Source organism: Gluconobacter wancherniae NBRC 103581 (assembly GCF_007988885.1).
Taxonomy (GTDB): domain Bacteria; phylum Pseudomonadota; class Alphaproteobacteria; order Acetobacterales; family Acetobacteraceae; genus Gluconobacter; species Gluconobacter wancherniae.
The window spans coordinates 1,326,446-1,384,116 of the sequence record NZ_BJUZ01000001.1 but is presented as its reverse complement, the minus strand read 5'-3'; the positions used below and the strand labels follow the sequence as shown (position 1 = coordinate 1,384,116).

Genomic DNA, 57,671 nt, shown 5'->3' with positions numbered 1-57,671 from the left:
CCCTCGCTTCTGAGACGCTTATTTCCCTGCCGGCGGAATTGAGTATCGTCGTCCCATGCTACAATGAGGCACTTAACGTTGTTCCTCTGGTTCATGCGCTTGATGGGGCGTTGAGTGGATTGTGTCGGTGGGAAGCCATCTTTGTTGATGACAATTCACCCGATGGCACCGCCGACCAGGCCCGGGAGATTGCGCGGCAGGATCCAAGGGTTCGTGTCATACGCAGGGTCGGGCGCAGAGGCCTCTCCTCTGCGGTAATAGAGGGGTTTCTTTCGTCCAGCGCGCCTTTCGTGGCCGTTATGGATGGAGATCTCCAGCATGACGAAGCAGCATTGGGGCCGATGCTCGACTTTCTGAGGTCGGGTGGTGATATGGCAGTCGCAAGTCGACACGTTGAGGGCGGCGATAGCTCCGGGCTGGCAGGGAAGTGGCGGCACTTTTTGTCAGAGACCGGTATCCGTGCCTCGCAGTTTGTCATGCATCACAAACTTGCCGATCCGATGAGCGGCTTTTTCGCAATCCGGCGCCCGCTTTTTGAACAGATTCTTCCTCGGCTATCAGGAACAGGCTTCAAGATTCTTTTGGATTTGGTGATGTCTGCTCCCAGGGAACTGAAAATTATTGAGGTTCCGGCGGTCTTTCGTTCCCGCGTCGCTGGCGAGAGCAAGCTCGATGCGATCGTGTTGATCCAGTTTGCGACAATGGTGCTCGACAAGCTGACCAAAGGTTATCTGCCAACCCGGTTCATGGCTTTTGCAATCGTTGGCCTTATTGGTGTTTTTGTAAACGTTGCGGCCATGAATGTTGCTCACTGGCTTGGCATGCGCTTTTCATTGGCGCAGCTATTTGGGACCATGGTTGCTATTTTGGTCAATTTTTGGCTCAACAACCGCTTCACATATTATGATCGACGCCTCAAGGGGGCGCGCCTGTACGGTGGTCTCTGCATTTTTGTAATCGCCTGTTCCATTGGTGCATTTGCAAATATCGGCGTTGCGCACATGATTTTTGCGGGTAACAGTCCAGCTCATGGACATTGGGACCGCTCTTCTGCCGCTGGCGCGGTAATTGGTGTGGTCTGGAATTACGCGATTGCATCCACACTGGTCTGGAGATGAGCAGGGATCAGGGTGGGTTGGGGTGCAGGCTCTGGCTTTTACTTTTTGTGGTTACGGCCGTAAGGCTCGTGCTTGCGGCCTGTATGCCCCTGACGCCCGACGAAGCATATTATTGGGTGTGGTCCCGTCATATTGAGGGTGGGTATCTCGATCACCCGTTCATGGTCGCGCTTTGGATACGTGTTGGGACTTTCATTGCGGGTGAAAATCCCTTCGGTGTAAGGCTACTAGGGCCTATTTCAGCTTTTTTGGGATCCTGCATTCTCTACAAAGCGGCGACCAACCTCATAACCCCTGGACGCTATATATTGGTGGGGGAGAGGGCAGTTCTCCTTCTGAATGCCACTTTGATGCTCGGGCTCGGCGCTGCCACCATGACGCCAGACACGCCCCTATTATTTTTCATAAGCTTGACCCTCTACGCCCTGAGCCGTGCATTGACCGCGTCCGAAGTGGGATTGTCTCGGGTATGGTGGGCGATTACCGGGGCAATGCTCGGGCTGGCATTTGATGCGAAATATACGGCTGCACTGATTGGGATTGGTATCGGCGGCTTTGTTCTTACGGACCGCCGTAGACTGTGGCGTCAGTTAGGGCCATGGGGGGCTATCCCCGTGCTTATGATGGTTATGTCTCCGGTAATTTACTGGAACGCTACTCATCACTGGGCAAGCTTTATAAAACAGGGAGAACGTAACGGGGACTGGCACCCTGCAAGGGCGCTCCAGTTTTTGGGTGAGCTATTGGGTGGGCAGGTTGGCTTGGCTACGCCCATAATTTTCGTGATATTTGTATACGGTGCGTATCGCACTTTACGCCGGGAAAACTTGTTGGCATGGCTCATTTTTCTCCCGGCGTGCGTCTTTTTCATTCATGCGCTCGGTGATCGGGTTCAGGCAAACTGGCCAGCTGTGATCTATCCTGTTCTTGCTCTTGCCGCAGCTGGAACGAACTGGCGCATTCGTACTGCAGTTGTCAGTGGATTTGCGCTTACGCTGGGCGTGACGGTGCAGGCAGCTTTTTCTCCTGTGCCCCTAACGGCGCATCAGGACCCAATTCTACGGCAGACTGCGGGATGGCAGGAGTTCGCTCATTCCCTCGCCGTGCGGGCTACCGAGCAGGGGGCGAGCGCTCTTGTGGTGCGGGACTATGCATTAGCATCCGAACTCGCCTTTTCGCAAAATGTGCTGCCTGTTGTCGGCGATGATCCAAGGTGGCAGCTATTTTCGCTTCCAGCCCACAATGTTGCCATTGGCTTGCGTGTGGAAGAGGAGCGCAGAGACAAAAATAGTTCCGATTTATGCCGCCTCTCCAAGGGACATATAGTCAGATGTTACGCATCAGCGCTTGTCAGTAGTGTGCAAGGCGCCCAACTGCCCAAACGTTTTTAAACCTCCTCTTAATCTTTAGCTGCGAGAGTGCCGCGTATCCTTTCGGGAGGTGGCATGAGCAAGAAAAACGGCAAAGAAGCACGCAAAATCGTCATAAAACGATTTGAGGTGGTCGAGGGCGGTCACCATGGCGGCAGCTGGAAAATTGCCTATGCCGACTTTGTAACAGCCATGATGGCGTTTTTTCTCGTGATGTGGCTCATCAACGCCACGACCGAGGAACAGCGCAAAGGCATCGCGAATTTTTTCAATCCCATGGCGATGCAAAAAGATACCCCACCACCTCTCGGGAGTGTCTTGCCGCCTGACCCTGCGCCTCTTGCCACTTCTCCTCCGCCATCAATCATAGCGACCCGAGACAAGAGTGGCGGAGATCCGCGCTACGACGATATTGGTCCGCGCAAACGCTCAGGACAGGACCCTGAACGGAGTGCTCAGGTTGTGGTTTTGCATGACAACCAGCTTCGGCCGGGAGAAATTCCTCGTAGCGGGCCTGAATCAGCTCAACAAGCAGGATTTCGCACCGGGAGCGGAATGTATCAGGACGGCGTAGTACGCCAGATTCGATCTGCGATTACGGACGACAAGGGTCTGTCAGCCGTCAAGTCACAGGTGGCCGTGACCAGCGGTGATGACGGAATTCATATTCAGATAGCGGATTCCGAGCACGAGCCCATGTTCCATCTCGGAAGCGCGCTCCCTAATCCATATGCAATCAAGCTCCTCCAGAAAATTGTCCCATATCTGGACAAGATTCCGGGTCAGCTTTCTATCGCAGGCTATACTGATGCTGCGCCCTACCGCCCCGGCTTGCCTGGAAACTGGGCCCTTTCGACGGAACGTGCCGTCTCTGCACGAGATATTCTCGTTCAGGCAGGCTTTCCAGACTGGCGCCTAAAATCAGTCAGTGGGCACGCTGATCGTGAGCTTTTTGATGCAGCGAAGCCGCTAAGCCCTAAAAATAGAAGAATTATCCTGATTCTTTCTCCAGAAATTCAGAAATAATATCTAATCCACCAGGATAAAATTCATGTTCATTTTCATTGGGCTAGGAGTTGTTCTTGCCTGTGTCTTCGGATCATTCGTTGCATCTGGAGGCGCGATCGGTCCACTTCTGGCGTCCATGCCATTCGAGCTCCTGACAATTCTGGGAGCGGCAGTTGGTACCTTTCTGATGGCTAATTCCATCGCTGCGCTGAAGCATGTTCCTGGAGGCCTAAAGAAAGCGATGAAGGGGTCGCGTTATAGTCGCACCGATTACCTTCAACTCCTGAGCCTGATGTTTCATTTCACGAAGCTAGCTGCAAGCAAAGGAGTTATGGCGCTGGAACCGCATATCGAAGACCCAGAAAGCAGTACGATCTTCGGGCAGTTTCCACAGATACGCGACAATAAGCGTGTATCCTCATTTATCTGTGACTATTTGCGGATGGTGGGAATGAACGCCACGGACCCTTATCAGATCGATGACGTGATGGGGGCTGAGCTTAAAAAGAATCTTCGCGAGGAAATGCATCTTCCTCATGCATTCCAGTCTTTATCTGATGCTTTGCCTGCTTTGGGAATTGTTGCTGCCGTTCTGGGTGTCATCAAGACAATGGCGTCAATCAGCAAGCCTCCTATTGTTTTGGGTGAAATGATTGCGGGCGCACTTGTCGGGACATTTCTAGGCATTCTGCTCGCTTATGGCATCATGGCGCCTATCGCGGGTCGTCTGGGAGGTGTCGTAGAGGAGGAGGCAGCGTATCTGGAGTTGGTGCGTGCCGTCATCGTAGCGCATCTGCAGGGTAATGCGCCGCAGGTTAGTGTTGAGATTGGTAGGAAGACTATTCCTACGGATTTTATGCCTACGTTTCAGGAAGTTGAGGAAGCAGTCAGCGAAGCTCCGGCAGGCTAAGCCCGGGAGCCTCAGAGCCATCAAGGTTCTGGGTTTCGAGGCTCCGTCAGAAGGCGCCTATATATAGGGTTTTCAAGCCGTGTGATTTGATGGCGTTTTTAAAGGGATACAAACAAAAAAAGCCGCCCAGAGGGGCGGCTTTTTCATGTTCGAGAACGGAGGATTAGAATCCTTCACGCTCCAGACGCTTGCGCTCCATCTTGCGGGCACGGCGAACAGCTTCAGCTGCTTCGCGCGCGCGGCGCTCGGAGGGCTTCTCAAAGTGGCGACGCAGCTTCATTTCACGAAACACACCTTCGCGCTGCATCTTCTTTTTGAGCGCCTTTAGCGCCTGATCAACATTGTTGTCACGAACGAGAACCTGCACGGTGCCGTCAACTCCTTTAGGGCTCGCACTCTGGCGTCGCCCGTGTAATGGCAATCCAATAAGGATGGTGCGCTTAACACAGTCTGATCAGCTTGTGCAAATCCATATGGTCTATTTGATGGTTTTTTATATCTGTCCGTCTCATCTGCCTGTCGGAAGCAGGCATCATTCTGGAGGTTCCCGATGACTTTACTCAAGATTGCCAGGATGGGGCATCCGGTTCTTCATCGGGTTGCAGAGCCGGTTTCTGACGTAAACACCCCGCAAATCCAGAAACTTATCGCTGACATGCTGGAAACGATGGCAGATGCACGGGGGGCGGGATTAGCTGCCCCTCAGGTGCATGAGGGGCTTCGCCTGATTGTTTATCACGTTCCGGTCAGCCGGGTGGAGAATCCTGAGGAAGCTCTTCCGCCGCAGGTTTTGATCAACCCGGTTCTGACTGCGGTCGGAAGGGAGACGATGATGTGCGTTGAGGGATGTCTCTCGATTCCGGGGCTTCGAGGAGAAGTTTCCAGGCATGCCCGCGTTCATTATGCAGGTCTGGATGCATCCGGAAACTTGGTTGAGGGAGAGGCATCGGGCTTTCACGCCAATGTACTCCAGCACGAATGCGACCATCTTGATGGCATTCTCTATCCACAGCGCATTACGGATTACAGCCGCTTCGGCTTTGTGGAAGAACTTTCGCGATGAGTTCGCGCATGCCGGACGGAAGTGCTTCTGCTGCTGCACATCTCTATCTGCGGGAAGAGCAGATGCGGCAGGCCTATGAGGCCCTGCTGCTCGCCTGGCGAAGCCTGAATGCCGAATGTGATACTATTTTGCGTGAGAACGGCCTTGGGTCCGCCCATCACAGGATACTGTTTCTGGTGTCATCTCATGAAAACATCACACCCAGCGTTCTTCTGGAGCGATTGGGAATTACCAAGCAGTCTCTCGGGCGTGCGCTCAACGACCTCAAAGAGCGCCAGATGATTGAGCAGGGATATGATGCCAATGACAGGCGTTTGCGTCCGCTCAGACTTACGGAAAAGGGGTTGCAGATCGAACAGCGTCTTTTTCGCCTGATTCGCGGGGTCATGACGAACGCCTACCGTGAGGCGGGCGTCTCAGCAGTAGAAGGTTTTCGTAGGGTGCTCGCGCCATTACAGGAAAATTCGGAAGGTAAGATAGGATGAGCGACGAGCATATTATCGTTGTCGATGACGATCCGCGCCTGCTGAGGCTCCTCCAGCGATACCTTTCAGAGCACGGATATCGCGTGACAACGGCAGCAAGTGCCATGGATGCCCGTAAGGTTCTGGAAATCATGCAGCCAGATGCTCTGGTATTGGATGTCACCATGCCAGGAGAGGATGGACTGTCTCTCACACGTTCACTGAGGGAAGCAGGGGTTTTCTTCCCCATACTGCTTCTGACTGCTCGGGGAGAGCCTGCCGACCGGATTGATGGGCTGGAAGCGGGCGCTGATGATTATCTTGGAAAACCATTCGAGCCTCGCGAATTGCTCCTGCGTCTGCGTGCACATCTGAGGCGCATACCGACGGTCGTTAACGCGAATGCAGGGACGCCCCCCATATTGAGGCTGGGGCGGCTCGAATTCGATCTGGCTCGCGGTCTGCTGACAGGTGATGATGGTCCTGTGCATCTTACAGGAGGGGAAGCGGCGTTGCTGGGGGTTCTGACCCGTCGACCCGGAGAGGTGATGTCGCGAGAAGAAATTTCACAGGCGCTGGACATGGATGAAATCGGAGAGCGGGCCGTGGACGTTCAGGTGACCCGTCTTAGGCGTCGCATTGAGGTGGACCCTCGGGAGCCCCGCTTCCTTCATACTGTGCGGGGGAAGGGATACGTCCTGAAGCCTGGCCTATGAGCGGTAGTGCCCTGAGTGATCGCTGGGGGCGCTTGGAGCGTGTTCTCAGGCGCATGCTCCCACGCTCGCTGCTGGGGCGGTCCATGCTTATTGTCCTGCTTCCCCTGCTTGTGACGCAGGGCATCGCGCTGGGTCTTTTTTACGGCACATACCTCAATGTCGTCTCCCGCCGTCTTGCTGATGGTGTGGCGGGCGAAGTGTCGATGGTTGTGACGATGATTGAGCACGAAAAAGGGCGCTTGGCTCAAATTCTCCAACAAGCCGAAAGGCAGACGCAGTTACAGTTCACATTTCGCCCAGGCGCACATATCGGCAGGCAGGGATCAAGCCACGTCCTGGGTCCGATGGATGAAGATTTTGAAAGCGCGCTCCGGCAATTCCTAGACTACCCGTTTTACGTTGACTGGCTGGATCAGGAAACGACGGTACGTACGACTGTGCAATTGCCGGAGGGAGTTCTCGAAGTTCTCACGCCTCGCAAGCGCCTGAACATTGAGCCGATCTGGTTCTTTGTCGCCTGGGCCGTGAGCAGCTCCGTACTCCTTTTCCTGATCGCCGGATTGTTCATGCGCAATCAGGTCCGCGCCATTCGTAGGCTGGCACGTGCGGCAGAGATGTTTGGGCTGGGGCGGGAGCAGGGGCCAATCCGCCCTCAGGGTGCTAGAGAGGTCAGGCAGGCGGCACTTGCGTTCAATCGGATGCAGGAGCGCGTTAATCGCTTTGTGGCTCAGAGGACGGCGGTTCTGGCTGGCGTGTCTCATGACCTCAGAACGCCACTGACGCGCCTGAGGCTCACGGTGGCGATGCTACCCTCGGAAGGGCGTGTTGATGCTGCCACTCTTCAGCCAGACGTCGCTGATATGGTGACGGATATCGGAGACATGGAACGCCTGATCGGCAGTTACCTGTCTTTCGCCAGAGGTGAGGGGGCTGAACTTCCTGTACCAACAGATATTCGTGCGCTGCTGGAGGATGTCGTCGCGGCAACACGACGTGCCGGAGGGCGTGTTCTGGGACTTGTGGCAGATGGTCCCGTGGAGGCGGTTGTACGTCCCGATGCCCTGCGGCGCGCACTCACGAATCTTGCTGATAATGCGCGACGGCACGGCGGGGCCATGCGATTCTCGCTACGGGAGAGTGAGCGTCGGGTGGAAATTATTGTGGAGGACAATGGACCTGGTGTGCCGCCCGAGCGTCGGGATCAGGTTTTTCAGGCCTTTGACGCAGGAGGTCCGGGACGGGGGACGGGGTTGGGCCTCACCATCGTGCGCGACATTGTTCACGCGCACGGAGGGTCTATCAGACTGCTAGACAGTCCTCTTGGAGGGCTGGGCGTGCTCTTGAGCTTACCCAGATAACTCCCCCGTTACGAGATCAGGGGAGTGTGTTGCCCGCACCACCCTGGCCTGTGCCCTGATTGCTCATAGGTCCGGTGCCACCACCAAAGGTACTGCCCATGCCGCTCATCGGGTTGTACTTGCCAACGTTGCCCAGCAGTTCCTGAATGACAGACGTCTTTGTTCCTGGCGCTGGCGTCGTCTCGCCAACCATGCCCACCCGGATTGCATCCTTGCGGTTCAGGGTATCGAGCTTGCGGAGAACGCCTGCGTTATCAAAGTTCAGAACCACGACCTGCTGTTTGTCGATGGACGGAAAGCCCAGCGGCGTGGGAGACGTGATCATTGAAATATAGATCCACATGTTGTCATTGAAGGTGGCGTGGGACGTCGGTGATCCCAGTAGGTCCAGTACGTCGGAGCGCGTGCTGGTTCCCGGTTTTAACTGGGCGTAATCCGTCTTTTCGATCAATGATCCGCGTGGCTCCGGGATCGGAGCAAATACGGCACATCCCCCCAGAAGAAGCGGAACACAGGCGAGGCCGGTCAGCCCAAGGCTGCGGATGCGGCGTGTTCCGCTTTGGGTGGTGGAGGAAGATGCGCTATTCATGGAGTTGCAAGATGTCCTGTGCGAGAGATCAGCCATCTGATCGCGTGCCCGAACACTGCTTCTATGTCAACGATTTCCCCTTATATTGGGTGGAAATCAATTCACTATTTCGTCTGCTCAGGAGCCGCCCTTGTCCCATAATCCAGAATTCTCACGCCGGGTCATGATGAACCGAATTGGGGGCGGTATTGAAGAAACGGTGGAGGCCAACGAAACCGAACGCAAAGCCTTAGCCGCCCGGTTTGGTATTCCATCCGTAGACAAGCTCGTCTGTCGTTTTCGCCTGACGCCCGTCACCAGCAAAATTATTCTGGCAGAAGGCTGGATCGCTGCGTCTGTGCATCAGTCCTGCGTCATTACGGATGAGATTTTTGCCGATGCGCTGGCAGAAGCGTTCAGTGTTCGCTTCATTCCGTTGGAAGATATGCCAGAGGACGAATTTGATATCGATTCTATTGATCTTGATGCGATAGACGAAGTCCCTCATGATGGGCGGGCAATTGATCTGGGTGAAGCGGCTTCCGAGCAGCTTGCTCTGATGCTTGATCCGTATCCGCGTAAGCCCGGTGCCGGTCTTGAGAATGCTGTGGATGTTGCGCCCAGAGAGGGCGATGACGACGCAGATGGTCTGCTGCCGGAAGACGCAAAGGCTGCAAAGCCTAACCCGTTCGCCGCCCTTGCCGCTTTGAAAAGCGGTAAAAAAGGGGAATAAAATCGAGCTTTGGCTTGCGAGTTCGCGTGAGCTCTGCTAGAGCCGCCCGCCTGAACTCGGCGTAATTACGAGACGACGAACAACAGGGCACCTGATGCTGCGACACGCGGAGCCGGGGTGCCGATACAGAACCAGAAAGAGGCATAACCGCCATGGCCGTCCCCAAGAGAAAGACCACGCCGTCCCGTCGTGGCATGCGTCGCAGCCATCATGCGCTTCAGGTCGAAGCTCATGCAGAGTGCTCCAACTGCGGCGAGCTGAAGCGTCCGCACCACGTCTGCAGCCATTGCGGACATTATGATGGTCGTGAAGTCGCTTCCGCAGGAAACTCGGGCCGTGCTCTCAAGGGCGTCATTCGCGCCTGATCACTCTGCGGGCAGAATATTCTGCCCGCATCTGCGATTTTGCGATGATATCCGGGGACCGCGTTCATGACTAAAGCTCCCGTCACGACAGACAGTGACGCAGCGGGCTCCAAGCCCTATACCCTTGCAATAGATGCAATGGGGGGGGATCGCGCTCCCGATATCGTACTTGAAGGTCTCGATCTTGCAGCAGACCGGCATCCAGGTGCCAGAATTCTGCTCATTGGTGACGAGGCCCTTCTTGTTCCGGCTCTGGCCCGACATCCGCAAGCTGCTCGGATCTGCACCGTTCGGCATGCTCCCGCCAGTATTTCCATGGAAATGAAGCCAACGGTAGCGTTGCGCGTGCGTGGTTCGTCCTTGCGCGTTGCTATGGAATCTGTTGCCTCTGGTGAAGCGTTGGGCGTTGTTTCCGCTGGAAATAGCGGTGCCATGCTGGCTTTGGCCAAGATTATCGTCAAGGCGCTGCCGGGTATATCACGCCCTGCTATGGTTGCGGTTCAGCCGTCAGCCAAGGGCGATGTTGTGATGCTGGACCTTGGTGCCAATATAGCCTGTGACGCGCGCAATCTTGTTGAATTTGCTGTCATGGGTGAGGCTTTTGCCAAGGCTGCGTTGGGGCTTGAGCAGCCGACGATCGGTTTGCTGAATGTCGGCTCTGAAGAGCTCAAAGGTGATGATCGCCTGCGGCAGGCTGCTGATACATTGCGTGCAGGCGTTCTGGCGAGCCAGTTTCATGGTTTCGTTGAGGGGCATGATATTACAGCTGGAACCACGGACGTCGTGGTGACGGATGGATTTACCGGCAATGTTGCCTTAAAGACAGGTGAAGGTGCGCTGAAGCTTGCGTTTGGGCTGCTACGGCGCGTTTTTGAAACCAATCTTTTGACACGCATTGGCTATCTTCTCGTCAAGCCGGGTCTCGAGCGTATGCGCGAGTGGATTGATCCGCGGCGTTACAATGGTGCGGTTTTTGTCGGGCTGAATGGTATTGTCGTGAAATCGCATGGCGGTGCCGACGGTGAGGGGTTTGCTGCGGCGGTTGATGTCGCGATGGATGCCGTTTCTCATCGCCTCAATGAAAAGATCCGAGCTCGCCTGGAGCAGATCGAGATGCTGTCTGAAGATAATTCTCAGGCTGCAGACAAGGTTGCGGGTTGAAGGTTATGCAGAAAATGAAGCGTGCCCGGATTACTGGTGTTGGTGGCTGCCTGCCCGTTCAGGTCGTTACGAACGACGAACTCGCTGTTCGTGTAGATACGTCTGACGAGTGGATCCGTGCGCGAACCGGTATTCTCCAGCGGCACATTGTCTCCGGTGACGAAAATGCCGTGAGCATGGCCACCGATGCAGCCAGAAAAGCTCTCGACCATGCTGGGGTCTCGCCTGCAAATGTCGATGCAGTGGTTGTTGCTACGTCAACTCCCGATCAGGTTTTCCCATCCGTGGGGGCTCGTGTTCAGGCGGGTCTGGGAATGACTTCTGGCTTCGGTTTTGACGTAAGTGCAGCCTGCTCAGGCTTTATCTATGCTCTTTCAACGGCCAATGCGCTTATCTGCGCTGGGCAGGCAAGACGTGTTCTGGTCATTGGCGTCGAGGTGTTCTCGCGACTGATGGACTGGAATGATCGTACGACCTGCGTGCTCTTTGGCGACGGAGCGGGTGCGGTTTTGCTGGAAGAGGGAGGCTCCGATGGGGAAGGGGTTCTTTCCACCCATCTTCATTCCGATGGGCGTCTCGGTGATCTGCTCTATGTTGATGGTGCGGCCGGGTGTGCGGGGACGACCCAACACCTGAAAATGCAGGGTCGCGAGATCTTCCGTCATGCCGTGGCGAAACTCTCTGCTGCTGTTGACGAAGCCCTGAGTGTGAACGGCCTGACGGCTGAAGATGTTCAGTGGCTTGTGCCTCATCAGGCCAATATTCGCATTATTGATGGCATGGCTAAAAAGTTGGCCCTTTCATCTGAGCGGGTCGTCGTGACGGTCGATCGCCATGCCAATACTTCGGCTGCCTCGATTCCGTTGGCTCTGAACGAAGCGGTTCACGATGGACGTATCCAGAAGGGCGATCTGGTTCTGATGGAAGCTCTTGGTGGCGGACTTACCTGGGGTTCTGCTCTGGTCCGGATGTAAAAATCTGTCGAGATCAGACTAAATCAGGCCTTAAACACTGATTCGTTTGACTGTTCTTACGGACATGATACGCATGTGTCATGAGCACAGTCACACGAGCAAATCTTGCTGAGCACATCTACAGCCAGATAGGGCTGTCCAGAAACGATTCTGCGATTTTGCTGGAAAGTGTATTGGAAACCATATCCAGTACACTTGCTCGCGGCGAGACCGTGAAATTGAGCGGTTTCGGAACTTTCGCGGTTCGCCAGAAAGGCCGTCGTGTCGGTCGTAATCCCAAAACGGGCATAGAAGTGCCTATTCTCCCTCGTGCCGTGCTGGTATTCCGTCCGTCACAGATTCTCAGAGCCCGCATGAACGGCGATGAGCTGGCGAATGAGGCAGAGACCCTGGCGGCGGAAGCAAATGACTAACAGTTCTCCCGATCAGCAACAGGTAGTAATTCTGGGGAGAGACGCTTCTGAGCGACTGAAGAAAGCCCCTAACGCTTATCGGACGATTAGCGAGGTTGCCGAAGAATTACATATTCCCCAGCACAGACTTCGCTCTTGGGAGACGATGTATCCGGTTATAAAGCCGTTTCGGGGAGAAAGTGGGCGTCGTTATTATAGCCCGCAGGATATCGAGATCATTCGTCAAATTTCGGATATTCTCTATGTTCAGGGTTACAAAGGGCACAGTGTCATGCGTGTTCTTCGCGAGACGCGCGCAGCGACAAAAAATAAAGCCCCCTTCACTGAAGTGGCTGCTGATATTTTATCTGAACAAGACGAAGCGGTCCAAGCTGCAGAAAAAAAACCAGACTCATCTACACTATCTGATGAAATTCTGATTGCAGAGGAATATACTGGCTCGGATTATTTTCCAGAAGCAGAAGCAGAAGCAGAAGCAGAAGCAGAAGCAGAAGCAGAAGCAGAAGCAGAAGCAGAAGCAGAAGCAGAAGCAGAAGCAGAAGCAGAAGCAGAAGCAGAAGCAGAAGCAGAAGCAGAAGCAGAAGCAGAGTTTACGGGCTCGGCTATTATCGTCATTGAAGAGGCGACCATTGATCTGGAGCCTGCATCGGAGGCTTTGGAACCCATGGAAACTCACCAGATGATTTCTGATGAGGCATCAAGCGCCGTTCAAGACGTGGAATCTCTCAGAAACGAGAATGCATATCTTCGCTCCGAGCTTCTGGAAATTCTGGAAGAGTTACAGCTTATGAGAAATCTTCTTCCAAATTGATACGAGCCCCATTGCGGTAACCGGCTTACGCTGCTACACCACCGCCACCGCAGGACGGACGGGCAGTAGCGCAGCCTGGTAGCGCACCAGTCTGGGGGACTGGGGGTCGTGGGTTCGAATCCCGCCTGCCCGACCAGTCCTGCGGTAATACCCCTTAAAATTCTCCCTCTGACTGAGCCTCTTCCGGGGTTTCGGCTGTCCAGAGTGTCCACAGTAGGTGGAGTGCCGCCATAATGGCTGGCCCAAGAAACAGGCCAAGCAGGCCCCATGTTTCTGCCCCGCCAAGAATTCCGAGTAAGACCCACAGAAATGGCATTTTCGTGCTACCGCCAATCAGGGCAGGACGGATGAAATGATCTGCCACGAAAATCACCACTGATCCGAGCGCCATAACGATAATCGCGCCGATCATGCTGCCCTTCGCCAAAAGCAGCAGACTGATGAATGCGATCGTAGGCCAGGCGAGAAAAGGAATCATCGCAGCTACGGCTGTTAGCATTCCGAAAAGAAGAGGCTGTGGCGCGCCAGTAGAAATGTATGCGGCGGCCATGATAGCGCCCTCACCAAGTCCCACCAGGACCAGTCCTGCCAAGGTTCCATGGACCGAAGAGACCATCTGCTTGGCCACATTTTCTCCCTGCTCTCCGAAAAGGCGATGGGAGCCGACGAGGCATTTGTGAATGACGTATTCACCGTCCTTGAGGAGGAAGAACAACGTCAGCAGCGAAAAGGCGAATAAAGTTCCGCGACGTGCAACTTGAGAGCCAAGCTGCTTCGTCATCTGCATGCTATGAGCGATGTCAACGGAATGTAGCAGGTGTGATAGCCGCTGTGGGCTGGTCAGGTTGTTCTGCCACCAGTTGGTGACCTGTGTGGACGCTACGGGCAGGTGATGCACCCACTCCGGCATTGCAATGCCATTGTTGCGGACATCGTCGATCCAGCGCAGGACACTCTGTGTTTCGTCAGCAATCTTGACGCCTACCAGAGACAGCGGGATCAGAAAAATCAGCGTGACGGCAAGTGTAAAGGCTACGGGAAGCCACTCGCTGCGGCCAAAGCGCTGTTCTGTGTAGCGGTACAGGGGCCAAAGAGAGATTGCAAAGACGCAGCCCCATAGAAGCGCTGGCAGGAATGTCTTGAGTGTGAAGAGGCCGATTGCCACGAAAAACAGTGCCAGAAAGCCACGTGCACGCCTCTGGATCGTACCTGGAGCCGCAGAGGCCTCTACAGGGATCACGTCAGGGGGTGAAGGTGGAGCGAGTTCGGTCATGGGGATCCTTGGCCACGTGGGTGACTGAATGTCTGGAACACCGTATCAGACATCAAATGAATTGCGTATTGTCAGCTGTTATGAACGGATTTGCCTATCAGAAAGATGCACATCCGTTTTGTATGGTCAGGCCAACAGCCTGCTGATCGAAGCGGGTTTTGTAGGCGTCGCGGATAGCATTCAGGTCATGCTGAAGGTTGCGTCTGTCTGGGGTGGAAATCCAGACGATCCGCGAGGGCTCTCTGGTGACAGTATGGCGGACGGTGTCGAGCCATTGGCCGTTGCTGTCGAGAACGGTAAATCCGGCCGGGAAACGTGGTGTTATTTCCTTCGCTACGAAATCGTTCCAGTCTGACGCGGCTATCAGGTTGCCACCGTGGAAACTGGTTCCGAACATTAAATGCACCTGAAGCATGTCTGTGGCTTGCATGGCTCTGCAAAGGTTCGGAGTTACGCTGACGGGCACTACGCAGCCGCCCAGCAGGAAGAAGGGTACGACCATGGCGGTGCGGTGTAGGATATTCATGAACGGTGGCCTCGTAGCGCCTTCGCAAGAATGATGGAATCCGTAACTGAGAAGAAATTCTGACGGATGAAGAGGTCAATCAGGACCAGATTGACGTTGAACTTGAAGTCGTTGGTGTCACGCACGCGGCAGAAGATGTCGCTCAGGCTTTCCAGATGAAAACTCTCGACTTCACCATCCTCCGCAACGGGCACGAAATTATTCGGCAGATAAAGATCGAAGCAATGCAGAATGTCGCGCCTCAAGCCCTCGGCACGTTCCAGAGCATACTGGATGCGGGCTACGGGCACGGCCTTCTGTGCGATTGCTTCAGGAATGCCTGCTTCTTCGTGTGCTTCTTTAATGAGCGTTTCTGTGGCGGTGAGGCCTGCGCTCATTCCTCCGGCGACAATATGGTCCAGTTTGCATGGGTCCAGACGTTTTGATGCACTGCGGCGTGCTATCCAGATTTTGAGGCCATCTGGCGTATTGACCAGCCCATTCAGGTGAATGCCCTCTGCTGGTAGACCAAAGAGGGGAATGGCTCCTCTATCGATCTGTCCAATGACGTTGTCTTCGTCGTCACGGACATCAAAGAGTTCATTGTGGGATGTGTATAGCCCCGACAACGCAAGTTCGTGCCCCAGAGATTCGAGGATGCTGGCATCCTGAAGGATGAATGAAGTGCCGGTGCGGAGGCCTTTTAACGTTAGGGCAGGGGCAATTTCTGGGGCAATCCAGCCAATCTGTCGGCCCTGATAAAAAAGGGGTGTGCGCTCACCAGGAAGGCGAGCCTGATTGCAGCGCTCTATGTGGCGCAGGAACGGAAGGGCTTGTGGGGAAAGGATATTGTCAGACACAGACGAAACTCTGACATGTGGTCTCATGATTGCAAAGTGTGCTTTCGGCTCTCCATAGTCCGGGAATGCTGAAAACTTCCGATTCGTCGTCTCCGGTCCGGATTTCGCTTCTGGACCTCTGGCGGCAAATTCGACCGCCCCAGATTACCCCTCTGGCCTTGCGCATCGTCGTGACACTGGTTCTTCTTCTGCTTGAAAGCGGGGCCACTGTTGCCACGCCGTGGCTCTTCAGCCGGATGGTCGGTGTGCTCTCTGAAAAGCAGGCCCTCATGAGTGTGCCTGTATGGTTGATCGCTCAATATGCGATCATTCGTATTGTGTCCGGAATTTCGTCGCCCTTGCGAGACATGCTGATCGCTCCAGCCAGCGCCGATCTGCAAAGGCGGGTGGCTCTTCTTGGCCTGAAGCACCTGCATGCCATGAGTAGCCGCTTTCATCTTGATCGGCAGACTGGTGCGGTAACGAGAACTCTTGATCGTGGATCGGACGCCGTTGGTACATTGCTGAGCCTTGTTCTGTTCAATGTCCTGCCAAACGTCATTGAGCTTGGTCTGACGCTGATTGTCATTCTACGCATCTTCAACTGGCGGTACGTGGCTCTGCTTGTCTTCACCATCGGAATATATGGAAGCGTATCTTTTATTTTTACGCGTCTGAGGATGCAGGCGCGACGGGAGCGCAACGTTGCGAGCAGTCAGGCTCAGCATCAGCTTGTGGACAGTATTCTGAACTTCGAGACGGTGCGCAGCTTCGGAAATGAGCATCACGAGATTGCTTTATATGATGTGGCTCGGTCTGCGTTGATGCGCTCTGAACTCCGGCTTCAGAGGTTGATCGGATTTTCACAGATCTCGCGAAATGTTCTGATTGCCCTGACCACTACGGCGCTGCTTGCGCTGGCTGCACATGATATCGTCTTGGGGAAGATCGGTGTTGCCCAGTTTGTACTGATCGGGACTTATCTGCGCAGTCTGTATTCTTCAGTTGGTTCTCTGAATTATGTCAGTGCAGGCTGGCGGAATGCACGTGTGGATCTGGAACATTACCTCGAACTTCTTGGGCGTCAGTCAGAAGTTCAGGAAGCCGCAGAGCCTGTCCGTCTTGCAACGCGCCTGTCATCGGGCGGTGCAGCGCAGGTGGTGCTGAAGAATGTTGCGTTCGGGTATTCGCCGAAGCGGCAGATCCTGCATGATATCAGCCTGAATGCCCCCGCAGGGACTTCCGTGGCAATCGTGGGGCCTACCGGCTCAGGAAAGTCCACGCTCGGGCGGTTGTTGACCCGTGCATATGACCCCACTTCCGGAGAAATCCTGATCGACGGACATGATCTTCGGGATATTACTCTTCATGATCTTCGTGAGGTCATCGGCGTTGTTCCTCAGGATACGACACTTTTTAATGACAGCATCGGGCGCAACATTTCTTACGGAGATCTGACTGCTTCCGAAGCTGCCATGAAGGCTGCGGCTGCGAGTGCACAGATTGACACATTCATTGAGAGCCTTCCCGAAGGATATGAGACCATTGTGGGGGAGCGGGGGTTGAAGCTTTCGGGAGGAGAGAAGCAGCGCGTGGCGATCGCGCGCGTTATCCTGAAAGATCCGCGTATCTTGCTGCTGGATGAGGCTACAAGCGCCCTGGACACTCGGACTGAGGCTGCGATCCAAAATGAATTGGACGCTCTCTCACGGGCGCGTACGACCTTTACGGTGGCGCATCGCCTTTCGACAGTTCAGAACGCGGATCAAATTGTTGTTCTGGAAGAGGGGCGTATCGTAGAACGTGGGACGCACGTGGATCTGCTGCAAAATGATGGGGTTTATGCGCGGATGTGGAGCGTTCAGGCTGGTGAAAGTGTCATTCAGGCTTGACGCAGGTCAGATCGTAAGTCATAAGCCGCGCCTGATTTACGGAACACGCCGGGCCTCGCTGTCCTGCGTCATTCAGCATCGAGGAAGTATCACATGTCTCGCCGTTGCCAGGTCACGGGCAAGGGCGTGCTGACGGGCAATAACGTCAGCCACGCCAATAACAAGTCCCGCCGTCGTTTTCTCCCCAACCTGCAGGAGATCACACTGCTCTCCGATATCCTCGGTGCTTCTGTGCGCATGCGCATGACCACCAACGGTATTCGTACGGTTGAGCACAACGGTGGGCTGGATTCCTTCCTGCTCGGTACGCCGAACCGCAAGCTGCCGGTTGAAGCACAGGTCATCAAGCGCCGCATCCTGCGCGCTCAGGAGCGTAAGGCTGCACAGCCGGCCTGATTATTTTTCCCTGAATAGTCGTTCGGGGGAAAATTGCTCTTGAAAACCATGGCGGTCTGGGTCATTCAGCCGCCACTGGGACAAATCAGGTTCGGCCCCGCAGGGCCGCAGCAGAGGTGTTTCAGTCCAGGCTGAAGCACCTTTCATTGTATTTTGGAGGTTTTTCCGTGTCCGAATCCGTGACCGAAAACGTCGTCGAGGAGGCCAAGTCGGCCCTTTCGAAAATCCGTAACATCGGTATTACCGCGCACATCGATGCTGGTAAGACCACGACGACCGAGCGTATCCTGTATTACACAGGCATGTCGCATCGCATCGGCGAAGTCCATGACGGTAACACCACGACCGATTACATGGCTCAGGAGCGTGAGCGCGGAATTACCATCACGTCTGCTGCTGTGACATGCGTGTGGAACGACAACCGCATTAACATCATCGACACCCCGGGCCACATTGACTTCAACATTGAAGTCAACCGTTCGCTCCGCGTGCTTGATGGCGCCATCTTCGTGATCGAAGGTGTGGCTGGTGTGCAGCCGCAGTCCGAGACAAACTGGCGTCTTGCTGATCGTTACAGCGTTCCGCGTATCATCTTCATCAACAAGCTCGACCGTACCGGCGCTGATTTCTACCGTGCATTCGACACGCTAAAGGAAAAGCTGGACATCGTTGCTGTTCCGCTGCAGCTTCCGATCGGCGCCGAAGAAAATTTCGTTGGTGTTGTTGATCTTGTCGAGATGCGCGCGATCGTATGGGAAGGCGGCGAACTCGGCGCCAAGTTCCACTACGAAGAGATCCCTGCAGACCTCAAGGACAAGGCGGACGAAGCTCGCCAGGTTCTTCTCGACACTGCTCTCGCCATGGATAACGATGCCATGGAAGAGTATTTCGAAAAGGGTGATGTGGACGTTGCAACACTGAAGAAGTGCATCAAGAAGGGTGCAATCTCCGGTGAGTTCCGCCCCGTCATGTGTGGTACGGCGTTTAAGAACAAGGGCGTTCAGCCACTGCTCGACGCTGTGATCGATTACCTGCCAGCTCCTGATGAAGTTGAAGGCATTCGCATTGCGCCGCCGGAAGACGAAGAAGTTGACGAAAACTTCCTGCCGATCGTTCCTGTCGATCCGGATGGAAAGTTTGCTGGTCTTGCGTTCAAGATCATTTCCGACAAGTACGGCACACTGACGTTCGTCCGCGTTTATCGTGGCGTTCTGAACTCCGGTGACACGGTCCTTAATACGACCAAGGGTCACAAGGAGCGCGTTGGCCGCATGTTCCAGATGCATGCTGACAAGCGTCAGGAAGTGAAGTCTGTTGGCGCTGGTGACATTGCTGCGTTCGTGGGCCTCAAGGACACCGTAACGGGTGATACGCTTGCTGACGCTGCTGATCCGGTGGTTCTGGAGCGCATGCAGTTCCCGGTTCCGGTCATCGATATTTCTGTCGAGCCGAAGACCAAGGACGGCGTAGAGAAGATGACGCTGGCTCTTCAGAAGCTGACAGCGGAAGATCCTTCTCTGAAGCTGAAGACCGACCAGGAAACCGGCCAGACCATTCTTTCCGGTATGGGCGAGCTTCATCTGGACATCATTGTCGACCGTCTGCGTCGTGAATACGGCGTTGATGCAAACATTGGTGCACCTCAGGTCGCCTATCGTGAGACGATCACCAAGCCGCACGTAGAGACCTACACCCACAAGAAGCAGTCGGGTGGTTCGGGTCAGTACGCTGAAGTGAAGATTGAGTTCGCACCTTCCGATAAGAAGGACGAGATCACTTTTGAGAACAAGGTTGTTGGTGGTGCTATTCCGAAGGAATACATCCCGGCAGTTGAAAAGGGTATCCGCGCTCAGTCCACCACGGGTGTTCTGGCAGGCTTCCCGACCGTCGATTTCAAGTTCACGCTGCTTGACGGTAAGTACCATGACGTTGACTCGTCGGCTCTGGCCTTCGAAATCGCCGCCAAGGCTGCTTTCCGTGAAGGCATGAAGAATGCCGGTCCCGTCATTCTTGAGCCAATCATGGATGTGGAAATAACCACACCGAACGATCACGTGGGTGACGTGGTGGGCGACCTTAACCGTCGTCGTGGCATCATTCAGAACCAGGAAACCTCTGGTTCGACGGTGATGATCCGTGCGCAGGTGCCGCTGAAGGAAATGTTCGGCTACATCTCGCATCTGCGTTCTGCAACGAAGGGTCGTGCGTCCTTCACCATGCAGTTCCATCATTACGATCCGGTTCCGCGTAACGTGGCCGAAGAAATCATGGCAAAGTCTTCCTGATTTTTTCAGCAACGCTGGAATTGAAAAACCCCGTCGGAGCAATCCGGCGGGGTTTTCTTTTGCGTCATGGGGGCATGCCTGTGATTAAGGTGATGTTTTTCTGGAATATAAAAAAGGCAGTCAGGTAAAATACCCGACTGCCTCGCTATGTCCTGTTCGGGCTGAGGCCCGATGAAGTATGACTAGAATTAGTGAAGATTATCCGTCTTGCGGATAAAGGCGGCTACATTGTCATGAAGCTGCTGCAGGGTGTTCGGGTCCACGTAGACCATGTGTCCGGACTGGTATTGGGCATACTCGATATTTTTCTGAAGGTTCGCCGGGATCGGCAGGTGCTTCATTTCGTAGATGCCCTCGTAATACGGGGTTGCTAGGTCAAAATATCCTGCATTGAGCATGACGTGCAGGTTTGGATTGGTTTTGATCGCCATCGCAAGGTCGGTCATGACATTGGGGACGCCCTTAGGCTGGTAGCCACCACCTGGCTGGCGATGATGTGAGTCCCAGTGGCCCTGTGGGTTGGACAGGCGATAGTTTTCATCCGTGCCGTATTTGAGCGTGCTGCGCACATATTCATTAAATGTGGAAACATAAGCAGAGCTGATGGCAGTGGACTGCGGATCGTAATCCACTTCCTGGCTCATCGGGTCAATGGTCGGGCTGGAGAAGCGTGTGTCCAGACGGCCAGTTGCATTTCCGGTTTTTGCCTGAAGCTGCTGGTCGAATTCGCCACCATTCACGCGCAGATCTGCACGCAGGATGTAGTCGACAGGCAGGCCTGTGTAGTCATGTAGCCGATTGGCGATTTCCTGCTTTTTTGCCTCTGGAAGGTCAGCGCCCTGCTGTAGCGCCAATGTATAGTCGGTGCTCGCGAACTGCTCGACTTCCTTGAGGAAGGCTTTCAGATCCGGGTGCTGCTGCGGCAGGCAATGGTGATACCAAGCCGTTGCAGCATAAGTGGGCAGAGCCAGAATATAAGGGGCGTCCATACCGGCATTAAATTGCGGGCCGTCGTCACTGTTGTCGTAGTTTAGGATCTGGGACAGCAGAATGACACCGTTAAAGTCGATGCTCTCGTCCTGTTCGAGGTTATTGATGACGACGGCAGAACGCATTGTTCCGTAGCTTTCACCGAAAAGATATTTCGGTGAATTATAGCGATGATATTTCGCAAGGAACTGGGCAATGAAATGCGTGAAGGCTTCGGCATCGCCATCAACGCCCAGGAATTCCTTGCCTGCGTCTTTTCCTGCAATCCGTGAAAAACCCGTTCCTGGCGCATCAATGAAAACGACGTCTGAAACGTCCATCAGGGATTGCGGGTTGTTGATCAGCGGATAAGGAGCTGCTGCAAGATGTTGGTCACCTGGAGTGTTGACCCGAACGGGGCCGAATGATCCCATGTGCAGCCAGACCGATGCAGAGCCGGGACCGCCATTATAGATGAAGGTGATCGGACGCTTGTTGGACGGCACACCCTGCTTGAAATAAGCGGTATAGAACATGGACGCGACAGGCGGATTTTTGGCGTCTTCGTCTTTGCTTGTATCGATTTTTGTCCCGCGTGAAGAAATGACTTCTGCGGAATCATTGTAGTTCGAACCGTGAACGAGAATGGTGCCGGCAACAGCGTGATAGGGGATGGCTGTGCCGCCTACGGTGACGCTGCCTGTTGTAACGCTGTCGGCGTTTGGAACTGGAGATACTGCGGGTGTCGCCGCGGCGAGAACGGGTGTGACGAACATGGTCGCACCCAGCAGAAGGGCCTTACGAAACATGACAGGAATCTCCAACTTTTGCGATGGAACCCTGTGTAATCACAGGCTCCACAAGCGACAAGCATTGCGGAGCCGTTTTGACTTAACCGAAGGCGCGGTTGGCATGCATGATGGCAACACCAACTTCACGCAGTAGATTGAAGCAGCGATTGAGCGGCGTGAAAATTTCCTCGTGTTCTCTCGAGAAGCCCTGTTCTTCAGCAGCACCGCCTGGTTCACCAAAATCCAGATTTGAGATGCTGGGCGCTGATGCAGGAAAGAGATCATCCAGCAAATGCAATGCACGAGGGACGTCCAGGCAGAGCACCAAAGTTGTGATTGCTTCGCGTGTCAGGCTGGCTCGTGGTCCGAAATACGGAATATGGGTTGAGAGGACCCACAGGCGATCCATGAGTGCAAAGCGGATCGCATGAAGCAGTTTTTCATGCGGGTTCATATGCGGGGCGTCCGGCCACGCTGCACGAAGCGCTATGTGGTCTGTCTGTATGCGGCGGAACATTGCAGGTGCGCTGACCCAGAAATCTAGAGCTTCAAGGCCACGTGAAATCGTCAGGTGGCTTGCGCGGCTATCATCATCTTTTGCAAGTGATGCGCGATCCAGCCACGTTCCAGGGTCAAGCTGCCGCACTGTTGCCCGCAGCACGTCCAGGTCAGAATGGGCCAGTGCCTGCCGTGCAAAATCCATTGCCTGACGAAAGCGGGGGGAATCGCTGACGAAGTGTTCAAAGGTTTCAGGGTGGCGCTGTGCGGCGTTTCCGAGGCCATGCAGAACATCAGCCCACCAGCCCAACTGCTGGAGGATCGCGTTATTAGGGATAGCGCGCAACTGGCTCGGATGTGTGATGCGCGTCACTGTTGCGGCGTCAGACTGGCGCGCAGAGGGGCGTGATCCGGTTTTGTCGATAAGGGAAGGGCCGAAGGCGCTGAGCAGGGCCGCATAGCCGGGGTCGTTTACCAGTGCCCCCATATCGAGCGCGATCGTCGAGAAGAAATCGGCTGCGAAATCAGGGCGATCGTAAATCGGGTCATGAACGGATGTGGGAACATGTGCGACATGCTCGGCGAGCGTTGCGATGGTCGAACCTGCAAGTGCGCTGGTGCCGAACAGTGTATAGCCGTCTCCCCCCTGAAAAGCCGTCTCTACACGACATCCGATGCCCGCTTCCTGAATGGCCAGGCGGGTTCGGACGGGTGAAAAATATTCCAGACGTTCACGCAGGCTGAAGGGGTGTGCGCCGCGCCCGATACTTTCGCCATGAGTATCGAACAAGGTGAGAGAGACGTCTTCCAGCCCATGTTCTCTGAGAAGTGCCAGAGTTCTCATTCTCAGGCGTTCGACAAGGTTGGTGGCGGCGAGCTGACCTACATATCGGCCTGAGTCGGAGTATCCGAACTGCAGGGAAAGACGACCATTCGCGCGCAGGTAGTTGCGCCAGTGAGGTGAGCGAAAAGCTTCCTCAAGGATGGTCTCTCCGTTGCCCAGCGCGCTTTCCGTTTCGAAAAGAGGAGAAATTTCGATCTGGTGGTCTTTGATTCCGAAAAGCCGGGCCAGCCAAAGAGTTGCAAGGAGGGTGTAGCCACTTTCCGTCTCGGCGATCAGGAAGCGGATGGGTTTGCCGGAATCAACGTGTTTGAGAATCTGCGCCATAGTCATCATCAGACGTGCAGCGGAGCCTGATTCAATTAGCAAAGCGCCAAAATCAACGGTCAGAGGCTGCAGACTGTCCATGGCCTCGTCGATCTTGGCGAGAAGCACGCGTCGACGGGAAGGGAGTGCAGGGTCGTCGGTCAGGCCAAGGCGTGTCCGGGCGACGTTGTAGATCTGTGCAGCGTTCAGGCGTGTGTGAATATGAGCAATACCCAGCCCATGTCCCATAAAGCCGGCGCGTATGGTGCGGAGGGTATGCACCTTTTCGCCATCAAGGTTTCTGATGACGTTTTCGAACAGTGGGCGGAGTTCCTCTGCATCAAGCAGGGCATTTTCCCTCAGATCGATCAACTCGTGAGCGAACGTCCGGATAGCCTCTGGATCGGCTGTCTTACCGGAAGGACAGGCCTCGTGCTGCCGTTTAACCGCAGCAATCGCCATTTCCACCCGTTGGGCGAGTGACGATGCTTCGAGTTTCAGGCCAGCTAAACCATTTCTCAGTCGTTCGAGCTGCACCAGTTTCAGTTCGAGGCGGATGCGGATGGTGTCCCACCAACCAATGTCATTGCGTCCGTCTGTATCGAAACCGACCCAGCTTGCCAGCACGACCGGGGCCGGGTCGACCTGTTCCGAGTTCGGCCAACGGGTGGTCATTTCACGGATCAGAGCACTGTTGAGCATATCGAGAGCGTCTCGCCCGCGCAGGATAGCAGCGAGGGCCAGTGATTGCTCATGGTTGAGGGTAGGAGGGCTTGCGCGGCGGTGGGACGTCATAAGCGGAACAGGGAGTTCCGGGTTTTCTGCTTTTGCTGCAAGCAGGCTGTAAACCTCATCGGCCAGGGCAAAAGTTGGATGTGCTGTAAAAACTGCAGCAATGGCGGGAATTGACAGGCTCTCAGGGGATGATGCCTGAGCCACGAGACTTGCGGCTACGTCCTTCAGGCGTTCAGCTGGGACCGACTGGTCAAGACCGACATAGGTTCGGAGATGGGCCGCGCGATCACAGAAATTTTCATCGCGCAGGTTGCGGACGATATCTTCGAGTGCACTCATGCCATCACTGGAGTGAGTGTAATCTTCACCAAGGGAAATAATCAGATCAGAGAGGCCGCCACGCTCGCTAATAAGGTGTTTCGTCATCGCTCCAATTTTTTCGGAGGAAGACACGTCGAGCTTGGAGGCGCAGTCAGGCATCAGATAAAGTCTCGCTTCTGCGGAAAAGGCAAAGGGCCAAAAATGTTCCACGGTCTGCCTCCGAGCGCAACAGTGCGCGCGCGACATGTGCTGCGAAAGATGGTAACGGCAGCCTTATGCAAACGGATATGAATATTTCTTCTGTCCAACGGAAAGCTGGTTCGCCGCAGACGCTGGCCGGAGGTCTGCTGATCGGGATGGGTGTGCTGGCAGTTGGCACAACCTACATGACAGCGCTGAATATGCTGCCTGGCAGCCTTGCGCTTGAATTGCTGCGTGCAGGTTCGCGTGCTGGCGTTGTCGGCGGCCTCGCGGACTGGTTTGCCGTCACTGCGCTGTTTCGCCACCCGATGGGGCTGCCGATACCGCACACTGCGATTCTCCCGAACCAGAAAGTCAGATTAGGTGAGGCGCTGGGGCGGTTTGTGTCCGGGCAGTTCTTCACCAATGACGATGTCAGCCGGGCGCTTTCAAAAATAGATCTTCCACGACAGATCGCAAAGATTCTCGCGGAACCTGCCACGCGTAGGACACTCGTCAACACGATGCGCGCGGCGATCCCAAGTATGTTTGATCGTCTCGAGGACGGACGTGCAGCCAGTGCGCTTTCCAAGGCTCTGCCGGTCCTACTCAATGGTGAAGATATTGCTCCACTTGTGGCGCGTGCCATGCGTGCGATGGTTGATAGCGAGATGCATCAGGAGGTGCTCTCTTTTCTGCTCGCCCGCATCAAACAGACACTCACTGCGAAAGAGGGTGATCTGCGTGGCTTCGTCGAAGATCGGGTTCGCGAACAGGGTGGGCGTTTTCTAGGTTGGGCTATCGGAGGCTCCGTATCGAGCCGTGTTCTGAACGCTCTTAATGCTGAGCTCGAACGTGTGGACCCCATGGATTCGGATCTTCGGCATGGCTTCACAAGCTGGGTACGTACTGAAATTGATCGCATTGAAGATGAGCCTGAACGCCGGGCAGAGCTGACCGCTGCCATATCGTCTGTGCTGACACACGGAAGTTTGAAGGCCTGGAGTGGAGAGCTTTGGGAGCGTTTGCGGAAGATGGTGGAAGAAGATTGCATGCAGGAGGAAGGTTGGAGCGCTTCTGTCCTGGATGCCGCAATCCTGCACCTTGCTGAAAGTATGAGCGAAAACGATGCGTTGCGCGATAAAATAAACAAGGCGGCAGAAAAGGCTGTCCTGAAAGTTCTGCCAAGTCTGCGTGAGAAGATGTCAGGGTTTATTGCTTCCGTGATGGCAGGCTGGGATGGTGATTCTTTGTCTGCACGTCTTGAAAGCGGTGTTGGTCGAGATCTCGCGTACATACGGGTCAATGGTACAGTTGTTGGTTTTTTAGCCGGTATGGGGCTGGACGGGGTTTCTCTACTGTTTTTCGGGGTGTAGGAGATCCTGTCTTCGCGGACATTGCACTGTCTGTGGTCGAGAAAAGAACTTGACCTTGGGAGTGGCATGGGCCATCTGAAGATCAATAAGGACCTGTGAGGTCTTAAATTGGACTGAAATAACCTTTAGGTGTCCGAGTTATGTTGAGGCTGTCGAAACTGGCCGACTACGCGACTGTTCTTCTTGTCCAGCTTGGGCAGCATGAAGGGCTCGCGACAGCCGCAGCACTCGCCGGAGAAACCGGCGTTCCGGAACCTACTGTTGCCAAACTTTTGAAGGGTCTTGCAGCGGGAGGCCTGGTGATTTCCCATCGCGGTGCGAGAGGCGGTTATCGTCTTTCTTTTGGTCTCGACGAAATCACCGTTGCAAAGGTCATTTCCGTTGTTGATGGGCCGATTGCGATTACGGCCTGCTGTGATGGAAGGGGCTGTGAGCACAGTTCGCTTTGCGGGCTGTCTGGGCAGTGGGACATGGTGAATGATGCCGTCTTGGCAACGTTGAACGGGATTACCCTGGCTGACATGAGCCAGCACACAGTCGGTGGTTCACGCAAGGTGGAAGCTGAGCTTTCGGTCCGATCCGAAGTCCCTGCCGTGGTTGATACGGTTAATTAAGGAAACAGATCATGCCAGCCGTGACGGAAACCCGCGAGGCGGTCGAAAAACTCGCGAAGTCCAGCTACGAGTGGGGCTTCGAGACCGATATCGAGATGGATATCGCTCCCAAGGGGTTAAACGAGGATACCGTACGCCTGATCTCGGAGCGTAAGCGCGAGCCAGCCTGGATGCTTGAGTGGCGCCTGAAGGCGTTTCGCTCCTGGCTGGAGATGAAAGAACCGGATTGGGCTAAGTTAAAGCACCCGCCGATCGATTATCAGGATGCCCATTACTTTGCGCAGCCGAAGAAGAAGCCTGGGCCTAAAAGCCTGGATGAAGTCGATCCCGAGCTTCTGCGAACCTATGCCAAGCTGGGCATTCCTCTGCATGAGCAGGCTCTTCTTGCTGGTGTTGAGCCTGCAGAAGGCGAGCGACTGCCGGTCGCGGTTGATGCAGTGTTTGACAGTGTTTCTGTAGCCACGACGTTTCGAAAGACGCTTGAGGAAGCTGGCGTAATTTTTTGCCCGATTTCCGATGCGATCCGCGAGCATCCTGATCTGGTAAAGCAGTATCTTGGCTCTGTGGTGCCTGTTGCTGATAATTTCTTTGCAGCCTTGAACTCGGCAGTATTTACGGACGGCTCATTCGTATATGTTCCAAAGGGTGTCCGTTGCCCGATGGAACTGTCGACGTACTTCCGCATCAATGCGCGCAATACTGGGCAGTTCGAGCGAACACTGATTATTGTTGAAGAGCGTGCCAGTGTATCGTATCTGGAAGGATGCACCGCACCACAGCGTGATGAAAACCAGCTCCACGCTGCGGTTGTTGAACTGATTGCCATGGACGACGCGTCGATCAAGTATTCGACGGTTCAAAACTGGTATCCCGGCGATGATGAGGGGCGGGGTGGCATTTACAATTTTGTCACCAAACGTGGGATTTGCCGTGGTGCGCGCTCCAAAATTTCGTGGACGCAGGTCGAGACAGGTTCGGCCATCACATGGAAGTATCCTTCCTGCGTGTTAGCGGGTGAAGGTTCTATCGGTGAGTTTTATTCGGTAGCGGTGACCAATAATCACCAGCAGGCGGATACGGGCACCAAGATGATTCATCTTGCACCGAATACGCGTTCGACGATCATCGCCAAGACGATTTCGGCTGGACATTCTGACAGTACCTATCGCGGTCTTGTCCGGATGCAGCCAAAAGCGCGGAACGCACGCAATTTTACGCAGTGCGACAGTCTGCTGATTGGCGATCAGTGTGGGGCGCATACCGTGCCTTATATTGAGAGTCGCAATATGACCGCGCGGGTCGAACATGAAGCGACGACGTCGAAAATTTCCGAAGATCAGCTCTTCTACTGCCGCTCTCGTGGTCTGTCGCAGGAAGATGCCGTTGGTCTGATTGTTAATGGATTTTGCCGCGAAGTGCTCAAAGAGCTGCCAATGGAATTTGCGGTCGAGGCACAGAAGCTTCTGCAGATCAGCCTCGAAGGAAGTGTGGGTTAAGCAATGAGCGATTTTTTGAATATTTGTGGCCTTCAGGCCCGTATTGATGCCGACGGTACCCCGAAAGATATTCTCAAAGGTATCGATCTCGACATTCCCCGTGGCGAAGTACACGCCATTATGGGGCCTAATGGCTCTGGCAAATCTACGCTTTCATACGTCCTGTCCGGGCGGGAAGATTATGAAGTGACTGGTGGCTCTGCGACGTTCAAGGGGCAGGATCTGCTGGCTCTTGATCCTGAGGAGCGGGCTGCGCTGGGTGTTTTCCTGGCCTTCCAGTCTCCGGTGGAGCTTCCTGGTGTTAACAACGCGAACTTTCTTCGAACAGCTGTGAATGCAGTTCGGCGCGCGCGGGGTGAAGACGAACTGGATGCGATTTCGTTCCTCAAGACGGTGCGCGCAGAAACAAAGCATCTGTCAATGTCGGATGAGATGCTGAAGCGCGCGGTCAATGTTGGCTTCTCCGGTGGTGAGAAAAAGCGCAACGAGGTGCTGCAGATGCGCCTGTTGCAGCCTTCTCTGGCAATCCTGGATGAGACGGACAGCGGGCTCGACATTGATGCTCTGAGAATTGTGGCAGAGGGTGTGAACTCGCTGCGTAGTCCGGATTTCTCCGCGCTGGTGATTACCCATCATCAACGCCTGCTCGACTACATCGTGCCCGACCGCGTACATGTGATGGCCAAGGGGCGCATCATTCATAGTGGCGGCCCGGAGGTAGCTAAAATCCTTGAGAAGCAGGGTTACACCCAGTTCCTTGAGGCCGCAGCGTGAGTGGACAGTCTGTAGCAGGCCAGACATCCGCAGCTCTTGATGCGTTTGTGGAGCGCGCAGCAGCTCGCAGCACTGTGCTGGCCGGTACCGGAATTCCTACGCGCCGCGTGGAAGCCTGGCGGTATACGCCGCTTCGCAGCATTACAGAGATTGTCTGGAAGGAAGCTGCGCCACTGGATGCCGCTTCTGCCAAAAACCTGCTCGACAAAATTGCGTACCCGGCGAATGGTCATCTGTTTATTTTTGGAAATGGACGCGAAGTCACGTCGCTATCCAGCCTTCCGGAAAATGTGCTGAGAACAGATGCAGAGGCCGTTGACCCGCTTGAAGATCGTTTTTCTGCTGTCCTGAACGGTGCGCTGGGTCGTGATGGTTTGTCCATTCGCGTTCCCAAAAATGTTGATGCAGGGCTCCTGACACTCGCAACACTTCATCAAGGCTCAGCAATTTCGACGCATCTTCGGCACCGTATTGTGCTGGAAGAAGGTGCAAGCCTCACGCTTTTCGATGCGAATGTGGGTGAGGGCGAGTATCTCTCAAATCCGCGTTTTGACATTATCCTCGCTGAAGGTGCTCGGTTGCGTCACGTGAAGCATCAAAGCGAAGCGGAAAATGCAGCGCATCTTGCGATCATCAATGTCGAAGTTCAGGGGAATGCCGAATATGACAGCTTCACACTGAATGGCGGTGGAGCCGTTGCTCGGCACGAAGTTGTAACCACGCTCGCGGCTCCGCATGCGTTGGTGCATGTGAATGGTGTTCAGGTCGTCAATGGTACGCGCCTTAACGACCTCACATCCATGATTCACCATGCCGCTCCAGACTGCAATTCGAGACAGACAGTAAAGACCGTACTGAGCGATACGGCTCAGGGTGTTTTCCAAGGCAAGATCCTCGTTGATCGGGTTGCCCAGAAGACAGATGGCTACCAGATGAATCAGGCGCTCCTGCTTTCTGAGAAGGCGCAGATCAACAGCAAGCCTGAACTCGAAATCTATGCAGATGACGTAAAGTGCAGCCATGGCGCGACTGTCGGTGCCCTGGATGATGAGCAGCTGTTCTATCTGCGGTCACGCGGTGTCCCGGAAGCTGAGGCGCGCGACATTCTCGTGACGGCGTTTCTGACGGATGCTCTGGAACTGGTGGCAGATGAAGCGTTGCGTGAACTGCTTCTGAAGGGCCTCTTTTCATGATCGAGACTGTGCGTTCACGTTTTCCAATTCTGTCCGAACGGGTGCATGGGCGTCCGCTCGTATTTCTGGACAGCGCTGCATCTGCACAGAAGCCTGATTGCGTGGTGGAGGCAATGCAGGATGCCGCATACCACCAGTATGCAAATATTCACCGCGGCTTGCACTGGATGAGTGAGCGTACGACGGACGCTTACGAAAGCGCGCGCACTGATGTCGCACGCCTTCTGAATGCACCTGATCGTCGTGAAATCGTTTTCACACGGAATAGTACTGAGGCGATCAATCTGGTCGCGCATAGTTTCGGATCGCTTCTGAAGGCTGGACAGGCTGTCCTGATCTCGGAGCTTGAACACCATGCAAACATCGTTCCATGGCTGATGTTACGTGATCGCACGGGTATTGAGCTGCGTGTTGCACCTATTCTCGATAACGGGGATCTGGATCTTGCCGCGTACGAAGAACTGCTCTCCGATGGCAAAGTAGCGCTCGTTGCGATCACTCATATGTCCAACGTGCTCGGCACAGTTACGCCTGCTACAAAGTTAACCGAAATCGCTCATGCGAATGGTGCGCGGATCCTGCTGGACGGCTCGCAGTCGATCGTTCACCAGCGCATTGACGTACAGGCTATTGGCGCAGATTTCTTCGTTTTTACGGGTCATAAACTTTATGGTCCCACAGGGATTGGTGTTCTCTGGGGACGCATGGAGTTGCTCGATGTAATGCCGCCGTTTCTGGGAGGCGGAGACATGATCGAACATGTCTCATTCGAGCGTGCTACCTGGGCACATGTGCCTCATAAATTTGAAGCTGGTACCCCTGCTATTCTTGAGACGATTGGTCTCGGCGCAGCTGTACGTTTCGTGGAAGAGCTTGGATATGATGCGATTTCAAGGCATGAGCATGCGCTGACCAGCTATGGGCTGGAGCGCCTGTCGCAGGTTGATGGTGTCAGTATTATCGGTTCTCCTGCGGTACGTGGCGGGGTTGTGTCTTTCGTCATGGAAGGCGCGCATCCTCATGATATTGCAACAATTCTTGATCAGCTCGGAATTGCCATTCGTGCGGGTCAACATTGTGCTGAGCCCTTGATGCACAGACTTGGAGTACACGCCACCGCGCGTGCGAGTTTTGGTGTTTATACGACAACCGAAGAAATCGATGCTCTGGTGTCCGGACTTGAACGCGCCCGGATGATGCTCACATGAGGGATGCCATGACAGAAACCCAACCCGTTGACGAAGCCCTCGTAGTTGAAAGCGCAGCTCCCGATCAGGACGCTGTTCTTGCTGCTATTGCGACGGTTTATGACCCCGAAATCCCGGTCAATATCTACGAGCTCGGACTGATCTACGCGATCGACCTGCATGACGACGGGCGCGTAGCGGTTGAAATGACACTGACGGCCCCCAACTGCCCAAGTGCTCAGGAGCTTCCCGAGATGGTCAAGAATGCCATCGAAACAGTTCCAAAAGTGACGAATGTCAAAGTGGATATCGTCTGGGATCCGCCCTGGGACATGAGCCGCATGAGCGACGATGCGCGTCTTGCGCTTAACATGTTCTGATCTGGAAGAGCGAAATCATGTCTGAAACACTCACGCGCCGCCCACTTCCTTCGCTGATGACGTTATCTGATCGGGCAGCAGTCCGTCTGCGTGCGCTGTATGCAGGCGCGCATAAAGGCGAACTGCTCAGGGTCAGTGTGGGTAAGCGGGGATGCTCAGGCTTATCGTACGAGATGAACTTCGTAACTGAGCCTGAAGCGGGAGACGATCGCGTTGAAGACCATGGTTTAGTGCTTCTTGTTGATCGGAAGGCTACGCTTTTTCTGACGGGTACCGTGATGGACTACGAGGTTAAGGACCTCGAGTCCGGTTTCACGTTTGTTAATCCGAATGAGAAAGGTCGATGCGGCTGCGGCGAGAGCTTTCACGTTTAAGGCGCTTCGCGTCCCGAGTGAAAACAACCACAGCCTCAACCTCTGTGGACCAGAGAAACTGGTCCACAACTGTCCAGCTCAACACCGAATAGCCAGCAGCCTTAAGTGCACGTGTGTCTTTGACCAGCGCACCCGGATTGCAACTCACATAAACGATGTCTTTTACTGCTGAGCGAGCCAACGGCACCATTTGTGGGCCGGCGCCTATATATGGCGGATCAAGTACCACTGCGCGCGCTGTTTTAAGATCTTGCGGTAAGAGTGGCTGACGTCCCAGATCACGGCCGTAAGCATCCACCCGACGGCCTCCTGAGGCCGCTTTCAATGTGGCTGTTGCAGTTTCGTTTCCCTCATACGCAAGAACCCGCCCTTTTTCGGCCAGCGGGAATGTCAGCGTTCCGCAACCCGCAAAAAGCTCAACGATGATGTCTTTGCGATTGAGAGGAGGAATGCCTCCAACTACCGCAGCGGAAATAGCCTGCTCGGCATCTTTGGTTGCTTGTAGAAATGCCGCAGGCGGTGGGGCGGTATCTGCATCCGCAAAGCGCAGACGAATAGCGGCAGAATGAGCAACGGTTTCAATGCCACCACTCTTCGGATCCTGCCACGAAATACGAGGAATTCCGTGTGCCTTGGCAAAAGCGGCAAGCTTTGTACGGTCAACACTTGTAAGCTGTGCGGGGGTGGAAAACGTGAGATCCGGACCGCTATCCAAAAGGTTAACAATCATACTTCCGCGCCCTGTCAGGGACCCAAGGCTGGACAGGACCTCTCGAAGCGGGGTCAGTAACGCAAAAAGATCGGGGTGCAGGACATGACATTCTGTCATGTCCACCGGATCTCCGTTACGTTGATGCAAACCAATAACAACACCGCCTGGAACGCGCTGAACTGCGAAATCCATCCGACGTCGTGTGTAAGGGACAGTCTGGAAACGAAGCGGATCAGGTAGATCTTCGAAACCGGCATCGTTCAGGGCATGGACGACCCGGCTGGTTTTCCAGTCCAGAACCGCTGGAAGTGACAGGTGCTGCAAAGAACACCCGCCGCATTTTCCAAATAGGCTGCATGGGGGCGCCACCCGGTCCGGTGACGGTTTTTCAATGTGAATCAGCTCCACATCGCGGCCTGACATCCGCACACGCACATCTTCACCCGGTAGTGCACCCGGAACAAAGACGGTTTGATCGTCGTGATGTGCAATACCGTCTCCAGAGGAGCCGATGCCTTCAATCCGGAGCGGGAAGCCTCCGGTCTCCGGATTAATGCTCACCGTAATGCTTGGCGTCATGTTGTACGGGGCGGGTCAGATCGTTTTCTGGCGCCTGAACGAGACGACGCCGACGTGGAACCAGCATGAAAGCGGGCGTATCGCCACCAAAGCCAGTCTTCGCGGTATCGTTTTCGAACGCTGGGGCAAGTTCAACGGAGGGGCGAGGCCGCCTCTCATGCCTACGCTGCGGCTCTTCGCTTGGGGAAAGCGGCGCAGCGGCAATTGCTGGAGGTTCGACGCGTGTTTCGGCTGCCTGAACCAGTGTTGTAGCTTCTTCATTGCGACGCCCACCGCGACGTCGTTTGTTGCGCCGATTCTTTCCTCCGCTTTCCTCGTCATTGTCATGGCGGGGATGGGGCAGAGGCGTTTTGCTGTGCCCCTTCAGATCGTCTTCAGACGCCCAGTCGACCGTACGAATTCCCTCGATCGTTGGGGTCATGATCTTCTTGCCGGTCAGCTTCTCGATTGCATCAAGAAGGTTTTTTTCCCGTGGGGTTGCAAGACTGAAAGCATGACCTTCATTTCCTGCGCGTCCGGTACGACCGATGCGGTGTACATAATCTTCAGCATTGAATGGCAGATCAAAATTGAAGACGTGCGACAGACCACTGACATCAATTCCGCGTGCAGCAACGTCTGAGCACACCAGAATTTTCACTTCACCAGCTTTGAAGCGCTCCAGCGTGGATACGCGCAGGGATTGTGTGAGATCACCATGAAGATGAGCCGCCGCAAAGCCGTGTCTGGTCAAGGAGTGATGAAGCGCATCAACGTCGCGTTTGCGATTGCAGAATACGATTGCGTTTTGCACGTTTTCGGCACGGAGGAGCTTCCGAAGTGCCCGGCTTTTTTCGTCCGGTTCGACGATTAATAATGCTTCTTCAATGGTTGTGGCTACTGAGGATTGCCGCGATACTGTGATTTCTACTGGGGCACTCAGGAAAGCATCAGCCAGCCTGCGAATTTCTGGTGCCATCGTTGCCGAGAAGAACAGTGTCTGGCGCTGACGCGGTAGTAAACTCACGATTCGCTCGATATCAGGAATAAATCCCATATCCAGCATGCGATCTGCTTCGTCGATAACTAGAGTGCTGGTCTGCGTGAGAAGCAATCCACCGCGTTCAAAAAGATCAATCAGACGGCCGGGCGTTGCGATAAGAACGTCAACGCCACGATTAAGAACCTCACGCTGCTCCGCCATGCTTTCGCCACCAATCAGGAGGGCATGGGTCAGGCGCAGATTCTTGCCATAAAGCTTGAAATTTTCAGCGACCTGAAGTGCCAGCTCGCGTGTTGGCTCCAGAATGAGCGAACGCGGCATACGGGCACGCGCACGGCCACCAGCCAGCCTTTCAAGCAGCGGGAGCGTGAAAGATGCGGTTTTCCCGGTGCCTGTCTGGGCGACACCCAGCACGTCTTTTCCTGCGAGAACCTGAGGGATGGCCTTACCCTGGATCGGGGTGGGGCGCTCATAGCCCATGTCCCGGATGGCCTGCATGATCGGCTCTGCCAAGCCGAGTTCGGAGAAAAGGGGAAGCTTTTCTTCAGCAGATTCTACTTTGGCTTCAACAGCGGGTGCAGGCACAGCGATGACAGCAGGAGCCGGTTCTGCCACTGGCTCCACGGTTGTCTGAGCTGTTTTTGGCTTCCGACCGCGACGCTTTTTCGGGGCTTCGGCTTCGATTGATACAGGTGCGGGCTCGGCCACGGCTTCCGCTATAATTTCTGCATCATCAACTGGCACAACAGGTTCTGCGTCGGGCGCCGTTTTCTTGACGCGTCGCGTTGCAGTTTTTTTCTCAGCTTTGGGCGCAGTGGCCTTGGCAGAAACTGCTTCACTCTTCTTTGGGCGACCACGACCACGACGACGAACAGGAGCTACCTCGGTTGGCTTCTCGATCTCTTCCGCAACTGGAATTACTTCAATAACTTCGATAGCGGCAGGTTCAGGGTTTTTACGTGGACGTCCCCGGGGGCGCTTTGGCGCTTCAGCGACAGAAGTGTTTTCAGGAAGTGCTGCTTCTTCGGACGCTGTTTTTGGTTTGCGTCCGCGGCGTACAGGTGCCTTTGCTGCGGGCTCTACAGCGATTGCCGGAGCTTCTTCAGGTGCAGCAGCTTTTGGCATGCGGGCCTTCTTTGCAAGAAGTGGAGCGGGTGCATCTTCGGATGCCGTCTTACGTGCAGCGCGTTTGCGTGGTGCAGGTTTTACGGCTGAAGGAATGGCAGCAGCGTCAATCGCGTCAGGAGTTTCGATGTCTGTCTGAGGCGTCTTCTTCGTCGAGGAACGAGAAGCAGGAGGGCGCCCACGTTTTGAGGATGCTGTGCTGCGGGACTTGGAAGGACCGGAGGTCGTTTTCGCGCTCAAATGACTCTCGAAAATTTCGTTGATGGTGCGGCCTTGTTGGCGACCAGAGAATGCCGGGAATGCTCCCGGGCAAAACAACTGAGGTTCGGATATCGGCAAATGGCTCTAAAGGCAAGCGATACGGCCCATAAAGCGCCGTATCGCCCACTTTCTTACAGTCCGCGTGCCATTGCCGCCACGAGAATGGTGAGAACGCCGAGTCCCGCCATCATTGCTGTGCGATGGCGCAGCGTATCAAAAAGACCCGCTTGAGGGCGCAGTGCGCGGCGTGCGCGCCGAAACGGGCCATACACGGTGCTGACGAAGAGCGCCGCCATCACAATTGCCAGAACCTGCATCAGATTCACAGGCCATGCGACTGCGCCGAAACCCCCTTCATGCAGCACCAGTGCCCATCCGCTGAGAAGGGAGAAGGGGACAACCTGCCACAGGCCACGGAAGAATCGCGTGTAACCCTGCAGCTGAACGGACTGGCGAGGTCCTGCATCCAGAAGTCCCAGCGTTGAGCGTACGACCAGTGTTGAATAGATTGAGCCGCCGACCCAGTAGGCCATGCTGAGCAGATGTATCGCGAGCACGATGCTCCAGATGATCGATCCTGTCATTGATCCTCGTCATGGTTCTGAAGGGAAGAAAAGCGTCCGATCACAGGGTGTTCGGAATAACGTTGGCCTACTTACCCGACCGCGCCCACCTTATACCAGAGGGCAATGGATCTGGCTTCCGGGCTTTTGCATCGTGTCTCAGTTTGAAGGAAATCAATGTGTCTCTTGATCAGCTGGTGCTTCTGACGCCTGATGACTGCGCTGCAATGGACCAGGCTGCTGTCCGGAAGGTCTCGCTGCGCGCGCTCATGGAAAATGCAGGGCGGGCTGTAGCGCGTGAAATCCGCAAGCGTTTTTCGCCATGTCGTGTTGTCGTGGCTTGTGGCCCCGGAAACAATGGCGGGGACGGGTACGTTGCCGCGCGGCTGCTTTCATCCTGGGGATGGGCTGTTCGTGTGGCAGCCGTCGTCCCTCCACGCGTTGGGAGTGCTGCGCAGGCTGCTGCATCAGATTGGCATGGTCCGATGGTTCCGTTTACCGAGGCAGAAATCCAGCGTGCTGATCTGGTCGTGGATGCAGTTTTTGGTGCGGGGCTTGCGCGTCCGGTTCAGGCGCAGGTGAGCGCGGTTCTGGCCGCTGCGAAAAGCGTCGTTGCAGTGGATATTCCCAGTGGTGTGGATGGCGCTTCTGGCGAACTGCTTGGCCGTGTGAAGGGTTGCGACCTTACGGTGACGTTTGTGCGCCGTAAGCCGGGTCATGTCATGCAGCCAGGTGCGCAATTGTGTGGGGAGGTTGTCTGCGCGGAAATTGGTATGCCCGACACAGCATTTCAGGTTGTCCGTCCATCGCTGTGGCATAACGCGCCGGGTCTGTGGCGACTTCCTGTACAGCAGGTGGGTGATCACAAATACAAACGTGGTGTTGTGAGCCTGTGTGGAGGGGCAGAGATGCCGGGGGCAGCCAGATTATCCGCGCGGGCTGCCAGGCGTGTTGGCGCAGGGTTGGTGCGGATTGCAGCAGGTGCTGCGGCAGGTGGATATCGACTCGGCGATCCGGGATTGATTGTTGATGATGCCCCACTGTCTGAGCTTCTTGAGGATCCGCGTCGGAAAGTCTGGGTGTGTGGTCCCGGTCTTACAGAGCGGGAGGCTGGGGAAGCGCTCCCCGATCTGATCAGTGGAGAAAAAACGGTCTTGGCAGATGCGGGTGCCCTCGCGTGGGGATCGAAAGATCTGGCACGTCTGGCGGGTGTTTCCGTAATTACGCCGCATATTGGCGAATTCAGGAAACTGTTTGGAGACATTGAGGGCAGTCGCATTGAGTGTGCGCGCAGGGCTGCTGACAAAATTGGCGCGATTGTTGTGATGAAAGGCTCAGATACTCTGGTGGCCGAGCCGGGTGGGCGAATTGCCATCAATGACCATGCGAGTTCGGCGTTGGCGACTGCGGGATCAGGCGACACGTTGAGTGGCGTGATTGCGGCTCTCATGGCATCGGGAATGGCGGCGTGGGAGGCATCCTGCGCTGGTGTCTGGCTTCATGGTGAAGCAGGAATTCGTGCGGGAAGCGCCACGGGTGGATGGCCGATAGCGGAAGACCTAGACCTCTTCCTTGGTGAGGCCCGAAAGCGTGCGACTGCGATGCAGGAGGCAGTGAAAGCGATAAATGGATGAGCTCCCCTGTTGTTAAGTGGCGTGGCATGCGCTAAAGCCGCCGCTTCCACGGTCCGGTTTTCTCCGGACCCAGGGGCAGGGCGCGCGGGCGTGGTGGAATTGGTAGACACGCCAGATTTAGGTTCTGGTGGCGCAAGCCGTGGGGGTTCAAGTCCCTCCGCCCGTACCAGCCATGCTCCGTGACTACAGATTCAACCTACCCGACCGAGAGGATCGCCTGGCTCATGCAGGTTACGCCCACGCTCAACGAAGGCCTTAAGCGCGCCTTTACCGTCGTCGTCCCGTCCGCTGACCTGCAGACCCGCCGCAACGCACGGCTTGCAGAAGTTGCACGCGACGTAAAGCTGCCCGGTTTCCGTCCAGGCAAGGTTCCGGCATCTCTGGTCAAGCAGCGCTATGGCGCGTCCGTAAATGCGGAACTGCTTGAGCAGATCGTGAACGACGCGACCACAAAGCTCATGCAGGAGCAGAACCTGCGCCCGGCAAATCAGCCCAAGGTGGATCTGGTTTCCGCAGGCGAAGGTGATGCTGATCTTGAGTTCAAGGTCGAGATGGAAGTGCTTCCGGAAATCGAAGTGCCTGACCTGTCTGGTCTGAAGCTGACCCGCCTGACGGCCAAGGTAAGCGACGAGACCGTTGACAAGGCGATTGCTGATCTGGCGCGTCGCAGCCGCAAGTTCGAGACGATCGAAGAAGATCGCGCTGCTGCGCATGGCGATGTCATCTGCGTGGACTTCGTTGGTAAGCTCGATGGCACACCGTTCGACGGTGGAACGGCTGACGATGTCAATGTCGAGATCGGTGGCGAAGGCTTTATTCCGGGTTTCGCTGAGCAGATGGAAGGCCTGAAGGCAGGCGAGGATCGTACCATTACGGTAACGTTCCCTGCTGACTATCAGGCAGCTGAACTGGCCGGTAAGGAAGTCACCTTTGAGGTCAAGGCAAAGTCCCTGAAGAAGGCCGTTGATCCTGCGATCGACGACGAGCTGGCAAAGTCTGTTGGCCTTGAGAACCTGGAACAGGCTCGTAAGCTCATCACGGAGCAGGCTGAAGGCGAGTACCGTCAGCTGACGCGTCTGCGCATCAAGCGCGAACTTCTGGATGCCCTGTCCGACAAGACCGCTTTCGAAGCGCCTGCGAGCATGGTCGACGCCGAGTTCAGCCAAATCTGGGCACGCGTTGAGGAAGACCGCAAGGCCGGCCGTATGGACGAGGAAGACGCAGGTAAGGACGAAGACACTCTGCGTGCGGACTACCGTCGCATTGCCGAGCGTCGTGTGAAGCTTGGACTGCTGCTTGCCGAAATCGGCCGCAAGCAGGAAATCCAGGTTTCTCGCGAGGAGCTTCTGGGTGCCATGCAGCAGGAAGCGCAGCGTTATCCTGGTCAGGAACAGATGGTTTTCGAGTTCTTCTCCAAGAACCCGCAGGCTGTTGAAGGGCTTCGTGGTCCGATCCTGGAAAACAAGGTCGTTGATTACCTGATCGAGCTGGCGGACGTCACGGATAAGGAAGTCACACCGGAAGAACTCGCCGAAATCCCGCCGGCCGAGCTCTAAAAGGCGGCGTTCGGAAAAACGGTTATCACAAGGTGATATCCGTTTTTCCGGGCCTGCCCCCTTTGACGGAACGCGACCCCGGGTCCATGTTATGGACCGAAAGACAGCCCTAGCGGCATTGAGGAACAGATAGCATGGCCATTGGGGACCGCGATCCCGTCGAGGTGTTCAACAACTCTCTGGTACCGATGGTGGTCGAACAGACCGCCCGCGGAGAGCGAGCCTTCGATATTTTTTCACGCCTCCTCCAGGAGCGTATCATTTTTCTGACTGGGCCTGTGTATGATCAGGTATCTTCCCTGATTTGCGCCCAGCTTCTCTACCTTGAGAGTGTTAATCCTTCCAAGGAAATCTCCTTTTATATCAACAGCCCAGGTGGCGTCGTTTCTGCTGGTCTCGCGATGTATGATACCATGCAGTACATTCGCTGTCCGGTAAGCACTGTCTGCATAGGTCAGGCTGCGTCCATGGGATCGTTGCTGCTAGCTGGTGGTGAAAAAGGACGTCGTTTCTGTCTGCCAAATGCCCGCGTGATGGTTCATCAGCCATCTGGTGGCGCGCAGGGGCAGGCTTCAGATATTGAAATCCAGGCCCGTGAAATCCTTTTGATCCGTCAGCGTCTGAACGAAATCTATCGTGAGCACACTGGTCAGACCCTGGAAGAAATCGAGCGTAAGCTGGAGCGTGACAGTTATCTGTCTGCTGATGAAGCCAAGGAATTCGGATTGATTGATGAAGTCGTCCGTCGTCACCCGGCTGCTATCGCCGATCAGGGTTGATTGTCACAGCGATGATGGCCAAGGGATGAGATATCCCTTGGAAAAGAGAAGCGGCATAACAATATGCCGCTTCTTGTGTCCCCGGGCTGTGAGCTTCGGGGTTGCCGAAGGTTCGTCCCTCGGCCTAAAGTTTGAGTGCCTCCGCATGCCTGCCGCCATGAGTGGCGTGTCCGTGCGTGACGGGAGAGAGGAACTGCGATGAGCAACAAAACCGGCGATTCCAAGAGCACCCTGTACTGTTCGTTCTGTGGAAAGTCCCAGCACGAAGTTCGCAAGCTGATCGCAGGACCAACTGTATTCATTTGCGATGAGTGCGTAGAGCTCTGCATGGATATCATTCGCGAAGAGCACAAGACGCATCTTGTGAAGTCCCGCGATGGCGTGCCGACCCCGAAGGAAATCTGCAAGGTTCTTGATGATTACGTTATCGGGCAGTTTGAGGCCAAGCGCGCGCTGTCTGTAGCCGTACACAATCATTACAAGCGTCTTGCGCATGCTCAGAAGAGCAATGACGTAGAAATTGCCAAGTCCAATATCATGCTGCTCGGCCCCACGGGTTCGGGAAAGACACTGCTTGCGCAGACACTTGCGCGCATTCTCGATGTGCCTTTCACGATGGCCGATGCGACGACGCTTACCGAAGCCGGTTATGTTGGCGAAGACGTCGAGAACATTATCCTCAAGCTCCTGCAGGCTGCAGATTATAATGTAGAGCGGGCTCAGCGCGGTATTGTCTACATTGATGAGATCGACAAGATTTCTCGTAAATCGGATAATCCGTCGATTACCCGTGACGTATCGGGCGAAGGCGTTCAGCAGGCTCTGCTGAAGCTGATGGAAGGGACTGTTGCGTCTGTTCCTCCACAGGGAGGGCGTAAGCATCCTCAGCAGGAGTTCCTGCAGGTCGATACTACGAACATGCTGTTTATCTGTGGTGGCGCATTTGCCGGGCTGGACAAAATTATCAGCGCCCGTGGCAAGGGATCTGCCATAGGCTTCGGTGCGGATGTGCGATCTGAAGACGAAAGACGTCTTGGTGCGCTGCTCCAGACAGTTGAGCCTGAAGATCTGTTGAAGTTCGGTCTCATCCCCGAATTCATCGGACGCCTGCCTGTGATTGCAGCTTTGAATGACCTTGACGAAAACGCTCTTATCCAGATCCTCAGTAAGCCCAAGAACGCACTCGTGAAGCAGTATGCTCGCCTGTTCCAGATGGAAGGGGTCGATCTGACGTTCACTGATGATGCTCTTTCTGCGATTGCCACTCGCGCCATAGCTCGCAAGACAGGAGCGCGTGGCCTGCGATCGATCATGGAAAATATCCTCCTGGGAACGATGTTTGATCTTCCGGGTTTGGAGGGTGTTGAGGAAGTTGTCATCAATCGTGAAGTGGCTGAGAGCAAGGCCAATCCGGTTTATGTCTACGGCAAAGGTGCAGGTAAGCCGGCTGAGCAGTCGGCCTGATTTCTGCGTTCTAATTATTGAAAGTCCGTCATGATGAGATTGTGCTGCTTGCAGAACGCTCTCATCATGACGACATTATTCTCATGTGGAGTGGAGCAGCGTTGTTCGCTCGCATGCAGACGCCGTACTTTCCGCGCCCATAAGTGGGCGGAGAGTGCGTGATCGTCCATAACGGAGATCCAGGATATGAGTGACGAGACCAAGCCGAAGACCCGTCGCCGCAGCAAGAAAATTGAAGATGCTGTTGTTGAAACACCGGTAGTTGTTGAAGAAAAAGCCGCTAAAAAGCCGCGTCGTGCAGCGAAGGTAAAGTCAGCCGAAACAAAAACCGAAACTTCTTCGGTGTCGGCGGGCAACGTGATGGCGGTCCTCCCGCTCCGTAACATTGTTGTTTTTCCTCACATGATTGTTCCGCTTTTTGTCGGGCGCGAAAAATCAGTGAAGGCGCTGGAAACTGTCACACGCGAGGATAAGCAAATCCTGCTTGTCGCACAGAAGGACGTGTCTCAGGATGACCCTTCTGTAGACGATATTTATCGCTGCGGTACGGTTTCCACTATCCTTCAGCTTCTGAAGCTGCCCGATGGAACCGTTAAGGTTCTGGTCGAAGGTACGCGTCGTGTTCACATCAAGCGTCTTTTTGACGTGGATGGACATTTCGAAGCCGAAATTGAAGAAATTATCGAGGATGCTGCTCCATCTGTTCCGGGTAGTGAGCTTGAGGCACTCGGTCGTTCTGCTGTTTCGCAGTTCGAGCAGTACATTAAGCTCAATAAGAAAATCGCGCCTGAAGTTATGGTTTCGATCAATCAGATCGAAGATTCTTCAAAGCTTGCAGATACCATCGCCAGCCATCTGAATCTGAAGATTTCCGAAAAGCAGGAAATTCTTGAGACGCCTTCGGCCATGCGTCGTCTGGAGCAGGTTTTCACGCATATGGAGACCGAGATCGGTGTCCTGCAGGTTGAGAAGCGCATCCGCAATCGCGTTAAGCGACAGATGGAGAAGACGCAGCGCGAATATTATCTGAACGAGCAGCTCAAAGCGATCCAGAAGGAACTCGGCGAGGGCGAAGACGGCCGCGACGAGACGGCGGAACTTGAAGAAAAAATCAAGAAGACGCGTCTGACCAAGGAAGCTCGTGAAAAAGCCACGGCCGAGCTTAAAAAGCTGCGCGGCATGAGCCCGATGTCCGCTGAGAGCACGGTTGTACGCAATTATCTCGACTGGCTGCTCAGTATCCCCTGGAAGAAGCGCTCCAAGGTCACGCGTGAGTTTGCTCTGGCTGAAGAAGTGCTGGAAGCGGATCACTATGGGCTTGAGAAGGTCAAGGAGCGCATTCTGGAGTATCTGGCAGTACAGACACGCTCCCAGACGCTCAAGGGTCCCATTCTGTGCCTGGTAGGTCCTCCGGGCGTTGGAAAAACGTCTCTTGCGAGATCTATCGCGAAAGCCACTGGTCGTAATTACGTCCGGATGTCTCTCGGTGGCGTGCGTGATGAGTCGGAGATCCGCGGTCATCGTCGGACATATATTGGTTCAATGCCTGGAAAAATTGTCCAGGGAATGAAGAAGGCCAAGACATCCAATCCGCTGTTCCTGCTTGATGAAATCGACAAGCTTGGGGCTGACTGGAGAGGTGATCCATCTTCCGCGTTGCTGGAAGTTCTGGATCCAGAGCAGAACAGCACGTTTGCCGATCATTACCTTGAGGTGGATTACGATCTTTCCGATGTGATGTTCGTCACTACGGCAAACAGCCTCGATATGCCGCAACCGCTGCTTGATCGTATGGAAATCATCCGTCTCTCCGGGTACACCGAGGATGAGAAGGTTCAGATTGCGCGTCGTCACCTGCTCAATAAACAGGCGGAGGCTCACAATCTGAAGCCGGATGAGTGGAGCGTCTCAGATGAGACTCTGCGTGAGGTTATTCAGTCTTACACGCGTGAAGCTGGTGTTCGTAATCTTGAACGTGAGATTGCAAAGCTGGCTCGAAAGGCCGTCAAGGAGATCGTCACGACGGATGCAAAGCATGTCGTGATTACGCCAGAGAACCTTGAGAAGTATGCGGGTGTTCGCCGCTTCCGCCATGGCCAGACCGAAAAAGAGGATATGGTGGGTGTCGTGACCGGACTTGCCTGGACGCAGGTCGGTGGAGAGATCCTCACGATTGAAAGTCTGATGGTGCCCGGCAAGGGGCAGGTCAAGCAGACGGGCAAGCTTGGCGACGTGATGCAGGAAAGCATTGCGGCGGCGCTGAGCTATGTCCGCTCGCGTGCGCAGGATTTTGGTATTCGTCCGCCTCTGTTCGAAAAGCGCGATATCCATGTCCATCTTCCTGAAGGCGCTACCCCGAAGGACGGTCCTTCTGCGGGCATTGCTCTGGCCACCTCGCTGGTCAGTGTTATGACGCAGATACCCATTCGTCGTGATGTTGCGATGACAGGAGAAATCACTCTTAGAGGGCGTGTTCTGGAGATTGGTGGTCTGAAAGAGAAACTGCTTGCTGCTGTGCGGGCAGGGATCAAGACAGTCCTGATCCCCAAGGACAATGAAAAGGATCTGGCGGAAGTGCCGGATAATGTCCGGCATGCCCTGAAAATTATTCCTGTAAGCCATCTGGATGAAGTTCTGACAGTTGCGCTTACGCGCCAGCCAGAGCCCATCGAATGGGACGAAGCCGTTGATCCTATGGGAGGAATTGCTTCAACAGGTGCGTCTTCAAGGCCGCTTCCGCACTGACATCACACCCATCTGCGATTCTCATGGTTGACGCGGTCAAAATCCGCTTCATAGTGCGGCCGCAGATCGAACAGGCGCTCGGGGGTTCCGTTTTTTGTAAGACGGTCCGGGCGCACTCAACACCAGAAAGGCACATCATGGAGAAGCCCCTCAACAAGCAGGAACTGATCGCCGCCGTCGCTGACGCCGCTGATCTTCCGAAGGCTAAGGCCAGCGAAGTTGTCGATGCGGTGTTCGGCACGATCGAGAAGACGCTCGCCAAGAAGCAGGAAGTCCGTCTGGTTGGTTTCGGTAGCTTCGTGACCGCAACCCGCAAGGCTGCCAAGGGTCGCAACCCGCGCACGGGCGAAGAAATCGACATTCCAGCATCCACCTCTGTCCGTTTTAAGCCGGGTAAAGGTCTTAAGGACGCTGTGGGCTGAAAAATTTGTCCAAAAACGGGATATGGGCGGTTGTAATGCCGTTCATATCCTGCTTAAAGGGCGCAGCAGGTTCCTTGGGGGCGATTAGCTCAGCGGTAGAGCGTCTCGTTTACACCGAGAGGGTCGGCGGTTCAATCCCGTCATCGCCCACCACCCACGGCCTGCTTTCTCACCTATGAAATGGCGTTTCGAAGTTTACGAGGCGCTTCAATCCACTTCTGATTTTTGCAAGGCAAGAGCAGAGGATGGAGAGTCTGAAGGGCTGGCTGTGCTCGCCCGTCGTCAGACCGCCGGTCGTGGAACACGCGGCCGCAGCTGGGTTGATCCAGGAAATAATCTTTCTTTTTCGTTTGTGCTGCGCTTTTCGACTGACGCAAGTCCGTTGCCTGTGTTGCCATTCATCGTGGCGCTTGCGGTCCATGGTGCGTTCGCGCATCTTGCTGGAAATTGTTCCAGTGTGCTTTCGCTGAAATGGCCCAATGATCTGCTTCTAGATGACCGCAAAATGGCCGGTATTCTGATTGAAGCGGGCGGTTCTGCGCATAATCAGTGGATTGTTGTTGGGGTTGGGGCGAATCTGGTTGTGGCGCCTCAGGTGCCAGGGCGAGAGCTTGCGGCTTTCTCGGAAATTGCTACAGCGCCTGATCCATTGCTGGTCGCGGAAAAAATTACTGAATATTTTTCCCTTTGGCTTGATAGATGGAAGACTGATGGCTTTGCGGAAATCCGGTCGGCCTGGTTATCACGCGCGCACCCTTTGGGGCGTCGGCTTGCGGTGCAGTCGCGCGAAACCTATATAACTGGAATGTTTTCAGGGCTTGATGAGCAGGGACGCCTGCTTCTGGCGCTTGAGAGTGGTGAAATTCTGCCCGTTATAACGGGCGACGTCTTGTTGGACTAAAGGACCGCATGTGCTTCTCGTCATAGATGCTGGCAACACCAATGTTGTGTTCGCGGTCCATGACGGCCGGTCCTGGGTTGGTCAGTGGCGTATATCCACGGATGATCGACGGACTTCAGACGAGTACGCCAGCTGGCTTCTTGGTATGCTTGAGCGCAATGGGCTGGCTGTATCTGACATCAAACGTGCCATTATCGGAACGGTCGTACCTGCGGCGCTCTATGATCTGCGTCGCTTTTGCCGTCAGTGGCTTCATGTAGAGCCTCTTGTTGCGAATGCGAGCCTCGACTGGGGTTTTGAGGCGCTGGTGGATAGCCCGGACGAGCTCGGCGCCGATCGCCGTCTGAACGGTCTGGCGGCACAGCTTCTCTATGGTGGACCTCTCGTTGTTGTTGATTTTGGAACGGCAACGAATTTTGATGTCGTTGATGAGGCAGGGCGTTATCTTGGAGGGGCGATTGCCCCGGGTGTAAATCTTTCAATTGAAGCATTGCACCGCGCGGCGGCCCGCCTGCCACGCATGAGCATCGGTCGCCCATCCGCCGCTATTGGCCGAAATACAAGCGTGGCAATGCGCTCTGGCCTTTTCTGGGGGTATGTCGGGCTGGTCGAAGGGATTGTTCGACACATTTCTGCTGAAATGGACAGTAAGCCCAAAGTTATTGCGACAGGTGGTCTGGCACCTCTGTTCTCGGAAGGAACCGCTCTTTTTGATGTGGTGGCCCCGGATCTGACGCTGGATGGACTTCGCTTTCTGGCAGAGCGCAACTTTGCTCTTGCCGCTTCAAATTCCCCTGAACGCTCTTAGGCGTTCGGCAAAGAATATCGTGCATTGTTTATGAACAGTAAGGAAACATCATGACAAGGACACCAGACGGTTTGTCCTTCTTGCCTTTGGGCGGGACGGGCGAAATCGGCATGAATTTCAACCTTTACCGCCTGACGCAAAATGGTCACGAAACATGGCTTGCCATCGACTGTGGCATTGGCTTTTCTGGGAATGACACACCGGAAGCTGAAGTTCTCATGCCGGATCCGGCTTTTATTGCCGAACGTGCAGCGCAGCTCTGTGGCCTTGTCATTACCCATGCGCATGAGGACCATCTGGGCGCTGTAGCCCATCTCTGGCCTTATCTTCGCTGCCCGGTATACGCTACACCTTTTGCAGCAGCTGTTTTGCGTCGGAAGCTTGGTGAGGCGCATCTTGCGCATCAGGTGAAGATCCACGTCGTCCGTCCGAGCACACGCTTTGAGGTTGGTCCGTTTGATCTGCAGTTTGTGTCTGTCACGCATTCAGTGGCGGAAGCGCAGGCAATCGCGATCCGCACGCCGCATGGAATGGTCGTTCACACCGGAGATTGGAAGCTGGACGAGCAGCCTCTGGTAGGCCCGCTGACGGACCTCGATACGTTCAGAGCGCTTGGCGATGAGGGCGTTCTGGCCATGGTGTGCGATAGCACCAATGCGCTCAAGGAAGGTAAGTCACAGTCTGAGGCAGAGGTGCGCACGGGTCTGACGGACTTGATTGCAACTCTTGAAGGTCGCGTTGCTGTAACGTGCTTTGCGAGTAATGTTGCGCGCGTCGAGAGCATTGCTAAGGCTGCGCAGGCATCCGGTCGTGCGGTGATGATTGTCGGTCGTTCACTTCGCAATCTTGAAGTCGCAGCGCGTGAATGCGGATATTTTTCCGATCTGCCACCATTCCTGACCGAGCAGGACGCCCGTGATGTCGAAGATGACAATCTTCTGATGATCATCACCGGCAGCCAGGGCGAGCCCCGCTCTGCGCTCTCGCGCATTGCTTCCGATACGCATCCGAACATCTCGCTGGGTCAGGGTGATACCGTCATCTACAGCTCGCGCATGATCCCCGGAAATGAGCAGGCCGTCATGGCGGTGCAGGATAACCTGACGCGTCGTGGCGTGACGGTGCTGACCGATAAGGATGCGATGGTTCATACGTCTGGTCATGCCACGCGTGATGACATTCGTCGTCTGTATGAGATTGTTCGTCCGACCTACAGCGTGCCGACACATGGTGAATGGCGTCATCTTACGGCCCACGCTGCGCTGGCGCGTGAAGTCGGCGCCATTCCCGTACTGCTCGAAGATGGTGATCTTCTGAATCTGTCTCCGGGTGAGGTCAAGGTTATTGATACAGCCCCGACAGGTCGTCTGGCGCTAGATGGTGGGCGTCTGCTGCCCATGACCGGTGGTGTGCTGGCGGCGCGTCGCAAGATGCTTTTCAATGGTATGGTCATCGCGAGCTTCGCGGTTGATGACGAAGGATACGTCATTGGCGAACCCAAGATCAGCGCCCCAGGATTGCTGGAGGCGGATGATCCGGAGAGCGTACGCATCAGCGAGGAATTTGCTGATGCCATTGATGTCATTCCTGATGAACTGAGGCAGGACGATACGGCATTCCGCGATGCGGCGAAAACTGCCCTGCGTCGTGCTCTGGGACGTAAGTTGCAGAAGCGTCCGCTGGTTGATGTTCATCTGTTGCGCGTCTGAGAGAGACTAAAATGCGTTTGAGTAAAGCTTTTCAGCCCACGCTGAAGGAAGTTCCTGCGGAGGCACAGATCGCCTCCCACCGTTTGATGCTGCGCGCGGGTCTGATCCGTCAGACTGCGTCTGGTATTTATGCCTGGCTTCCGGCGGGGTTGCGGGTGCTGCGCAACATCGAGCAGATTGTTCGTGAAGAGCAGGATGCGATTGGTGCGCAGGAAGTTCTGATGCCAACATTGCAATCTGCGGATTTGTGGCGCCGTTCGGGGCGTTATGATGCCTATGGAACCGAGATGCTTCGGATTCAGGATCGCCATGGCCGCGATCTGCTGTATGGGCCGACGAATGAAGAGATGATCACCGATATTTTCGGATCATCCGTCAAGTCCTACAAGGAACTGCCCAAGGCTCTGTACCACATTCAGTGGAAGTTCCGTGATGAGGTTCGTCCTCGTTTCGGTGTGATGCGTGGACGCGAATTTCTTATGAAGGACGCGTATTCCTTTGACGCCACATATGAGGGAGCTGTTGCGAGCTACCGCCGTATGATGCTGTCATATCTGCGTATTTTCCAGCGTTTGGGTGTCCGCGCGGTACCGATGCTTGCCGATACCGGACCGATTGGTGGCGACCTTAGTCACGAGTTTCTGGTATTGGCTCCGACAGGCGAAAGTGGTGTCTTTTTTGATTCCGCGCTTGAGGAGCAGGACTGGCTTGCGCGCCCGGTTGATTGCGATGATGAGAACAGTCTCGCTGAGTTTTTCAGCGCTGTAACGGATCATTATGCTGCGACAGACGAGAAGCACGATGAGGCGGCCTGGGCTCAGGTTCCTGATGAGCGCAAGCGGGAAGGGCGTGGCATCGAAGTTGGCCACATCTTCTATTTTGGCACCAAGTATACTGCTTCAATGGGCGTAGAAGTCAGTGGCCCGGATGGTGTACCGTTCAATCCGCACATGGGTTCGTATGGCGTTGGTGTTTCACGTCTCGCAGGCGCGATTATTGAAGCGTCACATGATGACGCGGGGATCATCTGGCCGGATGCTGTTGCGCCCTATCGTGCCGCGATCCTAAACCTGCGTCCGGGTGACGAGGCCTGTGACGAAATCTGTGAGAAGATCTACGCGACCGAGCCCGATAATCTGCTCTATGATGATCGTTCGGATCGTGCCGGGGTGAAGTTCAATGACGCTGATCTGATGGGTCATCCCTGGCAGATCATCGTCGGTCCTCGTGGTGCTAAAGAAGGACGTGTTGAACTCAAGCGTCGAGCTTCGGGCGAGCGTTTTGAACTGACGGTCGAAGAAGCCCTCGCAAAAATCGGAAACGTCTGATGTTTGGCCGCTTCGAGCGCATGGTGGCGGGGCGTTATCTGCGCGCCCGCCGGGGCGAACGTTTCGCCTCGATCATTGCAGTATTCTCACTGATCGGCATTGCTCTCGGAGTGGCTACGCTCATCATCGTCATGTCGGTGATGAACGGCTTCAAGGCCGATCTGATGGGGCGTATTCTTGGCCTGCATGGTGATCTGACGGTTTATGGTTATGGCCGCCCTATTGAGGCCTATCAAAACGATGTTGAAGCGATCCGGCAGGTACGGGGGGTAACATCTGTTATCCCTATGGCGCAGGGAACGGTTTTGGTCGAAGCCGGGCGTTATTCCACGGGCGCTGAAGTGCAGGGTGTATCCCAGCAATCCCTGAAGGACTGGAAAGCCCTGAGCAGCGGGATCATCGCCGGAAGTATCGAGCGCTTTACGGGCGACGATGCTGTGGCGATTGGTACGACCCTGGCAGACAGGGCCGGGCTCACGGTAGGTTCCCCGATTACGCTGCTTTCACCAGATGGACAGGCAACGCCTTTCGGTACAATGCCGCGCGTAAAGACGTATCATGTGGCGGCGATTTTTGACGCGAACTGGAACGATTATAATTCCAATATCGTGCTCGTCCCTTTGCCGGCAGCGCAGAAATTTCTGATGCTGGGCAATGCCGTATCCCTTATTCAGGTCTCAACTTCTGATCCGACGAATGTCCAACCGACAACAAAAGCCATTTCCGAGCGACTGGATGATCCAAGGCTGCACGTGCTGGACTGGACGCAGAGTGCTAACGGCTTTCTCGGAGCTGTGAATGTAGAACAGAACGTGATGTTCCTGATTCTTACCCTGATTATTTTGGTTGCAGCATTCAACGTGATTTCGTCACTAATCATGATGGTTAAGGACAAGACGCGCGACATCGCGGTATTGCGCACCCTCGGGGCCAGTCGTGGTGCCATCATGCGGATTTTCCTCATGTGCGGTGCATTTGTTGGCGTGACAGGAACGCTTCTGGGGTCAGCGTTGGGAATTGCGTTTTCGTTGAATATCGAGCGTATTCGGCAGTGGCTTCAGTCCTTGACGGGCACAAACCTTTTCAACCCGGAAGTTTATTTTCTGGAGCGCCTTCCGGCCAAGCTGGTCTGGTCTCAGGTTGGAGAGGTTATTGCGATGTCTCTGGTGCTCTCTTTGCTGGCGACTCTCTATCCGTCATGGCGGGCGGCCCGAACCGACCCGATCGAGGCTCTGAGACATGAGTGAAGCGAATTTACGTTCAGGCTATGCGCTCAGACTGGACGGTATTACGCGTCGGTTCCGCTCGGGTGAAGAGACCCTGGAAATCCTCAGCGGTGCTGATTTCGATTTGGTGGCCGGGGAAATTGTAGCACTTGTTGCTCCCAGCGGTACGGGTAAATCGACGCTCTTGCATCTTGCGGGGCTGCTTGAAGCTCCGAGTGAGGGGGCGGTTTATATTGGCGACAGGGCTGCAAGTGGTTTGGGGCAGGCAGCACGTACTGCTATGCGCCGTGACGAAATAGGCTTCGTTTATCAATTTCATCATCTGCTGGGTGAATTTACTGCGTGTGAAAACGTCATGCTTCCGCAGCTTATTGCAGGGGTGTCCCGAAAGGACGCGCGCATGAGGGCAGAGGATCTTCTGACGCGCTTTGGTCTTTCTCACCGCTTGAATTCGTTGCCAGGTCGTTTGTCTGGCGGAGAGCAGCAGCGTACGGCCATTGCACGAGCACTTGCGAACCGCCCACGCGTCTTGCTGGCAGATGAGCCCACGGGTAATCTGGATGTCAGAACGTCCGATCTGGTATTTGATGAGTTGCTGCGGATCGTGCGTGAGGAGGGAGCTGCCGCCTTGATCGCAACGCACAACGACATTCTGGCTGCGCGTATGGATAGGACTGTCACTCTGCGTGATGGCAAGCTCGTCGCTTTTTAAGGTTCGTATGAATTGAGATAAGGAGGCGCGCATCATGGATGCCAGATCAGTCATGACGGACAAACTTGTGACCGTTTGTCCGGATGCCTCCCTGCTTTGTGCCATCGATCTTATGTTGGATCACGGCCTGAGTGCTCTGCCTGTTGTCGATACTGATGGCCGGGCCATTGGGGTTTTGAGCGAAACAGATCTTCTTTGTCGGGCTGAACTGGAGACAGGTGCGGTCAGCAATGATTTCTGGTCAAAATTGTCTCATCAAAAAAGTGCGGCAGCATTTGTGCGTCTGCATGGCCGGCGTGTTCGAGACGTGATGACAGCTCAGGTTTGCAGTGTCCTGCCGGAGGCAACGATGGCGGAAATTGTTGGTCTCATGCGTGAGCATGATATGCGGCGACTGTATGTTGTTGCAAACGGCAATCTCGCGGGTGTTGTGAGCGAACGTGATGTGATGAAGGCGTTACGTGATATTCTTGGGAAGCCTGAAGTCGCGCTTTCCGACGAAGCCATTCTGGCACAGTTACGCGGTCAGTTGTCCGAAGCACGCTGGGCGCCTCAGGATGTACATGCTGAAGTGCAGGATGGGGCAGTTATATGGCATGGCGTGGCGCGTGACGAAGAAGATATCGCAGCGCTCAAAGCGATGGCCCAAAATATTCCTGGTGTTAAGTCTGTGAAAGATAATCTTTTTCTTCTTTCTCCTGGCACCGGCTATGCACGGCCAGAAACCGGGACGTCTGAATAAGGCCGCTGCATAACAGGCACGAGCCTGCTAGACTGGCGCCATGCCGCACGCTGATTTTGTTCATCTTCGCAATCATTCTGCATACTCTTTGAGTCAGGGGGCGATACGCATTCCTGATCTGGCGTCGCTGTCTGTTAAGTATGGAATGCCTGCCGTTGCATTGACGGATAGTGGCAATCTGTTCGGTGCCCTGGAGTTTTCCCAATACTGTAAAAGTGCAGGGGTGCAGCCTATTGTCGGCTGCCAGCTTTCGCTTCCGGCACGCAGCACGAAGCCGGGAGCGCCCACTGAGCCGCTGGTTTTGCTTGCGCGCAATGAGGTGGGGCTTGCGAACCTCCAAATTCTTTCATCCCATGGTTTTCTGCACGGAGATCCCGGGGATCCGTCGCTCGCCATAGATGTTCTTTGTGCGCATTCAAACGGATTGTTTTTGCTGACAGGCGGAAACCGTGGACCGCTGAACCGCATGATTTATGACGAACAGGAAGTCGAAGCTGGAATTCTACTCGACCAGTTGAACAGCGCCTTTCACGGAAACATTGCCATTGAGTTGAACCGACTTGGTGAGCAGGGCGAGCAGGAAGTCGAGAACGCTCTGATTCGGTTGGCGGATCGATATGACATCCCGCTTGTTGCGACCAATGAGTGTTTTTTTCCTACACCACAGTTTCATGAAGCGCACGATGCCCTGATCTGCATTGCTCAGGGACGGACGATTGCGGAGTCAGATCGCTGGCGGGTGTCTGCGGAGGCTTGGTTCAAATCTCCGGCGGAAATGCGTGCGCTTTTCCATGACCTGCCAGAGGCCTGTGACAATACTCTCATTATTGCACAACGATGTGCTATCGCAGCCTGTACGCGAAAACCGCTTTTGCCTGTTTGCCCCAAGGTTCGTGAGGGTTCGACGGAAGAAGAAACGCTGCGTGCATTGGCATGGGAGGGGCTTGAGAAACGCCTCGAGGCTATGGATGCTGGCCCAGAAACGCGGAGTTTGTACTCGGAAAGATTGCAGACGGAACTCGATATTATCGCGGGGATGGGTTTCCCGGGGTACTTTCTTATCGTGGCTGACTTCATTCAGTGGGCAAAAGCTAACAATATTCCTGTAGGGCCGGGGCGAGGCTCAGGTGCTGGCTCGCTGGCGGCATATGCGCTGACAATCACTGATATCGACCCAATTCCATTCGGGCTGCTGTTTGAGCGCTTTCTGAACCCGGAACGTGTCTCGATGCCGGATTTTGATATCGATTTCTGTCAGGATCGTCGGGACGAAGTTATTCGTTATGTGCGCGAAGAGTATGGCGGTAGCCGTGTCGCGCAGATCATCACGTTCGGAAAGCTTCAGGCCAAGGCCGCGGTACGTGACGTCGGTCGCGTACTGGGGTTGCCGTACGGGATGGTGAATCGCGTTGCGGAGTTGATCCCCAATAATCCGGCGAAACCAGTTACCCTGAGGCAGGCGATCGATGGAGAGCCACGCCTGCAGGAGATGCGAGACAGCGATGAGTCGCTCAAGCGCCTGCTCGAAATAGCTCTGCAACTTGAGGGGCTTTATCGCCACGCCTCAACCCATGCTGCGGGTGTTGTGATTGGTGATCGGGAACTTGTTGAACTGGTTCCTCTGTACCGCGATCCCAAAAGTGACATGCTGGTCACTCAATACAACATGAAATTCGTTGAACAGGCTGGGCTGGTAAAGTTTGACTTCCTTGGTCTGACGACACTGACAATTTTGAAGCGTGGTCTGGATTTCCTTCAGGAACAAGGCATTAACGTCGATCTTTCACGAATTCCGTTGGATGATAAGCCGACATTCGAGATGCTGGCACGCGGTGACACTGCGGGCGTTTTCCAGTTTGAAGGCGCGGGCATGCGCGACATGCTCAAGCAGATGGCTGCAAGTCGTCTGGAGGACCTGATTGCCGGGGTTTCGCTATATCGACCCGGACCGATGGCGAATATTCCAGATTATTGCCGTAGAAAGCATGGGGAGCCCTGGGAGCCGCCGCACGAAGAAATCCGCGAAATTCTCGAAGAGACTTACGGGATCATGGTCTATCAGGAGCAGGTCATGCAGATCGCTCAAAAGATGGCTGGCTATAGTCTGGGTGGTGCTGATCTGCTGCGTCGCGCGATGGGCAAGAAGATTGCGGCCGAGATGGAAACCCAGCGAAGTATCTTCACGAAAGGCGCTACCGAACGCGGAATTACAGAGGAGAAAGCCGCGGAAGTCTTTGATCTTATGGCTCGTTTTGCCGATTATGGGTTCAATAAATCTCATGCGGCGGCTTATGCGCTGGTTTCTTACCAAACGGCCTGGATGAAGGCGAACCACCCAGTCGCATTCCTGGCGGGATGCATGTCTCTTGCCCGCGAAAAAACGGACAAGCTTGCGGCTTTATGTCAGGAAGCCCGACGGATGAAGATTGCCGTCCTGCCTGTCGATATCAATCGATCTGTGGCGGATTTTTCTATTGAGAAGATGGAAGATGGCAAGCTTGGAATTCGATATGCGCTGTCAGCTGTGAAGCGCGTTGGAGCTGCGGCAATGGATGCTTTGGTGGCGGCTCGTGGTAAGACACCCTTTGTGGATCTGACTGATTTTTCCGAGCGTTGTGACCCAAAGCAGCTCAATAAGATTCAAATAGAAAGTCTTGCAAAAGCAGGGGCTTTCGACTCTCTTCTCAAAGATAGACATACAGTTTTTGCAAGTGCCGAGATTATTCTGCGACGCGCTCAGGCGCGTGCGCAAGAGCAGAAGATGGGGCAATCCGGTCTTTTTGGAGGCGGGAATTGTGAGCGCGAAATTCTGCGTTTGAATGAGGGGCGCCCCTGGCCTGATTTTGAAAGACTGTCTCTGGAGGCGGGTGCGATTGGCTTCCACATGAGCGCCCATCCGCTGGACGCTTACCGCAATGTTCTGCGCAGGCTGGGCGTGACTCCCTCGCATTCACTCGAAAATGCTGCAAAAACAGGGTCTACGCGCGTCAAGATCGCTGGATGCGTGGTGGATAAGAAGGAACGTCCAACCCGGACCGGCAAGAAAATGGCATGGGTAAATCTCACGGATGCCGGGGGTGGATGTGAGGTCACGCTTTTCGCTGAAACACTGATATCATGTCGTGATCTTTTGGTTGCGGGACAGGCTATTCTCGTAAATGCCGAGCTGAAACTTGATGGTGACGCTTTGCGGATTACAGCGCAGAGTGTGATGGACCTTGAAAAGGCAGCGGCTGCAGAGCGGGCGGAAATGAGGATTTCTCTGGAGAAGCCGGATGCCCTTGAGAGCATTCGTGAAATTCTCGATGAGATGCAGGGTGGATGTGGTCGGGTGGTTCTTCTTCCTGCTCTGGAAGAGACGCGTGATGTTGAGATCACATTACCCGGTTTTTACCGTGTTACACCGCGACTGGGAGAAAGGTTAAGCACGATCCGGGGTGTGGAAAAGATAGAACATCGCTGAGTACGGCGGTGTGATGATCTTCTCTCTTGCAATACGCGCATTAATCCGCCATATCCCGCGCGTTCTTTTCTTTGATAGCCGTAAACTTCGGCTACTGAGGGAAGGAAATTCGCACGCATGACCTTGAGGTTCGCTGGTGTCCCGGTTTTCCAGGGCGTCGTCATGCGGAGGACTAACCAGAGAGAAGGAATTAAATCATGGCTATGCCTGATTTCACAATGCGTCAGCTGCTTGAAGCCGGTGTTCATTTCGGACACCACACGCGCCGCTGGAACCCTGCAATGGCGCCGTACCTGTTCGGTACCCGCAACCAGGTTCACATCATCGACCTGCAGCAGACAGTTCCAATGCTGGATCGTGCGCTGAAGGTTGTTCGTGATACTGTTGCTGGTGGCGGCCGCGTTCTGTTCGTTGGCACGAAGCGTGCAGCAGCTGAGCATGTTGCTGAGGCAGCTAACCGTTGCGGTCAGTACTACGTGAACCATCGCTGGCTCGGTGGCATGCTGACGAACTGGAAGACCATCACGGGTTCCATCAAGCGTCTGCGCCAGATCGAGGAAATGCTCTCCGGTGATACGGCTGGTCTGACCAAGAAGGAAGTCCTCGATATCACACGTGACAAGGAGAAGCTTGAGCGCTCTCTCGGTGGTATCAAGGAAATGGGCGGTCTGCCTGATCTTCTGTTCATCATCGACACCAACAAGGAAAAGCTGGCTGTTGAAGAAGCCAACAAGCTTGGCATTCCTGTGATTGCAGTGCTGGACAGCAATTCCAGCCCGGATGGCATTACTTACCCGATCCCAGGTAACGATGACGCCATTCGTGCCATCACCCTGTATTGCGACCTTGTGTCGTCTGCAGTGCTCGACGGAATCTCTGCTGAGCTCGCTGCATCGGGTCAGGATTTCGGCGCTGCGGAAGAGCTCCCGGTTGAAGCTGTTGTTGCAGAAGCTCCGGCAGAAGCAGAGCAGGCTGCTGCACCCGCTGCTGCTAACTGATACGGCTTGTCGGTATTCTGGCGAATACTGACATCTGAAACATGGACATGCGGTCGGGCGGTAGCGCCTGACCGCATGAACTTTTCAAGGGATAAGAGAAATGGCGCAAATCACTGCAGGCTTGGTGCGCGATCTTCGCGAGAAGACCGGCGCAGGCATGATGGATTGCAAAAAGGCTCTGACGGAAGTCGAAGGCGATATCGACGCCGCTATCGACTGGCTGCGCACGAAGGGTCTTGCTCAGGCTGCCAAGAAGTCCGGTCGTGTTACGGCGGAAGGTCTGGTTGGCGTTGCTTCCGAGAAGAATCGCGCTGCCATGGTTGAGGTGAATGCCGAGACCGATTTCGTGGGTCGTAACGATGCGTTTCAGGCATTCGTCGAGCAGGTTGCTCACGCTGCCCTGAAGGCGGGTGACGATCTCGAAGTCCTGAAGGCAGCACAGCTCCCGTCCGGCCGTACAGTTGCTGAAGAAATGACGCACCTGATCGCGACGATCGGTGAGAACATGTCTCTGCGTCGTGCGAAAGTTCTGAGCGTTTCCTCAGGCGTTGTCGCAAGTTACGTTCATGGTGCCCTGCGCCCTGGCATCGGCAAGATCGGCGTTCTCGCTGCTATCGAAGCACCCTCTGAGAGCGAAGCTCTTGAGACGCTTGGCCGTCAGATCGGTATGCATGTTGCAGCGACACGTCCGGCATCCCTGGATAT

Annotated in this window: 51 protein-coding genes and 3 tRNA genes (2 of these 54 running past the window's edge); 44 read left to right on the top strand and 10 right to left on the bottom strand. The window is 55.0% G+C overall.

All coding sequences use genetic code 11. The features are described 5' to 3' along the window. The 4 genes in view from GWA01_RS06470 to motA are tightly spaced (at most 54 nt apart) and all read left to right on the top strand, a layout consistent with a single transcriptional unit that may run on beyond the window. Window positions 1-1,118 carry the 3' portion of a glycosyltransferase gene (locus GWA01_RS06470; RefSeq protein WP_146795090.1) on the top strand. The gene continues 7 nt to the left of window position 1, outside the view, so the window shows 1,118 of its 1,125 coding nt (coding positions 8-1,125); its start codon lies off the left edge, out of view; the stop codon is at window positions 1,116-1,118. Beyond that, window positions 1,115-2,509: an ArnT family glycosyltransferase gene (locus tag GWA01_RS06465; RefSeq protein WP_146795088.1), complete on the top strand. Its 1,395-nt coding sequence runs from the start codon at window positions 1,115-1,117 to the stop codon at window positions 2,507-2,509. Before GWA01_RS06470 ends, GWA01_RS06465 begins: the two co-directional genes overlap by 4 nt. Window positions 2,510-2,563: 54 nt before the next feature. Continuing rightward, a complete protein-coding gene (locus GWA01_RS06460) occupies window positions 2,564-3,514 on the top strand; it encodes a flagellar motor protein MotB (RefSeq protein WP_146795086.1) in 951 nt (316 codons plus the stop codon). 25 nt (window positions 3,515-3,539) lie between these two features. Next, on the top strand, window positions 3,540-4,406 hold the full coding sequence (motA, locus tag GWA01_RS06455; RefSeq protein WP_146795084.1) for a flagellar motor stator protein MotA: 867 nt from the start codon (window positions 3,540-3,542) through the stop codon (window positions 4,404-4,406). A gap of 163 nt (window positions 4,407-4,569) precedes the next feature. Here motA and rpsU read toward each other — a convergent pair whose 3' ends face one another. Continuing rightward, window positions 4,570-4,773 (bottom strand): 30S ribosomal protein S21, encoded by a 204-nt coding sequence (gene rpsU, locus GWA01_RS06450; protein WP_007283570.1) that lies wholly within the window; start codon window positions 4,771-4,773, stop codon window positions 4,570-4,572. A gap of 183 nt (window positions 4,774-4,956) precedes the next feature. Here rpsU and def point away from each other — a divergent pair, with 183 nt between their 5' ends. Genes def through GWA01_RS06430 form a run of 4 tightly spaced genes read left to right on the top strand, consistent with a single transcriptional unit; the run spans window position 4,957 to window position 8,007 of the window. Further along, window positions 4,957-5,469, top strand: coding sequence for a peptide deformylase (gene def / locus GWA01_RS06445; RefSeq protein WP_146795082.1), 513 nt, complete (start codon window positions 4,957-4,959; stop codon window positions 5,467-5,469). Beyond that, complete coding sequence (locus GWA01_RS06440; protein ID WP_146795080.1) at window positions 5,466-5,954, top strand: MarR family winged helix-turn-helix transcriptional regulator; 489 nt, start codon at window positions 5,466-5,468, stop codon at window positions 5,952-5,954. The genes def and GWA01_RS06440 overlap by 4 nt, the downstream gene beginning before the upstream one ends. Then, the gene (locus GWA01_RS06435; RefSeq protein ID WP_146795078.1) at window positions 5,951-6,649 is read left to right on the top strand and encodes a response regulator; all 699 of its coding nucleotides are present in this window, start codon (window positions 5,951-5,953) and stop codon (window positions 6,647-6,649) included. The genes GWA01_RS06440 and GWA01_RS06435 overlap by 4 nt, the downstream gene beginning before the upstream one ends. Continuing rightward, complete coding sequence (locus GWA01_RS06430; RefSeq protein WP_228118386.1) at window positions 6,646-8,007, top strand: ATP-binding protein; 1,362 nt, start codon at window positions 6,646-6,648, stop codon at window positions 8,005-8,007. Before GWA01_RS06435 ends, GWA01_RS06430 begins: the two co-directional genes overlap by 4 nt. Before the next feature lie 16 nt (window positions 8,008-8,023). Here the strand turns inward: GWA01_RS06430 and GWA01_RS06425 are convergent, their stop codons facing one another. Then, complete coding sequence (locus GWA01_RS06425) at window positions 8,024-8,596, bottom strand: outer membrane protein assembly factor BamE (RefSeq protein ID WP_146795076.1); 573 nt, start codon at window positions 8,594-8,596, stop codon at window positions 8,024-8,026. 130 nt (window positions 8,597-8,726) lie between these two features. On the opposite strand from GWA01_RS06425, the gene GWA01_RS06420 reads away from it, so the two are divergent. The 7 genes from GWA01_RS06420 (at window position 8,727) to GWA01_RS06385 (ending at window position 13,168) form a co-directional block, all read left to right on the top strand. Further along, on the top strand, window positions 8,727-9,308 hold the full coding sequence (locus GWA01_RS06420) for a YceD family protein (RefSeq protein ID WP_146795074.1): 582 nt from the start codon (window positions 8,727-8,729) through the stop codon (window positions 9,306-9,308). Between the two features lie 152 nt (window positions 9,309-9,460). Beyond that, window positions 9,461-9,673, top strand: coding sequence for a 50S ribosomal protein L32 (rpmF, locus tag GWA01_RS06415; RefSeq protein WP_146795072.1), 213 nt, complete (start codon window positions 9,461-9,463; stop codon window positions 9,671-9,673). A 66-nt stretch (window positions 9,674-9,739) separates the two neighbouring features. After that, window positions 9,740-10,834 carry a phosphate acyltransferase PlsX gene (gene plsX / locus GWA01_RS06410; protein ID WP_146795070.1) on the top strand — a complete coding sequence of 365 codons (1,095 nt, stop codon included), beginning with the start codon at window positions 9,740-9,742 and terminating at the stop codon, window positions 10,832-10,834. Window positions 10,835-10,848: 14 nt separating this feature from the next. Beyond that, window positions 10,849-11,808, top strand: a complete 960-nt coding sequence (locus GWA01_RS06405) for a beta-ketoacyl-ACP synthase III (protein ID WP_228118385.1) — start codon at window positions 10,849-10,851, stop codon at window positions 11,806-11,808. An 80-nt stretch (window positions 11,809-11,888) separates the two neighbouring features. Continuing rightward, window positions 11,889-12,221, top strand: coding sequence for an integration host factor subunit alpha (locus tag GWA01_RS06400; RefSeq protein ID WP_146795066.1), 333 nt, complete (start codon window positions 11,889-11,891; stop codon window positions 12,219-12,221). After that, on the top strand, window positions 12,172-13,032 hold the full coding sequence (locus tag GWA01_RS13000; RefSeq protein ID WP_244945712.1) for a MerR family transcriptional regulator: 861 nt from the start codon (window positions 12,172-12,174) through the stop codon (window positions 13,030-13,032). Before GWA01_RS06400 ends, GWA01_RS13000 begins: the two co-directional genes overlap by 50 nt. A gap of 59 nt (window positions 13,033-13,091) precedes the next feature. Then, window positions 13,092-13,168 (top strand) — tRNA-Pro (locus tag GWA01_RS06385). A gap of 18 nt (window positions 13,169-13,186) precedes the next feature. Here the strand turns inward: GWA01_RS06385 and GWA01_RS06380 are convergent. The 3 genes from GWA01_RS06380 to GWA01_RS06370 form a co-directional block, all read right to left on the bottom strand. Beyond that, entirely contained in the window at window positions 13,187-14,305 is a 1,119-nt protein-coding gene (locus tag GWA01_RS06380; RefSeq protein ID WP_146795064.1) for an AI-2E family transporter, read from the bottom strand. Window positions 14,306-14,402: 97 nt separating this feature from the next. Further along, window positions 14,403-14,831 carry a DUF3574 domain-containing protein gene (locus GWA01_RS06375; protein ID WP_146795062.1) on the bottom strand — a complete coding sequence of 143 codons (429 nt, stop codon included), beginning with the start codon at window positions 14,829-14,831 and terminating at the stop codon, window positions 14,403-14,405. Continuing rightward, window positions 14,828-15,670: an NUDIX hydrolase gene (locus GWA01_RS06370; RefSeq protein ID WP_229315976.1), complete on the bottom strand. Its 843-nt coding sequence runs from the start codon at window positions 15,668-15,670 to the stop codon at window positions 14,828-14,830. Before GWA01_RS06370 ends, GWA01_RS06375 begins: the two co-directional genes overlap by 4 nt. 65 nt (window positions 15,671-15,735) lie before the next feature. On the opposite strand from GWA01_RS06370, the gene GWA01_RS06365 reads away from it, so the two are divergent. From GWA01_RS06365 to fusA, 3 genes are all read left to right on the top strand, one after another. Further along, window positions 15,736-17,541, top strand: a complete 1,806-nt coding sequence (locus GWA01_RS06365; protein WP_146795058.1) for an ABCB family ABC transporter ATP-binding protein/permease — start codon at window positions 15,736-15,738, stop codon at window positions 17,539-17,541. Window positions 17,542-17,634: 93 nt separating this feature from the next. Continuing rightward, window positions 17,635-17,937 carry a 50S ribosomal protein L28 gene (rpmB, locus tag GWA01_RS06360; RefSeq protein WP_146795055.1) on the top strand — a complete coding sequence of 101 codons (303 nt, stop codon included), beginning with the start codon at window positions 17,635-17,637 and terminating at the stop codon, window positions 17,935-17,937. A gap of 179 nt (window positions 17,938-18,116) precedes the next feature. After that, window positions 18,117-20,222 (top strand): elongation factor G, encoded by a 2,106-nt coding sequence (fusA, locus tag GWA01_RS06355; RefSeq protein WP_146795611.1) that lies wholly within the window; start codon window positions 18,117-18,119, stop codon window positions 20,220-20,222. Between the two features lie 188 nt (window positions 20,223-20,410). Here fusA and GWA01_RS06350 read toward each other — a convergent pair whose 3' ends face one another. After that, complete coding sequence (locus tag GWA01_RS06350) at window positions 20,411-22,000, bottom strand: S10 family peptidase (RefSeq protein WP_146795053.1); 1,590 nt, start codon at window positions 21,998-22,000, stop codon at window positions 20,411-20,413. Between the two features lie 82 nt (window positions 22,001-22,082). Further along, window positions 22,083-24,842, bottom strand: a complete 2,760-nt coding sequence (locus tag GWA01_RS06345) for a phosphoenolpyruvate carboxylase (protein ID WP_146795609.1) — start codon at window positions 24,840-24,842, stop codon at window positions 22,083-22,085. A 128-nt stretch (window positions 24,843-24,970) separates the two neighbouring features. Here GWA01_RS06345 and GWA01_RS06340 point away from each other — a divergent pair, with 128 nt between their 5' ends. From GWA01_RS06340 to GWA01_RS06305, 8 genes are all read left to right on the top strand, one after another. Next, window positions 24,971-26,239, top strand: coding sequence for a DUF445 domain-containing protein (locus GWA01_RS06340; RefSeq protein ID WP_228118383.1), 1,269 nt, complete (start codon window positions 24,971-24,973; stop codon window positions 26,237-26,239). A 140-nt stretch (window positions 26,240-26,379) separates the two neighbouring features. Further along, a complete protein-coding gene (locus tag GWA01_RS06335; protein ID WP_146795049.1) occupies window positions 26,380-26,853 on the top strand; it encodes an SUF system Fe-S cluster assembly regulator in 474 nt (157 codons plus the stop codon). A gap of 11 nt (window positions 26,854-26,864) precedes the next feature. Beyond that, the gene (gene sufB, locus GWA01_RS06330) at window positions 26,865-28,349 is read left to right on the top strand and encodes a Fe-S cluster assembly protein SufB (protein WP_146795047.1); all 1,485 of its coding nucleotides are present in this window, start codon (window positions 26,865-26,867) and stop codon (window positions 28,347-28,349) included. 3 nt (window positions 28,350-28,352) lie between these two features. Continuing rightward, a complete protein-coding gene (gene sufC, locus GWA01_RS06325; protein ID WP_146795045.1) occupies window positions 28,353-29,123 on the top strand; it encodes a Fe-S cluster assembly ATPase SufC in 771 nt (256 codons plus the stop codon). After that, window positions 29,120-30,316 (top strand): Fe-S cluster assembly protein SufD, encoded by a 1,197-nt coding sequence (gene sufD / locus GWA01_RS06320; RefSeq protein WP_146795043.1) that lies wholly within the window; start codon window positions 29,120-29,122, stop codon window positions 30,314-30,316. Before sufC ends, sufD begins: the two co-directional genes overlap by 4 nt. Beyond that, a complete protein-coding gene (locus tag GWA01_RS06315) occupies window positions 30,313-31,524 on the top strand; it encodes a cysteine desulfurase (protein WP_146795041.1) in 1,212 nt (403 codons plus the stop codon). Before sufD ends, GWA01_RS06315 begins: the two co-directional genes overlap by 4 nt. Further along, a complete protein-coding gene (locus tag GWA01_RS06310) occupies window positions 31,521-31,883 on the top strand; it encodes an SUF system Fe-S cluster assembly protein (RefSeq protein ID WP_146795038.1) in 363 nt (120 codons plus the stop codon). Before GWA01_RS06315 ends, GWA01_RS06310 begins: the two co-directional genes overlap by 4 nt. A gap of 17 nt (window positions 31,884-31,900) precedes the next feature. Further along, window positions 31,901-32,257 (top strand): HesB/IscA family protein, encoded by a 357-nt coding sequence (locus tag GWA01_RS06305; RefSeq protein ID WP_146795036.1) that lies wholly within the window; start codon window positions 31,901-31,903, stop codon window positions 32,255-32,257. On the opposite strand, the gene GWA01_RS06300 is transcribed toward GWA01_RS06305, so the two are convergent. The 3 genes from GWA01_RS06300 to GWA01_RS06290 form a co-directional block, all read right to left on the bottom strand. Beyond that, complete coding sequence (locus GWA01_RS06300; RefSeq protein ID WP_146795034.1) at window positions 32,205-33,548, bottom strand: class I SAM-dependent RNA methyltransferase; 1,344 nt, start codon at window positions 33,546-33,548, stop codon at window positions 32,205-32,207. The genes GWA01_RS06305 and GWA01_RS06300 overlap by 53 nt on opposite strands. Further along, complete coding sequence (locus GWA01_RS06295; RefSeq protein ID WP_146795607.1) at window positions 33,520-35,238, bottom strand: DEAD/DEAH box helicase; 1,719 nt, start codon at window positions 35,236-35,238, stop codon at window positions 33,520-33,522. Before GWA01_RS06295 ends, GWA01_RS06300 begins: the two co-directional genes overlap by 29 nt. A gap of 809 nt (window positions 35,239-36,047) precedes the next feature. Continuing rightward, window positions 36,048-36,500 carry a hypothetical protein gene (locus GWA01_RS06290; protein ID WP_146795033.1) on the bottom strand — a complete coding sequence of 151 codons (453 nt, stop codon included), beginning with the start codon at window positions 36,498-36,500 and terminating at the stop codon, window positions 36,048-36,050. Window positions 36,501-36,706: 206 nt separating this feature from the next. Between GWA01_RS06290 and GWA01_RS06285 the strand changes: the two genes are divergently transcribed. The 18 genes from GWA01_RS06285 to tsf form a co-directional block, all read left to right on the top strand. After that, window positions 36,707-38,113: an NAD(P)H-hydrate dehydratase gene (locus tag GWA01_RS06285; protein ID WP_146795605.1), complete on the top strand. Its 1,407-nt coding sequence runs from the start codon at window positions 36,707-36,709 to the stop codon at window positions 38,111-38,113. An 84-nt stretch (window positions 38,114-38,197) separates the two neighbouring features. Next, window positions 38,198-38,282: transfer RNA gene (locus GWA01_RS06280), tRNA-Leu, on the top strand. Window positions 38,283-38,337: 55 nt separating this feature from the next. Further along, window positions 38,338-39,669, top strand: a complete 1,332-nt coding sequence (gene tig, locus GWA01_RS06275) for a trigger factor (RefSeq protein ID WP_146795031.1) — start codon at window positions 38,338-38,340, stop codon at window positions 39,667-39,669. A 134-nt stretch (window positions 39,670-39,803) separates the two neighbouring features. Then, complete coding sequence (locus GWA01_RS06270) at window positions 39,804-40,448, top strand: ATP-dependent Clp protease proteolytic subunit (RefSeq protein WP_146795029.1); 645 nt, start codon at window positions 39,804-39,806, stop codon at window positions 40,446-40,448. 198 nt (window positions 40,449-40,646) lie between these two features. Then, the gene (gene clpX, locus GWA01_RS06265; protein ID WP_146795027.1) at window positions 40,647-41,912 is read left to right on the top strand and encodes an ATP-dependent Clp protease ATP-binding subunit ClpX; all 1,266 of its coding nucleotides are present in this window, start codon (window positions 40,647-40,649) and stop codon (window positions 41,910-41,912) included. A 360-nt stretch (window positions 41,913-42,272) separates the two neighbouring features. Continuing rightward, on the top strand, window positions 42,273-44,657 hold the full coding sequence (lon, locus tag GWA01_RS06260) for an endopeptidase La (RefSeq protein WP_371858428.1): 2,385 nt from the start codon (window positions 42,273-42,275) through the stop codon (window positions 44,655-44,657). Window positions 44,658-44,794: 137 nt separating this feature from the next. Next, window positions 44,795-45,079 carry an HU family DNA-binding protein gene (locus GWA01_RS06255; protein ID WP_146795023.1) on the top strand — a complete coding sequence of 95 codons (285 nt, stop codon included), beginning with the start codon at window positions 44,795-44,797 and terminating at the stop codon, window positions 45,077-45,079. 78 nt (window positions 45,080-45,157) lie between these two features. Further along, window positions 45,158-45,232: transfer RNA gene (locus GWA01_RS06250), tRNA-Val, on the top strand. A gap of 22 nt (window positions 45,233-45,254) precedes the next feature. Continuing rightward, a complete protein-coding gene (locus GWA01_RS06245; RefSeq protein ID WP_146795021.1) occupies window positions 45,255-45,980 on the top strand; it encodes a biotin--[acetyl-CoA-carboxylase] ligase in 726 nt (241 codons plus the stop codon). Between the two features lie 10 nt (window positions 45,981-45,990). Continuing rightward, window positions 45,991-46,788 carry a type III pantothenate kinase gene (locus GWA01_RS06240; protein WP_146795019.1) on the top strand — a complete coding sequence of 266 codons (798 nt, stop codon included), beginning with the start codon at window positions 45,991-45,993 and terminating at the stop codon, window positions 46,786-46,788. A gap of 50 nt (window positions 46,789-46,838) precedes the next feature. Continuing rightward, window positions 46,839-48,497, top strand: a complete 1,659-nt coding sequence (locus tag GWA01_RS06235; RefSeq protein ID WP_146795017.1) for a ribonuclease J — start codon at window positions 46,839-46,841, stop codon at window positions 48,495-48,497. 11 nt (window positions 48,498-48,508) lie between these two features. Next, a complete protein-coding gene (proS, locus tag GWA01_RS06230) occupies window positions 48,509-49,825 on the top strand; it encodes a proline--tRNA ligase (protein ID WP_146795015.1) in 1,317 nt (438 codons plus the stop codon). Then, window positions 49,825-51,072: a lipoprotein-releasing ABC transporter permease subunit gene (locus tag GWA01_RS06225; protein WP_146795013.1), complete on the top strand. Its 1,248-nt coding sequence runs from the start codon at window positions 49,825-49,827 to the stop codon at window positions 51,070-51,072. The genes proS and GWA01_RS06225 overlap by 1 nt, the downstream gene beginning before the upstream one ends. Beyond that, window positions 51,065-51,763: an ABC transporter ATP-binding protein gene (locus tag GWA01_RS06220; protein ID WP_146795011.1), complete on the top strand. Its 699-nt coding sequence runs from the start codon at window positions 51,065-51,067 to the stop codon at window positions 51,761-51,763. The genes GWA01_RS06225 and GWA01_RS06220 overlap by 8 nt, the downstream gene beginning before the upstream one ends. A 34-nt stretch (window positions 51,764-51,797) precedes the next feature. Continuing rightward, window positions 51,798-52,505, top strand: a complete 708-nt coding sequence (locus GWA01_RS06215; RefSeq protein ID WP_146795009.1) for a CBS domain-containing protein — start codon at window positions 51,798-51,800, stop codon at window positions 52,503-52,505. 40 nt (window positions 52,506-52,545) lie between these two features. Next, window positions 52,546-55,968, top strand: coding sequence for a DNA polymerase III subunit alpha (gene dnaE, locus GWA01_RS06210; RefSeq protein ID WP_146795007.1), 3,423 nt, complete (start codon window positions 52,546-52,548; stop codon window positions 55,966-55,968). 197 nt (window positions 55,969-56,165) lie between these two features. Next, window positions 56,166-56,966 carry a 30S ribosomal protein S2 gene (gene rpsB / locus GWA01_RS06205; RefSeq protein ID WP_146795005.1) on the top strand — a complete coding sequence of 267 codons (801 nt, stop codon included), beginning with the start codon at window positions 56,166-56,168 and terminating at the stop codon, window positions 56,964-56,966. 100 nt (window positions 56,967-57,066) lie between these two features. Further along, a protein-coding gene (tsf, locus tag GWA01_RS06200; RefSeq protein WP_146795002.1) for a translation elongation factor Ts crosses the window boundary here: on the top strand, window positions 57,067-57,671 show its 5' portion. The gene runs 301 nt beyond the window's last position; only the first 605 of its 906 coding nucleotides appear in the window; it begins with the start codon at window positions 57,067-57,069; its stop codon lies off the right edge, out of view.

Excerpts from the sequence above, each read along its gene's own strand:
- sufC (WP_146795045.1), top strand. The coding sequence starts at position 28,353 with ATGAGCGATTTTTTGAATATTTGTGGCCTTCAGGCCCGTATTGATGCC.
- GWA01_RS06305 (WP_146795036.1), top strand. The coding sequence starts at position 31,901 with ATGTCTGAAACACTCACGCGCCGCCCACTTCCTTCGCTGATGACGTTA.
- proS (WP_146795015.1), top strand. The coding sequence starts at position 48,509 with ATGCGTTTGAGTAAAGCTTTTCAGCCCACGCTGAAGGAAGTTCCTGCG.
- motA (WP_146795084.1), top strand. The coding sequence starts at position 3,540 with ATGTTCATTTTCATTGGGCTAGGAGTTGTTCTTGCCTGTGTCTTCGGA.
- GWA01_RS06300 (WP_146795034.1), bottom strand. The coding sequence starts at position 33,548 with ATGACGCCAAGCATTACGGTGAGCATTAATCCGGAGACCGGAGGCTTC.
- GWA01_RS06465 (WP_146795088.1), top strand. The coding sequence starts at position 1,115 with ATGAGCAGGGATCAGGGTGGGTTGGGGTGCAGGCTCTGGCTTTTACTT.
- GWA01_RS06365 (WP_146795058.1), top strand. The coding sequence starts at position 15,736 with ATGCTGAAAACTTCCGATTCGTCGTCTCCGGTCCGGATTTCGCTTCTG.
- rpmF (WP_146795072.1), top strand. The coding sequence starts at position 9,461 with ATGGCCGTCCCCAAGAGAAAGACCACGCCGTCCCGTCGTGGCATGCGT.
- GWA01_RS06375 (WP_146795062.1), bottom strand. The coding sequence starts at position 14,831 with ATGAATATCCTACACCGCACCGCCATGGTCGTACCCTTCTTCCTGCTG.
- GWA01_RS06350 (WP_146795053.1), bottom strand. The coding sequence starts at position 22,000 with ATGTTTCGTAAGGCCCTTCTGCTGGGTGCGACCATGTTCGTCACACCC.
- GWA01_RS06340 (WP_228118383.1), top strand. The coding sequence starts at position 24,971 with ATGAATATTTCTTCTGTCCAACGGAAAGCTGGTTCGCCGCAGACGCTG.
- dnaE (WP_146795007.1), top strand. The coding sequence starts at position 52,546 with ATGCCGCACGCTGATTTTGTTCATCTTCGCAATCATTCTGCATACTCT.
- tig (WP_146795031.1), top strand. The coding sequence starts at position 38,338 with ATGCAGGTTACGCCCACGCTCAACGAAGGCCTTAAGCGCGCCTTTACC.
- GWA01_RS06255 (WP_146795023.1), top strand. The coding sequence starts at position 44,795 with ATGGAGAAGCCCCTCAACAAGCAGGAACTGATCGCCGCCGTCGCTGAC.
- GWA01_RS06235 (WP_146795017.1), top strand. The coding sequence starts at position 46,839 with ATGACAAGGACACCAGACGGTTTGTCCTTCTTGCCTTTGGGCGGGACG.
- GWA01_RS06425 (WP_146795076.1), bottom strand. The coding sequence starts at position 8,596 with ATGAATAGCGCATCTTCCTCCACCACCCAAAGCGGAACACGCCGCATC.
- GWA01_RS06220 (WP_146795011.1), top strand. The coding sequence starts at position 51,065 with ATGAGTGAAGCGAATTTACGTTCAGGCTATGCGCTCAGACTGGACGGT.
- GWA01_RS06290 (WP_146795033.1), bottom strand. The coding sequence starts at position 36,500 with ATGACAGGATCGATCATCTGGAGCATCGTGCTCGCGATACATCTGCTC.
- rpsB (WP_146795005.1), top strand. The coding sequence starts at position 56,166 with ATGGCTATGCCTGATTTCACAATGCGTCAGCTGCTTGAAGCCGGTGTT.
- clpX (WP_146795027.1), top strand. The coding sequence starts at position 40,647 with ATGAGCAACAAAACCGGCGATTCCAAGAGCACCCTGTACTGTTCGTTC.
- GWA01_RS06400 (WP_146795066.1), top strand. The coding sequence starts at position 11,889 with ATGAGCACAGTCACACGAGCAAATCTTGCTGAGCACATCTACAGCCAG.
- GWA01_RS06245 (WP_146795021.1), top strand. The coding sequence starts at position 45,255 with ATGAAATGGCGTTTCGAAGTTTACGAGGCGCTTCAATCCACTTCTGAT.
- GWA01_RS06315 (WP_146795041.1), top strand. The coding sequence starts at position 30,313 with ATGATCGAGACTGTGCGTTCACGTTTTCCAATTCTGTCCGAACGGGTG.
- GWA01_RS06345 (WP_146795609.1), bottom strand. The coding sequence starts at position 24,842 with ATGCCTGACTGCGCCTCCAAGCTCGACGTGTCTTCCTCCGAAAAAATT.
- GWA01_RS06285 (WP_146795605.1), top strand. The coding sequence starts at position 36,707 with ATGGACCAGGCTGCTGTCCGGAAGGTCTCGCTGCGCGCGCTCATGGAA.
- sufB (WP_146795047.1), top strand. The coding sequence starts at position 26,865 with ATGCCAGCCGTGACGGAAACCCGCGAGGCGGTCGAAAAACTCGCGAAG.
- def (WP_146795082.1), top strand. The coding sequence starts at position 4,957 with ATGACTTTACTCAAGATTGCCAGGATGGGGCATCCGGTTCTTCATCGG.
- GWA01_RS06380 (WP_146795064.1), bottom strand. The coding sequence starts at position 14,305 with ATGACCGAACTCGCTCCACCTTCACCCCCTGACGTGATCCCTGTAGAG.
- lon (WP_371858428.1), top strand. The coding sequence starts at position 42,273 with ATGGCGGTCCTCCCGCTCCGTAACATTGTTGTTTTTCCTCACATGATT.
- GWA01_RS06405 (WP_228118385.1), top strand. The coding sequence starts at position 10,849 with ATGAAGCGTGCCCGGATTACTGGTGTTGGTGGCTGCCTGCCCGTTCAG.
- GWA01_RS06335 (WP_146795049.1), top strand. The coding sequence starts at position 26,380 with ATGTTGAGGCTGTCGAAACTGGCCGACTACGCGACTGTTCTTCTTGTC.
- GWA01_RS06215 (WP_146795009.1), top strand. The coding sequence starts at position 51,798 with ATGGATGCCAGATCAGTCATGACGGACAAACTTGTGACCGTTTGTCCG.
- GWA01_RS06225 (WP_146795013.1), top strand. The coding sequence starts at position 49,825 with ATGTTTGGCCGCTTCGAGCGCATGGTGGCGGGGCGTTATCTGCGCGCC.
- GWA01_RS06310 (WP_146795038.1), top strand. The coding sequence starts at position 31,521 with ATGAGGGATGCCATGACAGAAACCCAACCCGTTGACGAAGCCCTCGTA.
- GWA01_RS06270 (WP_146795029.1), top strand. The coding sequence starts at position 39,804 with ATGGCCATTGGGGACCGCGATCCCGTCGAGGTGTTCAACAACTCTCTG.
- plsX (WP_146795070.1), top strand. The coding sequence starts at position 9,740 with ATGACTAAAGCTCCCGTCACGACAGACAGTGACGCAGCGGGCTCCAAG.
- GWA01_RS06440 (WP_146795080.1), top strand. The coding sequence starts at position 5,466 with ATGAGTTCGCGCATGCCGGACGGAAGTGCTTCTGCTGCTGCACATCTC.
- rpmB (WP_146795055.1), top strand. The coding sequence starts at position 17,635 with ATGTCTCGCCGTTGCCAGGTCACGGGCAAGGGCGTGCTGACGGGCAAT.
- GWA01_RS06460 (WP_146795086.1), top strand. The coding sequence starts at position 2,564 with ATGAGCAAGAAAAACGGCAAAGAAGCACGCAAAATCGTCATAAAACGA.
- GWA01_RS13000 (WP_244945712.1), top strand. The coding sequence starts at position 12,172 with ATGAGCTGGCGAATGAGGCAGAGACCCTGGCGGCGGAAGCAAATGACT.
- GWA01_RS06435 (WP_146795078.1), top strand. The coding sequence starts at position 5,951 with ATGAGCGACGAGCATATTATCGTTGTCGATGACGATCCGCGCCTGCTG.
- GWA01_RS06430 (WP_228118386.1), top strand. The coding sequence starts at position 6,646 with ATGAGCGGTAGTGCCCTGAGTGATCGCTGGGGGCGCTTGGAGCGTGTT.